This is a genomic window from Candidatus Bathyarchaeota archaeon (assembly GCA_029882535.1).
Lineage (GTDB): Archaea > Thermoproteota > Bathyarchaeia > Bathyarchaeales > SOJC01 > JAOUKM01.
This window is the reverse complement of record JAOUKM010000005.1, coordinates 1-57,671: the sequence shown is the minus strand read 5'-3', so window position 1 is coordinate 57,671 and position 57,671 is coordinate 1. Positions and strand designations below refer to the sequence as shown.

At 42.8% G+C, this 57,671-nt stretch carries 58 protein-coding genes and 2 tRNA genes (1 of these 60 running past the window's edge); 31 read left to right on the top strand and 29 right to left on the bottom strand.

Annotation, left to right across the window (positions count from 1 at the left end):
* From OEX01_02920 to OEX01_02890, 7 genes are all read left to right on the top strand, one after another.
* A protein-coding gene (locus OEX01_02920) for a zinc ribbon domain-containing protein (GenBank protein MDH5447941.1) crosses the window boundary here: on the top strand, positions 1-564 show its 3' portion. Its footprint begins 102 nt before the window's first position; only the last 564 of its 666 coding nucleotides appear in the window; its start codon lies off the left edge, out of view; the stop codon is at positions 562-564.
* 613 nt (positions 565-1,177) lie between these two features.
* Positions 1,178-1,606 (top strand): hypothetical protein, encoded by a 429-nt coding sequence (locus OEX01_02915; GenBank protein ID MDH5447940.1) that lies wholly within the window; start codon positions 1,178-1,180, stop codon positions 1,604-1,606.
* Between the two features lie 225 nt (positions 1,607-1,831).
* Entirely contained in the window at positions 1,832-2,170 is a 339-nt protein-coding gene (locus tag OEX01_02910; protein ID MDH5447939.1) for a hypothetical protein, read from the top strand.
* Positions 2,171-2,347: 177 nt separating this feature from the next.
* Positions 2,348-2,518, top strand: a complete 171-nt coding sequence (locus OEX01_02905; GenBank protein ID MDH5447938.1) for a zinc finger domain-containing protein — start codon at positions 2,348-2,350, stop codon at positions 2,516-2,518.
* 2 nt (positions 2,519-2,520) lie between these two features.
* The gene (locus OEX01_02900; protein ID MDH5447937.1) at positions 2,521-2,796 is read left to right on the top strand and encodes an elongation factor 1-beta; all 276 of its coding nucleotides are present in this window, start codon (positions 2,521-2,523) and stop codon (positions 2,794-2,796) included.
* Between the two features lie 90 nt (positions 2,797-2,886).
* On the top strand, positions 2,887-5,058 hold the full coding sequence (locus OEX01_02895) for a CDC48 family AAA ATPase (protein ID MDH5447936.1): 2,172 nt from the start codon (positions 2,887-2,889) through the stop codon (positions 5,056-5,058).
* A gap of 13 nt (positions 5,059-5,071) precedes the next feature.
* Positions 5,072-5,314 (top strand): hypothetical protein, encoded by a 243-nt coding sequence (locus OEX01_02890; GenBank protein MDH5447935.1) that lies wholly within the window; start codon positions 5,072-5,074, stop codon positions 5,312-5,314.
* 38 nt (positions 5,315-5,352) lie between these two features.
* Here the strand turns inward: OEX01_02890 and rpl37A are convergent, their stop codons facing one another.
* Genes rpl37A through psmA form a run of 6 tightly spaced genes read right to left on the bottom strand, consistent with a single transcriptional unit; the run spans position 5,353 to position 9,321 of the window.
* On the bottom strand, positions 5,353-5,628 hold the full coding sequence (rpl37A, locus tag OEX01_02885) for a 50S ribosomal protein L37Ae (protein ID MDH5447934.1): 276 nt from the start codon (positions 5,626-5,628) through the stop codon (positions 5,353-5,355).
* Positions 5,628-6,419, bottom strand: coding sequence for an exosome complex protein Rrp42 (gene rrp42 / locus OEX01_02880; GenBank protein ID MDH5447933.1), 792 nt, complete (start codon positions 6,417-6,419; stop codon positions 5,628-5,630). The genes rpl37A and rrp42 overlap by 1 nt, the downstream gene beginning before the upstream one ends.
* On the bottom strand, positions 6,419-7,156 hold the full coding sequence (gene rrp41, locus OEX01_02875; GenBank protein ID MDH5447932.1) for an exosome complex exonuclease Rrp41: 738 nt from the start codon (positions 7,154-7,156) through the stop codon (positions 6,419-6,421). Before rrp41 ends, rrp42 begins: the two co-directional genes overlap by 1 nt.
* Positions 7,149-7,859, bottom strand: coding sequence for an exosome complex RNA-binding protein Rrp4 (gene rrp4, locus OEX01_02870; protein ID MDH5447931.1), 711 nt, complete (start codon positions 7,857-7,859; stop codon positions 7,149-7,151). The genes rrp41 and rrp4 overlap by 8 nt, the downstream gene beginning before the upstream one ends.
* 38 nt (positions 7,860-7,897) lie before the next feature.
* The gene (locus OEX01_02865; GenBank protein ID MDH5447930.1) at positions 7,898-8,584 is read right to left on the bottom strand and encodes a ribosome assembly factor SBDS; all 687 of its coding nucleotides are present in this window, start codon (positions 8,582-8,584) and stop codon (positions 7,898-7,900) included.
* Positions 8,585-8,598: 14 nt separating this feature from the next.
* Entirely contained in the window at positions 8,599-9,321 is a 723-nt protein-coding gene (psmA, locus tag OEX01_02860; protein MDH5447929.1) for an archaeal proteasome endopeptidase complex subunit alpha, read from the bottom strand.
* A 200-nt stretch (positions 9,322-9,521) separates the two neighbouring features.
* Between psmA and fen the strand changes: the two genes are divergently transcribed.
* Positions 9,522-10,559: a flap endonuclease-1 gene (fen, locus tag OEX01_02855; protein ID MDH5447928.1), complete on the top strand. Its 1,038-nt coding sequence runs from the start codon at positions 9,522-9,524 to the stop codon at positions 10,557-10,559.
* 6 nt (positions 10,560-10,565) lie between these two features.
* Here the strand turns inward: fen and OEX01_02850 are convergent, their stop codons facing one another.
* The 3 genes from OEX01_02850 to OEX01_02840 all read right to left on the bottom strand — a co-directional run bounded on the left by OEX01_02850 (position 10,566) and on the right by OEX01_02840 (position 14,830).
* Entirely contained in the window at positions 10,566-11,249 is a 684-nt protein-coding gene (locus OEX01_02850; GenBank protein ID MDH5447927.1) for a protein-L-isoaspartate(D-aspartate) O-methyltransferase, read from the bottom strand.
* An 82-nt stretch (positions 11,250-11,331) separates the two neighbouring features.
* On the bottom strand, positions 11,332-13,188 hold the full coding sequence (gene glmS, locus OEX01_02845) for a glutamine--fructose-6-phosphate transaminase (isomerizing) (protein MDH5447926.1): 1,857 nt from the start codon (positions 13,186-13,188) through the stop codon (positions 11,332-11,334).
* A 211-nt stretch (positions 13,189-13,399) separates the two neighbouring features.
* Positions 13,400-14,830 carry a B12-binding domain-containing radical SAM protein gene (locus OEX01_02840; protein ID MDH5447925.1) on the bottom strand — a complete coding sequence of 477 codons (1,431 nt, stop codon included), beginning with the start codon at positions 14,828-14,830 and terminating at the stop codon, positions 13,400-13,402.
* A gap of 166 nt (positions 14,831-14,996) precedes the next feature.
* Between OEX01_02840 and OEX01_02835 the strand changes: the two genes are divergently transcribed.
* The 5 genes from OEX01_02835 (at position 14,997) to OEX01_02815 (ending at position 17,305) form a co-directional block, all read left to right on the top strand.
* Positions 14,997-15,977: a helix-turn-helix domain-containing protein gene (locus tag OEX01_02835; protein ID MDH5447924.1), complete on the top strand. Its 981-nt coding sequence runs from the start codon at positions 14,997-14,999 to the stop codon at positions 15,975-15,977.
* A gap of 15 nt (positions 15,978-15,992) precedes the next feature.
* A complete protein-coding gene (locus tag OEX01_02830; GenBank protein ID MDH5447923.1) occupies positions 15,993-16,193 on the top strand; it encodes a hypothetical protein in 201 nt (66 codons plus the stop codon).
* Entirely contained in the window at positions 16,177-16,422 is a 246-nt protein-coding gene (locus tag OEX01_02825; GenBank protein MDH5447922.1) for a GNAT family N-acetyltransferase, read from the top strand. Before OEX01_02830 ends, OEX01_02825 begins: the two co-directional genes overlap by 17 nt.
* A 34-nt stretch (positions 16,423-16,456) precedes the next feature.
* Positions 16,457-16,888: a DUF371 domain-containing protein gene (locus OEX01_02820; GenBank protein MDH5447921.1), complete on the top strand. Its 432-nt coding sequence runs from the start codon at positions 16,457-16,459 to the stop codon at positions 16,886-16,888.
* Positions 16,889-17,119: 231 nt separating this feature from the next.
* On the top strand, positions 17,120-17,305 hold the full coding sequence (locus tag OEX01_02815) for a hypothetical protein (GenBank protein ID MDH5447920.1): 186 nt from the start codon (positions 17,120-17,122) through the stop codon (positions 17,303-17,305).
* Positions 17,306-17,406: 101 nt separating this feature from the next.
* Here OEX01_02815 and OEX01_02810 read toward each other — a convergent pair whose 3' ends face one another.
* The 4 genes from OEX01_02810 to OEX01_02795 form a co-directional block, all read right to left on the bottom strand.
* Complete coding sequence (locus tag OEX01_02810; GenBank protein ID MDH5447919.1) at positions 17,407-18,198, bottom strand: hypothetical protein; 792 nt, start codon at positions 18,196-18,198, stop codon at positions 17,407-17,409.
* A gap of 212 nt (positions 18,199-18,410) precedes the next feature.
* On the bottom strand, positions 18,411-20,282 hold the full coding sequence (locus OEX01_02805) for an aldehyde ferredoxin oxidoreductase (GenBank protein ID MDH5447918.1): 1,872 nt from the start codon (positions 20,280-20,282) through the stop codon (positions 18,411-18,413).
* On the bottom strand, positions 20,282-20,821 hold the full coding sequence (locus OEX01_02800; GenBank protein ID MDH5447917.1) for a 4Fe-4S dicluster domain-containing protein: 540 nt from the start codon (positions 20,819-20,821) through the stop codon (positions 20,282-20,284). Before OEX01_02800 ends, OEX01_02805 begins: the two co-directional genes overlap by 1 nt.
* 291 nt (positions 20,822-21,112) lie before the next feature.
* Positions 21,113-21,190 (bottom strand) — tRNA-Lys (locus OEX01_02795).
* Positions 21,191-21,266: 76 nt separating this feature from the next.
* On the opposite strand from OEX01_02795, the gene dph5 reads away from it, so the two are divergent.
* From dph5 to OEX01_02780, 3 genes are read left to right on the top strand one after another with little or no spacing between them, the layout of a single operon-like run.
* Positions 21,267-22,070 (top strand): diphthine synthase, encoded by an 804-nt coding sequence (dph5, locus tag OEX01_02790; protein MDH5447916.1) that lies wholly within the window; start codon positions 21,267-21,269, stop codon positions 22,068-22,070.
* On the top strand, positions 22,067-22,330 hold the full coding sequence (locus OEX01_02785; protein MDH5447915.1) for a DUF357 domain-containing protein: 264 nt from the start codon (positions 22,067-22,069) through the stop codon (positions 22,328-22,330). The genes dph5 and OEX01_02785 overlap by 4 nt, the downstream gene beginning before the upstream one ends.
* Positions 22,309-22,785: an FAD synthase gene (locus tag OEX01_02780; protein ID MDH5447914.1), complete on the top strand. Its 477-nt coding sequence runs from the start codon at positions 22,309-22,311 to the stop codon at positions 22,783-22,785. Before OEX01_02785 ends, OEX01_02780 begins: the two co-directional genes overlap by 22 nt.
* 94 nt (positions 22,786-22,879) lie before the next feature.
* Here the strand turns inward: OEX01_02780 and OEX01_02775 are convergent, their stop codons facing one another.
* The 3 genes from OEX01_02775 to OEX01_02765 all read right to left on the bottom strand — a co-directional run bounded on the left by OEX01_02775 (position 22,880) and on the right by OEX01_02765 (position 29,448).
* A complete protein-coding gene (locus OEX01_02775) occupies positions 22,880-26,023 on the bottom strand; it encodes a C25 family cysteine peptidase (GenBank protein MDH5447913.1) in 3,144 nt (1,047 codons plus the stop codon).
* A 279-nt stretch (positions 26,024-26,302) separates the two neighbouring features.
* Positions 26,303-26,959, bottom strand: a complete 657-nt coding sequence (locus OEX01_02770; protein MDH5447912.1) for a cohesin domain-containing protein — start codon at positions 26,957-26,959, stop codon at positions 26,303-26,305.
* Between the two features lie 224 nt (positions 26,960-27,183).
* A complete protein-coding gene (locus OEX01_02765; GenBank protein MDH5447911.1) occupies positions 27,184-29,448 on the bottom strand; it encodes a right-handed parallel beta-helix repeat-containing protein in 2,265 nt (754 codons plus the stop codon).
* A gap of 220 nt (positions 29,449-29,668) precedes the next feature.
* Here OEX01_02765 and OEX01_02760 point away from each other — a divergent pair, with 220 nt between their 5' ends.
* From OEX01_02760 to OEX01_02750, 3 genes are all read left to right on the top strand, one after another.
* A complete protein-coding gene (locus tag OEX01_02760) occupies positions 29,669-29,956 on the top strand; it encodes a right-handed parallel beta-helix repeat-containing protein (GenBank protein MDH5447910.1) in 288 nt (95 codons plus the stop codon).
* Between the two features lie 114 nt (positions 29,957-30,070).
* The gene (locus OEX01_02755) at positions 30,071-30,274 is read left to right on the top strand and encodes a hypothetical protein (protein ID MDH5447909.1); all 204 of its coding nucleotides are present in this window, start codon (positions 30,071-30,073) and stop codon (positions 30,272-30,274) included.
* 753 nt (positions 30,275-31,027) lie between these two features.
* The gene (locus OEX01_02750) at positions 31,028-31,612 is read left to right on the top strand and encodes a rhomboid family intramembrane serine protease (GenBank protein ID MDH5447908.1); all 585 of its coding nucleotides are present in this window, start codon (positions 31,028-31,030) and stop codon (positions 31,610-31,612) included.
* Here the strand turns inward: OEX01_02750 and OEX01_02745 are convergent.
* Positions 31,609-32,310, bottom strand: a complete 702-nt coding sequence (locus tag OEX01_02745) for a DUF120 domain-containing protein (protein ID MDH5447907.1) — start codon at positions 32,308-32,310, stop codon at positions 31,609-31,611. The genes OEX01_02750 and OEX01_02745 overlap by 4 nt on opposite strands.
* A 160-nt stretch (positions 32,311-32,470) precedes the next feature.
* Here OEX01_02745 and OEX01_02740 point away from each other — a divergent pair, with 160 nt between their 5' ends.
* Both OEX01_02740 and OEX01_02735 read left to right on the top strand, forming a co-directional pair.
* Positions 32,471-32,806, top strand: coding sequence for a hypothetical protein (locus OEX01_02740; GenBank protein ID MDH5447906.1), 336 nt, complete (start codon positions 32,471-32,473; stop codon positions 32,804-32,806).
* 230 nt (positions 32,807-33,036) lie between these two features.
* Complete coding sequence (locus OEX01_02735; protein ID MDH5447905.1) at positions 33,037-33,315, top strand: hypothetical protein; 279 nt, start codon at positions 33,037-33,039, stop codon at positions 33,313-33,315.
* 44 nt (positions 33,316-33,359) lie between these two features.
* Here OEX01_02735 and OEX01_02730 read toward each other — a convergent pair whose 3' ends face one another.
* Positions 33,360-33,557: a hypothetical protein gene (locus tag OEX01_02730; GenBank protein ID MDH5447904.1), complete on the bottom strand. Its 198-nt coding sequence runs from the start codon at positions 33,555-33,557 to the stop codon at positions 33,360-33,362.
* Between the two features lie 385 nt (positions 33,558-33,942).
* On the opposite strand from OEX01_02730, the gene OEX01_02725 reads away from it, so the two are divergent.
* The gene (locus OEX01_02725; protein MDH5447903.1) at positions 33,943-34,752 is read left to right on the top strand and encodes a UbiA prenyltransferase family protein; all 810 of its coding nucleotides are present in this window, start codon (positions 33,943-33,945) and stop codon (positions 34,750-34,752) included.
* Positions 34,753-35,010: 258 nt separating this feature from the next.
* Positions 35,011-35,102: transfer RNA gene (locus OEX01_02720), tRNA-Glu, on the top strand.
* A gap of 61 nt (positions 35,103-35,163) precedes the next feature.
* On the opposite strand, the gene OEX01_02715 is transcribed toward OEX01_02720, so the two are convergent.
* On the bottom strand, positions 35,164-36,705 hold the full coding sequence (locus tag OEX01_02715) for a B12-binding domain-containing radical SAM protein (protein ID MDH5447902.1): 1,542 nt from the start codon (positions 36,703-36,705) through the stop codon (positions 35,164-35,166).
* Between the two features lie 326 nt (positions 36,706-37,031).
* Here OEX01_02715 and rbcL point away from each other — a divergent pair, with 326 nt between their 5' ends.
* The 6 genes from rbcL to OEX01_02685 all read left to right on the top strand — a co-directional run bounded on the left by rbcL (position 37,032) and on the right by OEX01_02685 (position 42,107).
* Positions 37,032-38,243, top strand: coding sequence for a type III ribulose-bisphosphate carboxylase (rbcL, locus tag OEX01_02710; protein ID MDH5447901.1), 1,212 nt, complete (start codon positions 37,032-37,034; stop codon positions 38,241-38,243).
* A 201-nt stretch (positions 38,244-38,444) separates the two neighbouring features.
* On the top strand, positions 38,445-39,008 hold the full coding sequence (locus OEX01_02705; protein ID MDH5447900.1) for a hypothetical protein: 564 nt from the start codon (positions 38,445-38,447) through the stop codon (positions 39,006-39,008).
* A gap of 177 nt (positions 39,009-39,185) precedes the next feature.
* Positions 39,186-39,878 carry a hypothetical protein gene (locus OEX01_02700; GenBank protein ID MDH5447899.1) on the top strand — a complete coding sequence of 231 codons (693 nt, stop codon included), beginning with the start codon at positions 39,186-39,188 and terminating at the stop codon, positions 39,876-39,878.
* Positions 39,875-40,405, top strand: coding sequence for a hypothetical protein (locus OEX01_02695; GenBank protein ID MDH5447898.1), 531 nt, complete (start codon positions 39,875-39,877; stop codon positions 40,403-40,405). Before OEX01_02700 ends, OEX01_02695 begins: the two co-directional genes overlap by 4 nt.
* 341 nt (positions 40,406-40,746) lie before the next feature.
* Positions 40,747-41,199 (top strand): hypothetical protein, encoded by a 453-nt coding sequence (locus tag OEX01_02690; GenBank protein ID MDH5447897.1) that lies wholly within the window; start codon positions 40,747-40,749, stop codon positions 41,197-41,199.
* A gap of 104 nt (positions 41,200-41,303) precedes the next feature.
* A complete protein-coding gene (locus OEX01_02685) occupies positions 41,304-42,107 on the top strand; it encodes a prepilin peptidase (GenBank protein ID MDH5447896.1) in 804 nt (267 codons plus the stop codon).
* Between the two features lie 2 nt (positions 42,108-42,109).
* On the opposite strand, the gene OEX01_02680 is transcribed toward OEX01_02685, so the two are convergent.
* The 10 genes from OEX01_02680 to OEX01_02635 form a co-directional block, all read right to left on the bottom strand.
* On the bottom strand, positions 42,110-44,041 hold the full coding sequence (locus OEX01_02680; GenBank protein ID MDH5447895.1) for a hypothetical protein: 1,932 nt from the start codon (positions 44,039-44,041) through the stop codon (positions 42,110-42,112).
* A gap of 1 nt (position 44,042) precedes the next feature.
* Entirely contained in the window at positions 44,043-45,353 is a 1,311-nt protein-coding gene (locus OEX01_02675) for a hypothetical protein (protein MDH5447894.1), read from the bottom strand.
* Between the two features lie 9 nt (positions 45,354-45,362).
* Positions 45,363-46,583, bottom strand: a complete 1,221-nt coding sequence (locus tag OEX01_02670) for a hypothetical protein (GenBank protein ID MDH5447893.1) — start codon at positions 46,581-46,583, stop codon at positions 45,363-45,365.
* 16 nt (positions 46,584-46,599) lie between these two features.
* Positions 46,600-47,064: a hypothetical protein gene (locus OEX01_02665; GenBank protein MDH5447892.1), complete on the bottom strand. Its 465-nt coding sequence runs from the start codon at positions 47,062-47,064 to the stop codon at positions 46,600-46,602.
* Positions 47,065-47,083: 19 nt separating this feature from the next.
* Positions 47,084-47,923, bottom strand: a complete 840-nt coding sequence (locus OEX01_02660; protein MDH5447891.1) for a hypothetical protein — start codon at positions 47,921-47,923, stop codon at positions 47,084-47,086.
* 8 nt (positions 47,924-47,931) lie between these two features.
* On the bottom strand, positions 47,932-49,644 hold the full coding sequence (locus OEX01_02655) for a type II secretion system F family protein (GenBank protein ID MDH5447890.1): 1,713 nt from the start codon (positions 49,642-49,644) through the stop codon (positions 47,932-47,934).
* Positions 49,622-51,220, bottom strand: coding sequence for a type II/IV secretion system ATPase subunit (locus tag OEX01_02650; GenBank protein MDH5447889.1), 1,599 nt, complete (start codon positions 51,218-51,220; stop codon positions 49,622-49,624). The genes OEX01_02655 and OEX01_02650 overlap by 23 nt, the downstream gene beginning before the upstream one ends.
* 212 nt (positions 51,221-51,432) lie before the next feature.
* Positions 51,433-52,410: an electron transfer flavoprotein subunit alpha/FixB family protein gene (locus tag OEX01_02645; protein MDH5447888.1), complete on the bottom strand. Its 978-nt coding sequence runs from the start codon at positions 52,408-52,410 to the stop codon at positions 51,433-51,435.
* On the bottom strand, positions 52,411-53,199 hold the full coding sequence (locus OEX01_02640) for an electron transfer flavoprotein subunit beta/FixA family protein (GenBank protein ID MDH5447887.1): 789 nt from the start codon (positions 53,197-53,199) through the stop codon (positions 52,411-52,413). It abuts the gene before it with no gap.
* A 13-nt stretch (positions 53,200-53,212) separates the two neighbouring features.
* On the bottom strand, positions 53,213-55,591 hold the full coding sequence (locus OEX01_02635) for a 4Fe-4S binding protein (protein ID MDH5447886.1): 2,379 nt from the start codon (positions 55,589-55,591) through the stop codon (positions 53,213-53,215).
* A gap of 81 nt (positions 55,592-55,672) precedes the next feature.
* Here OEX01_02635 and OEX01_02630 point away from each other — a divergent pair, with 81 nt between their 5' ends.
* Both OEX01_02630 and OEX01_02625 read left to right on the top strand, forming a co-directional pair.
* Positions 55,673-56,782 (top strand): (Fe-S)-binding protein, encoded by a 1,110-nt coding sequence (locus OEX01_02630; protein MDH5447885.1) that lies wholly within the window; start codon positions 55,673-55,675, stop codon positions 56,780-56,782.
* A 95-nt stretch (positions 56,783-56,877) separates the two neighbouring features.
* Positions 56,878-57,671, top strand: a 794-nt coding sequence (locus tag OEX01_02625; protein ID MDH5447884.1) for an FAD-binding protein, incomplete at its 3' end; no start/stop codon positions are given.

Below are 57,671 nucleotides of genomic sequence, written 5' to 3'. Positions count from 1 at the left end.
GAATCTTTACTTTTAACGGTTTATCCGTTCAGTGAATTGTTAGGAGCCATCGACCCAACTCTATATTTATTCTGTTCATTAGTAGCAGTATTCTTGCTTTGGGGTGGAACGACGGTGGTGGCGTTGCGAAATCCCATTGAAACTTTTTTGGGGAAAGTGTTGGAAGACGGAAAAAAAGAGAATCAAGCTGACGTGGAGCTGTTGGAGGCTAGGACGAGTATTTTGGAGATGATGAGTGAAACTTTGGCGAATAACAGTAAGTTGTTGGCTGGCTTGCGAGACATTGTTTTTAATGTGCGTGGTGAAGTTTTGAGTCTTGAACCCTTGAAAAAAAGCGTGGAAGCGTTAAAAGGTGATGTTGGAAGTTTGAAGAAGATGATGAAGCGTTTGGAGAGGGAGGTTAAGAAGTATAAGTTGTGTCCAGCTTGTGGGCGGGAGGTTTTGGCGGAGTTTAGGTTGTGCCCGTATTGTGGTGAGAATTTGTTAAAGCCTGCTGTGGATAGCGGGGCTGTGATGTTGGCAGCTTTGCCTGTGTTGCGTGTTAAGAAGAAGGGAGCGAAGTAGGAGTGTGTGTTTGGTGTGATTGAGAGACTATTCTATTAGGAGCCAAATAGATAACGTGTTTGAAGGTTTGTGTTTTGTTTGTAGTCTCTTTTTTTGGGAAGCTGTGTTGTCTGGTATTTGTGTGTGGTTAAAATTTTGTTTGGATTGTTATTTTTTGGCTGTAATGTTTGAGGTTTATGCAGTTATGAGTGGTTCAACGTATGAAAATAGTTGAAATTTGTGGAAAAATTTAAAGCGGAAAGATATGTTAGTATTTGTTGGGTTGGCTGAGAAGGGGAGAAATTGGGATGAGTATAGATTCTGAGGAAAGTGGCGAGAAACCGAGAACTAAGGCGTCGCCGTGGACAAAGAGTATTATTTGTATCAGCGCGTTCATTTGTTCATTTGGTTTCTTAGTGATTCTATTGGTTGCTATACGTACTTTTGCTTAAAACCCACTACTCTCTGCTGAATGCTTGGGTGTCTTATGCATTATTGGAAAGGATGTAGGTAGGATGAAACAAAACAGCAAGTTGAGAGGAATGATTCGATGGGTGAGCGTTGAAATCGGATTACTTATCTTATCGCTTGCGTTCGAAATGTCCTTCTTCTTTAGCAGAATCATAGATGAACCTTGGCGTCTTGTTATGATGCTCGAAGCGAACCCAAATGCTACTGGGGTTACATACGGGGTACGTTTCTTCTTTTGATTTTACCTCCAGCAGTAGGCTTCGTGGTTAGCATCATCGGATACTTGAGAGAGGAAAAATCTCCAACTGGAGTTCTTGAATTGCGGCTTCCCCTAATGGTTTTCGGCGCCTTTTTCTTTCTTTGGGGAATCTTGTGGCTTCGATGGTTGAATACCTCTTATTACGATGCTTTACATGAGGCAGAAGTTTCCAGTTCATTGGACCTTGCAGCTCCCATCCTAGCGATTCACGTAACAGCATCAGTAGGCGCAATCCTCTGGCTATTTGCAGGCACCCTCTTCATACTTTCGCCCATGTTTAAATTGCTGCTAAATAAAAAAGGAAAAACTGCTAAATTTTTTTGCATAATATGATAAACAACTCTTACCTTAAATCACCTATAAACTGTTAATTCGCCAAAGCTCTAATCGAAAAAATTATTAAACAATAAAATATAAATAGCTATTTTGAAAAAAAGCGACAATTATAGTTTGGATTGACTGATAATAAATACGAATTTTACGATCATTGGTGTTTTTCTGTCAGTTCTTGGCGGCTTACTTTCTATTATTGATTTTACTGTCGTTTTTGCTAAGATTTTGACTGGTTCAGTTGGTGTCTCGTTAGAATATTTAGTTGCGTGGTATATTCTAGGTGTTGGTCTTGCATTTTTAGCAATTTGCGGGGCCGTATTAGTGTTTAGAGGGCACAAGTTCGGTGGTTACATTATTATAATTTCGTCACTTGCGTTTCCTCTGAGCTTTCTCTTACATATAATCATGTACAAGTATTATGTCCCGATACCGCTGTTTTACTATTACCCATTTTTAGCTTCACATTGGCTTCTACTAAGTCTCATAGGTGGGATCTTGGCTTTGCCACGGAAAGGCGAAGTAATACCTGATGTGAGTGGGAAATATGAAGACAAAAATAAGTAGAATATGTGTGATCGCTTGCTATTGTTGAAATGGAGAAAGTTGTGGCAACTCTCTATCCTCATCTTTCTATATCATCCACATCGCTTTAACATAGCAAATATAAGCAACCCTTCAATATACAAATCCACATTCAGAAAGGAAAAAGCCAACATGAGCACCGCAACCAAAACCACAACCATGATACAAACACCCATCTGCACCAGCTGCAACCGCACTATACCCCCAGGCACAAAAGTCACAAAATTCAACTGCCCAAACTGCGGCGAAATAACCATCTGGCGATGCCAAAAATGCCGCAAATTCGGACGCCATTACAAATGCCCAAAATGCGGATTTATGGGGCCATGAACATGGCGAACATAGTAATCAGTTTCAAAATCTTTCCAACGGGGATAGAAGTAGACTTTGAGAAACTGCAAAAACAAATAGAGAGAGCCCTTCCACACCAAGCAAAAGTTTATGCTAACTACCAAACTGAACCCGTCGCTTTTGGTCTAAACGCTCTAATAGCCCACATTCAAATTCCAGAGGACGAAACAGGTATCCTAGACAAGGTAGAACAAAACATAGAAAAAATTCCAACGGTAAGCCAAATCCAGACGCTCATGGTAAGAAGAACGCGCTGACACAATCGTTGATTTGTAACATTTATAAGTTACACAACCCTTTTCGACTTCGTGTAAACTTCACACTTACCCAAAAAAGAAGGCACAAAAATGAGTGAAATACAACTCCGCGTAGGAGACGCAAAACAACGAGACGTAGGCCGCGGCATAGCCCGCCTAGACCAAAAAACCATGCAAAAACTCGGCATAAGCGCTGGCGACGTAATAGAAATCACCGGCAAACGCACAACCAGCGCCATCGCATGGCCTGCCTACAGTGAAGACCAAAACCAAGGCATAATCCGCATAGACGGCTTCACACGCAAAAACGCAAGCGTTGCCATAAACGAATACATCGTAGTTAAACAAGCCACTGTGAAGAATGCTACAAGCGTAGTTCTGGCACCTGTCGACATGCGCCTAAACGTAGATGAAGACTTCATGAACTTCGTCAAAAACCGCCTAATGGAACGCACCTTCGTTGAAGGCGATACGACATTAGTCATGATGCTTGGCCACGCTATACCTTTCACTGTCACCAAAAGCCGCCCTCACGGAATAGTCCGCATCACCAAAGACACACACTTCCAAATCCTCAACGAACCATCCCCAGAAACAAAAGGTGTCCCCCGCACCACTTACGAAGACATAGGTGGCCTCCACGAAGAAATGCAACGCGTACGAGAAATGGTAGAGCTACCCTTGCGACACCCAGAACTTTTCCAACGCCTAGGCATAGAACCACCAAAAGGCGTCCTACTCCACGGACCACCAGGCTGCGGCAAAACCTTGCTAGCAAGAGCAGTGGCAAACGAGTCAGAAGCAAACTTCTGCTCCATAAACGGCCCAGAAATAATGAGCAAATTCTACGGCGAATCAGAAGCAAGACTGCGGGAAATCTTCCAGCAAGCACAACAAAACTCTCCAAGCATCATATTCATCGACGAGTTGGATGCAATCGCACCGAAAAGGGAAGAAGTCACAGGCGAAGTTGAAAGACGAGTAGTCGCTCAGCTACTAGCTCTAATGGACGGCTTGAGCGGAAGAGGAAACGTAATCGTCATAGGAGCCACCAACAGACCCGGAGCCCTTGACCCCGCACTTCGAAGACCAGGACGCTTCGACCGAGAGATAGAAATAGGTGTCCCAGACAAGAAGGCACGCCACGAAATCCTGCAAATTCACACCCGCGGCATGCCCCTCGCAGAAAACGTTGACTTGAAAAAGTTAGCTGAAACGACCCACGGCTACACAGGCGCAGACTTGGCGGCCTTAGGTAGAGAAACAGCAATGAAATCTTTGAGACGATATCTGCCAGAAATTAACTTAGAAGAAGAACGTATCCCCCCAACCGTTTTAGAGAAGATGGATGTACGCATGGAAGACTTCCTCAACGCCTACAAAGAAATCACCCCTACTGCCATGCGAGAAGTATACATAGAAACACCCACAGTGAATTGGACTGACGTAGGTGGATTAGAAGAAGTGAAACATGAACTAATAGAAGCAGTTGAATGGCCTTTGAAAAACCCCGAAGTTTTCAGCCGATTGGGCATAAGACCACCTAAAGGGATTCTCCTATTCGGACCACCAGGCTGTGGCAAGACAATGCTAGCAAGAGCAGTAGCAACAGAAAGCGAAGCAAACTTCATCACAATAAAAGGCCCAGAAGTCTTCAGCAAATGGGTCGGAGAATCAGAAAAAGCCATAAGAGAAGTATTCCGCAAAGCAAGAATGGCCGCGCCAGCAGTAATTTTCTTCGACGAGTTCGACTCTCTCGTACCTAGAAGAGGCATGGGATTCGCTGACAGCGGCGTTACAGAACGCGTCATCAGCCAACTTCTAACAGAAATGGATGGCATACTAACATTGGAAGACGTAGTTGTCCTTGCAGCCACAAACCGACCTGACATCATAGACCGCGCCGTGTTGCGGCCGGGACGCTTCGACAGACTCATATATGTGCCAGAGCCAGACGAAAAGGCGAGATTAGAGATTTTCAAGATTTACACCAAAGACATGCCTTTGAAAGAAGATGTTGACATAAACTCTCTAGCCAAAATTACAAAAGGCTATAGCGGAGCAGATATTCAAGCACTATGTCGCGAGGCAGCGTTAAACGCGCTGAGAAAGAGTATAACTTCAAAAATAGTAACACTAGCAGACTTCAAGGAAGCTGCAAGCAAAATAGGTCCAACTATTTCACCTGATATGGAAACATGGTATAAAGGATTTATTAAGCAGGTGAGACAGGTGCGGAAGCCTACGACACCTGTGGCATAAAAGAGGTGTTTAAATGACAAGCGAAACATGGAGACCCCACCCTCTTCCTACAGTTATCGTAGAATTACTACAACGCAAAGGGTCTGCAACAGACACTGAACTTTACGATATGATCAAAGAAATCTATGGTGACTTGGGATTTAATGCCTTAAACAGGGAGTTAATGCGACTGGAAATTGAGGGCAAGATCCACGTTTCTGCTTTAACAAGAGGCAAACGACGAGTGGAATTGTTAAAAAAGAGCAGACAGCATTAAGCCAAGGAAAAACTATGTCTTCGTATGCCTTCTTTCCTTTATTTTGAGGCTTCTCTAGAGAAGTCTCTTGCCGCTCGTTTCGCCGTAGCACCTAGTTTAGTTGAAGGAGTGTAAGCCCCGCCAGTGAAGGTAAAGCCGCATTTTCTGCATTTCCAAATTCCAATGCTTTGGCGTTTAACAGCAGGTGCGTTGCATTGGGGGCATCTATATCGTTTTTTGGTCTCTGTTACCACTTCAATGTATCTTTTCCTTACTGTTGCACCATATCGAACCCCCAAGCCTCCTGTTGGTCCGATCTTTTTTGTTCTTCCCATCATCCTTTCACCACTAACTTACGTATTTCCGAAGCTTTTTCTTTAGCTATCTTTGCTGCTTCCAAAATTTGTCCTGTGGTAAAGTAGCCGGTTCCTCCTTTCTGAATAGCACATATTTTTCCGTCTTTTTCTATAGTTATAGTTAATCTGGAGTCCATCACCTGTTCTTCTTCCAGCCAAGGGTCGATGGCAAGCTTGTCATTTATCTTTGCAAACGTTACAGCTATAGGGTAGCTTTGCACTGGTAATGGAGTATAGCCTGGTTTTACTTTGATTTCCCCTTCTTCGACGTCGTATTTGAACATCTTTGTATTCAACAAAGCCGCCAATGCTGCGACAGCGGAAGCGTCGATGAGGTTACCGTCATGGTTAAGCACATAAACATCAATGAAGACTACGAGTACTTTTTTTCCTGGTTCGAGGCAGAGTTTTTCAAGGTTTATGGCTTTTGACTCTCTTATACCTCTGTCCACTACTCTTGCAAGTTCAATAGCGTTCTCGTTTGGAGGCCCTGGTTCAAATGTTGGTGATGCTAAAGGGACAAGCTCAGCGTTTACTGTTAAGACTCCTTCATTTGGAGTATCTGAGAAGGGTTTGCCAACTTCAATTTTTACTCCGACTAGTACTTCAGTTTTACCTAAAAGAACACGGGCTGAGCCTTCAGCTTTTTCAATAACGCCCATTTCTACTTTGATTTCACGATAGTCGTTTAACTCTCTTCCATCCAATCTTTTACCTTTAGCCATTAGTTGGGCGATTTGTTTCTGTTTTACGCGGATAATCATTGACATTACTCTTTCACTTCCTCCTTTAAAACAACATATTTTGCCTTTAGGGCTTCCTTTTGCATATTATAGAGTTGTTTGCAGCCTTCGAGAGAAAGGTTAATGGCTTTTTCAAATTCTTCAAGCGTTAATTGACCATCCATTTGAAGCAATGTTATGGCGTTTAGGTTTGGCATATATGCTAGGGGGACGTCTGCTTCTCCTTTTTTGTCTTCGGTGTCGTTTAAGTCGAGCACAAGTTGGCCTTCTACTTTTCCTGCGGCACAAGCCACTGTCAAGTCTCGCATTGGAATGCCTGCATCTGCCAAAGCTAATGCGGCAACTGTTATGCCTGCGCATCTTGTGCCTCCGTTTGCTTGGAGGACTTCTATGAAGAGGTCTATGGATGTTCGCGGATAGTATTCTAAGAAGATTGATGGTTCTAAGGATTCTCGTATTACTTTTGAAAGCTCTACTTCTCTTCTTGAAGGGGCAGGTGACTTTCTCTCATCTACGGAGAAAGGCGCCATATGGTATCGGCATCTTAGCCGAGAACGGTCGGGTAAAGCAAGGTGTTTTGGATGCACTTCATGGGGTCCATAAACTGCGGCCAAGATCTTGTTTTTTCCCTGCTCGATATATGCCGAGCCATTTGCATTGTTAAGGACACCTACTTGTATTTTTGTGGGTCTTAACTCGTTAAATTTCCTTCCACCTATTCTAATACCGTCTTTATCAATCAGTTTCTCTTCTATCTTAGGCATTTTTAGTTTCACCTTCCTTTTCTTTTTCTTTTTTCAACATATCTGTTACGCGATCGGTCAGACCACTCGTGTGAGACTCATTTTCTATTTTGCGGATAGCCATGACTGCAAGCTGTTCGTCTTCCAGATTCTTACCGCTTATAAGCACCAATCCATTTTGACCTAAGAGGATATGACACCCTGTCTCACGTTTTATCACGCCTATCATCGAGCCTTTCCTGCCAATTATTCGCGGAATTTTTGTTGGAGTAATTTCAAGTATTTGACCACGCGTGATTTTTCCAAGACCGGGTTCCCGTACTGTCAGAAGAGGGTCGCGGGTTCTGTCATAAGATACGATTTTAGCTATAACCAAGTCTCCCACGTCGAAGATTGATGATAACTCGTCTCTTTGAGGGCGGTAAGAGCGTTCCATGACGTCTGAGGCTCGTAGAAGCGCCAGATAAGGTGCATTGATGTCTAAGATCCAACCGCCCATTGTTACGTCTGTCACTTTGCCGATTATGGTGTCTCCAATGGTTGGAATGTAGAATGCTTTTAAAGCGACAACGCTGACTCTTCGTTCTTCATATTCCACTAGTCCAACACGAGTTGCGTACAGTTTTTCATTTTCCTTGAATGTGTTCTCACCGGCTATGTAGTTACCTTCGGCTACCAAGTCGCCGGGAGTTACAAGTTGTCTTCTTTCATAAAATGTGGGCATTTTTTATTCACCACTTTTCCTTTTTTTCCAAAATTTTTTTACACTTTTCTTGCTTCCGCGTTTCCTTTTGTTAGTTCTCCAAGTTTATCTAAGAAAGGACCATAGAGTCCTGCTGGCATTTCGATTATGGAGAACCATGAGCCGTCTGCGCGCCACTCTTCACGTTTTATTGTGCCATAACCTTTGACTGAGCCGTAGGCTTTTGCGGCGTATTCCGGGGGAATTCGCACTTGGACTTGAATTTGCTCTATTTTGAGGGGAATAATTGGACGTAGAAGTTTTATCATATCTTTTGCTTGTTCTTCGACTTCTTTGAAAGGGTCTATGGAGTAGTGGACTTGTTCCATTGCTTGTTCGATGCGGATGGGTGGGTGGGGTAGGTTTGTTTTCGGGTTGACAGCTTGACGTGCTATGAAAGATATTATCTGTCTTCGTTTTTCTGCGGTTAATTGTCTTTTCTGGTCGGTTGTTAGCTGCAATTTTCCTTTTCTCAAGATTGTTTCTGCAATTTTTCTGGTATCTGTTGTTTGGAAGGCAGTTTTGAGTTTGTCTTCACCTGCTTTTGTTCCCTTGTTTGCGTCGGTAAATATTGTATCGGTGACTAGAACTTCAGAGATGGACGTGGTTTTGCCCATTGTATAGTTTAGGGCGGGTTGTGGTTTGACTAGGATTTCGAAGTGTTCACCGTCGCGGGTTATGCGCACAACGGTGTATCGTTCACTCATTTTAGTGTTTCACTCTATTCTACAGCTTTCATGTAATTCTCGACTTCTTCATCAGGTATTGTCTTATAGGTTTTTGTGGTTGCAGGTATTGTGCTTATTTTAACTCTTAGCTGTTCGTCTCGTTCTTGAAGAGTCTTTTTGAGACATTTAACGACGAGCTTCACAGTCTCTTCCAAGCTCAAGTCTTCGCGGTATTCTTCTTTTAGGACGCCCTCAACTGTTTCTCTCCCAATGCCCACTGCAATAGCTTTATAGGCTCTGTAGGTTCCACTAGGGTCTGTGGAGAAAAGGCGATTTCCCGTTTTGTCGACGCCGCCGAAGATTATGGAGACTCCGAAGGGACGCACTCCGGCGTGTTGAGTGTAGATTTGTTTTATGTCGCCTATGCGTTTAGAGATTACTTCAACGTCAATGGGCTCGTCGTACATGAGCCTGTTGCTTTGACAGTATACCCGTGCTTGGTCGACTAGTATACGTGCGTCGGAGCCTAACCCGACAACTGCCGCACCGATGTGGCTGTCTACTGCGAAAATTTTCCATGTGAAGTTTGAGTCTTGTAGTTTTGATTCGATTTTTTCTTCTGCGCCCAAAACTACGCCTTCTGGACAGACTATTCCTATTATGGTTGCTCCTCTGTTTACGGTTTCGAGGGCGTATTCTACTTGAAATAAGCGGCCATCTGGAGAGAACACGGTTATGGCTCGGTCGTATGCTCCTGGTGCCGCAAATATTGACAACTACATTTTCACCTCACGCAGACATTACTCGTTTGCTTGACAAGAATCAGCAACTACGCTAAAAACCTTTTCGTATAATCTTGAATAGCACATCATTCAGCCGAGACACATCTGATTAACCCTTAGCATACAGCTATTTTGAGAGTCCACGGCAAGGTTTATTTTGTGTTTTCAACGTTTCTATTAAATGGTGCCACGTTTTGGGAGTGAACCTCAAGAATTTAGTGTCAAAAACCAAAGTCGACCTACAAAACCTCGCAGGCAAATCCATAGCTATCGACGCCTATAATGCCCTTTATCAGTTCCTAGCCATTATTCGTCAACCTGACGGCACCCCGCTAAAAGACAGAACAGGCAAAGTCACCAGCCACCTTAGCGGCTTGCTCTACCGCACCTCAAACCTCGTCGAAATGGGAATCAAAGTAGCCTACGTCTTCGACGGCATCCCGCCAACTCTAAAAAAAGTTGAGATTAAACGACGAATAAAGACAAAGGAAGCAGCCACTATCAAGTATAAGAAGGCTTTGGTAGAGGGTAAAATTGAAGAGGCTCGCACTTATGCTCAAGCCACCTCTCGTCTAAAAGATTATATGGAGCAAGATAGTAAACGACTTTTAACGCTTATGGGCATTCCGTGGATTCAGGCACCAAGCGAAGGAGAAGCCCAAGCGGCGTACATGACCAAAAAGGAAGTCACGGATTTCTGTGCAAGCCAAGACTACGATTCACTCTTATTTGGTGCTCCAACCTTAATCCGCAACATAACAATAAGTGGCAGACGTAAACTTCCCAGAAAACCAGTATACGTAGATGTCGTTCCAGAAGTCGTTGAACTCAACAAAGTTCTAACAGAGCTGGAAATAACGTTTGAGCAGCTTATAGACATAGGCATACTCGTCGGCACGGACTACAACCGAGAAGGAGTAAAAGGCATCGGTTCAAAGACAGCCCTAAAACTCGTCAAAGAATACGGGAGTCTCGATGAACTGTTGCGAACATCTTTAAAAGACATAGAGTTCCCGGTCGACCCTCAACGAATTAAAGACATATTTCTCCACCCAAAAGTCACAGACAACTACAGTCTGGAATGGTATGAGCCTAATGTAGAAGGCGTCGTGGATTTTCTCTGCCGAGAACGTGACTTCACAGAAAACAGAGTGAGAAAAGCTCTGGAAAAGATGAGTAAGGGAATAAAGGAAGAGAAAGCTAAAACCACTCTTGACGCATTCTTCGGATAAAACGCCCTAAACCCTATGACCAAAGCGTCCAGTCAGAGGCACAAAAGCCACTCCGCCCAGATTTTCTCTGGCTAAATTGCCATCAGCGCCCTTACGTATGCGAATTAGAGACTGAAACAAGTGAACGCTGCCAACAGGAATTATCAAAACGCCTCCAATTTTCAACTGTTCTATAAGAGGAGGGGGGACTTCCGGAGCAGCCGCAGTTACCAAAATACGATCATAAGGACTGTGATCTGGATAGCCTAGAGAACCGTCTCCGTGAATCACAGTTACACGGTCACCGAACCCGTGGCGCATAATATTCTCCCTAGCAAGCTGTGCCAGTTCAGCTACAATCTCAACTGTATAAACGTGTCCTCGCTCCGATCTTGGGGCATCCTTCGGCGCTACAGTCTCCCCAATAGTTGCAGCGTGCCAACCGCATCCTGCACCCACTTCCAAAACATTATGCCCTACCTCCAACTCCAACGCTTCATTCATAATAGCAACCATGTGAGGCGCACTAACTGTCTGTCCCTTGCCAATAGGTAACGGTGCATCCATTGATGCGTATTCTATTGAGCGTTCAGGTAAAAAGAGGACGCGAAGCACTTGTTTCATCGCGTGAATGACACTTGGGGAATGAAGAGCTCTTTCTTTAACGAGATTGTCAACCAGTTGCTCCCAAGTCTCTGTTTCTCTCTTCATTTTTAACCAAAACCTTTCATCCTACAATACTGCTAAGGTTCCTTAAGAACTTACGATTGAAAAAGAGGAGAAAGAAGAAGCGTTACTTTACAGTGACTGACTTCGCCAAGTTACGAGGCATGTCTGGGTCACACCCTCGTTCGATAGCCATGTAGTATGCAAAAAGTTGAAGGGGCACCGCGTAGGGTATGGGCGATAAAATTTCAGGAATCCCCCTTGTAATTTCAATGTAATCGTCAACCAGCTTTATTATCTCTTCGTCACCCTCTTCGCAAATAGCAATGATGGAAGCTCCTCGCGCTTTCATCTCCATAATATTCCCTATCAAAGTTTTCTGTGTGTCATCAGGCGGACAAACAAAAATCACTGGAAACCCTTGCTCAATGAGACTGATGGGCCCGTGTTTGCTTTCGCCGGCAGGAAAAGCAATGGATGGCACATAGGCAATCTCCATAAGTTTCAAACGTCCTTCTAGAGCAGTGGCGTAGCTTATCCCTCTGCCTAAAAAGAAGAAGCATTGCTTGTCCTTGTATTTTCGGGCTAACGCCTTTACTTTCTCTTCTTGTGTCTCAACTATTTTTTCTACGGCATCTGGAATGTTCTCTATCTTCTCGTCTAGAAGGTCGATTTCTTCTTGGGAAACCTTGCCCCGTTTTTTAGCTAACCGAATTGCTAACTGCGAAAGAACCGAGAGTTGAGAAGTGAACGTTTTAGTTGCTGCCACGCCAATCTCCGGGCCAGATTGTTGACCAATGTAAACTCTAGAGACACGTGTTAACGTTGAACCTACGACATTTGTCAACCCAAGAATTGTGGCGGCTCTTTGCCTGGCACTCTCCACCGCAGCTAGAGTATCGGCTGTTTCTCCTGACTGGCTGACTGAAAGAATTGTGCTGTCGATGTTAACTGACTTGCCATGTTGCTCAGTGAATTCCGAAGCTATTACTGGGTGGGTAGCCAAAAATGACATTTTTGAGAACATGTAGGATGCAGCTAGGCAAGCGTGATAGGAGGTGCCGCAAGCCACCATAACTACTTCGCGAGCTCTATCTAGAAAGGTCGTCAACAATTCCAAGTATTTATCTTGCAACCGCAATGTGTTGCGAAGGCAACGTGGTTGTTCATGGATTTCCTTTAACATAAAATGCGGATACCCTTGTTTTTCAGCCATCTCAGCCGTCCAGTCAACAAGCTTAGGCTCGCGAATCACAGTGCTGCCGTCAATGAGCTTCTTTATCCCAAAGCCTTCATCGCTTAGAATTACTAATTCTCCATTTTCTACAAAAACAACTTTATTTGTTAAAGGTAGAAACGCAGGAACGTCGGAAGCAAAGTAGTAAGCGTCATCAGCAATGCCTAGAACAATAGGGCTTTCGTTACGGGCACAGATTATTTTGTTGGGCTCATGGGTTGAAATGACTGCGAATGCGTAAGAACCTTGGAGTCGCTTCACAGTCTCCATTACTGCATTCTCGAAGTCTGAAGAGGCAATTATCCCTGACGCAGACGCTTTCTTCTTAAGATTCTCTTCTATCAGATGAGCTATCACCTCAGTGTCTGTTTTCGATCTAAAAACGTGTCCGCTGTCTTCTAATTCTTTTTTGAGTTCGGCGAAATTTTCGATTATGCCATTATGAATAACCACTATTCTAGGCGGATCTGAGCAATCAAAGTGGGGATGGGCGTTAACTTGAGACGGAGCTCCATGAGTAGCCCAACGGGTATGCCCAACGCCGATTCTCCCAGGCAAATCGTCAAGGTTTCGCATGGCGTGGACGTCGTCGATTTTTCCCGCGTCTTTCTTCACGAACAGTTTTCCATCTTTTATCGTTGCTTCGCCCACAGAATCGTAGCCGCGGTATTCAAGTCGTTTTAACGCGGCGTGAATTATGGGCGCGGCGTTGCCTTTTTTTAGAATGCAACCGAATATTCCACACATTCCTTTATTGCCTCATTCAAATTTTTGGTGAATCGTTGAAATTCAAGACTTACTGTACGAAAGGGCGCTCTATAAGCATTTTTAGGAAAAACCTCTTTGTTTTAAAAGCATTTTTTTAATGGACATCCATGTTTGCGGGGTTCCTTGGGATGTGCACTTAAAAATTTATTTTTAATGGTTCTCCTGCATTACTATCCAGAACGTAGTATCGCTATTTAAACTGTACTCCCCGCTTTACAGTTTTGATAGTTTGACCTAGCTGAGTTAGATTTTTGAAAAGTAAGCCTAACCTGAAGGAACTCGTAAACATTCTTACAGTCTCCGAAAACAGTCGTTTTGGGTCAAAATAAAAGGCTTTGAAATATTCATAAATCATCGAACTTACTTCCTCAAATGGAACAGCCGTAGGAACAATGTTTGGAACGAAAACGCCTTCTTCCCAATGTTTGTCTTCATCTACAAACCCCTTTGCAACAAGCTCATTCCATAACGGGGAGCCAATAGGCATACAGAGGATGTTGAACGAAGGAACATCTATGTCGATTTTTTGAGCGAATCGCAAAGTGTTCTGGATTTCCTTTCGAGTCTCGTCTGGCGCTCCAACAATGAATGATCCAACAATAATATCCATTCCTGCCTTTCTAGCGTTGCGAGCAGCAATTTTTGATTGTTCAGGGGTTATGTGTTTTTTGTAGTAGTCTAGAATTCGTTGATTGGCACTTTCCATTCCAAAATATAGAATCCTACAACCAGTTTTTACCATCTCTCTAAAGGTGTCAAAACCACAGTTGTCCACTCTTGAATCACAAAACCACTCAATTTTTATTCTTCTCTTTTTCAACATGTTACAAAATTTTACCACTCGCCTCGGGTTAAGTGTGAAATTATCGTCAACAAAAAGAAACTCCCGGAATCCCTCAATATATAGAAACTCGAGTTCCTCAACGATATTTTCAACCGATCGAGGTCTCCATACTCCGCGAGCAAATTCCCTGCATGCACAAAAGGTGCATTGAAACGGGCATCCTCGAGAAGAAAGAAGAGAGGTGAATTTTTTTGTAGCAGTTTTTATTCCGAAGATTCTTGAAGCGTATTCACAGTCTACTAAACGACGATTTGGAAAAGGAAGAGAATCTAAATCTTTTATTAGAGGTCTCTCTGGAGTTGTTGCGGTTTTGCCGTCATTGTCTCTATATGTGATTCCGTCAACTTTCTTTAGACTCTTGCCTCTCTGCAGACATCTGGTTAGTTCAAGATTTGTGTATTCTCCTTCGCCTCTCACAATAACGTCGATGTCAGGATATTTTTTGAGAAGTCTCTCAGCGTTAAACGTGGGGTGATAGTTGCCTAAGACAACGTAGATGTTCGGGTTTTCCTTCTTTACGAGGCTAGCAATTTTTCCCACTTCTTTAGATGAGCTACTTAAAACTGAAAACCCGAGGATGTCAGGATCTTCCTTCTTCACCCAGCTTACAGCTTGAGTTGTTGAGAAACCCTTCGCCGCTTGATCTAGAACAGAAACCTCGAAGCCTTCGTTTGCCAAAACTGTTGCGCAGTATAATATGCCTAGGGGGGGCCATGCATTAGAGCACATGTCTAAGGCGCCTTCAGAAAGTTTTGGCTGTATAAACGAGAACTTCACAGTTATAGCCCTCTCTTTAACCATTTTGTGGCTTTCTATAATATGAATTTTTTAGAAATAGGTCGTGGGCAAACTTGCCAAACTCGTGAACGCCTTTCTGGGGTTCCTAGGGGGCGATGGTTATTATTTTGAAGCATTAAAAAAATATTTATAAAGGAACTGGTTTATGCTCAAAAGAAGATCATTGGAAAAAAAACTGCTAGTCAGCAAAGACAAAAAACAGCGAGAAGTCAAAGAAATTGCCATTTATGAGCATCCAGAAAAACTGAAACCGGTGCTAAACAAGTTAACATGGGAAATCCTCCTATTACTCAGCGAAAAAGAAATGTATCCTATGGAAATTGCCAAGAAACTTAACATTCACGAACAAAAGATCTATTACCACATAAGAAAACTGGCAAAAGCGAACGCGATAAGGAAGGTGAAAGAAGAGGAAAAAAAAGGAGCAATTGCGAAATACTACAAGGCAAACTTTCCAGCTTTCGGAGTAGAGTTGCCTTTCGGCGGTCAAAAGCGAAAAATGGCTTCAACCTCCTTTATCGACAAAAAAATCAAACAGTTCTTAGACCCTATTCTGAAAGACGGTTTTTTCGATGGCAAAATCGTGGTAGGAAGCCCTGACCCCCACGGTCCTTTCAAAACAAGCGCTCGCGACGGTCACTACTCATCTTACCTAACATTCTTTCTAGGGCAGTACTCGGAGCTGCCAGACGAGTTTGCCATAAAGCTAGATGTAGACGTAAAAGCTGAAAAAGAAGAAAAAAATAATCTAATCCTAGTAGGTGGTCCAGGGACCAATCTTCTTACAAAAGAGATTAACGACTACCTGCCCATTAAGTTTGATATGACACCTTCAAAGCATGGTTTTATTTTCAGTGGTTTGATTTCTCAAAAGACTAAAAACGTTTACACTGCAGATACCATGGGGTTAATCGCAAGGATAATGAATCCGTGGGATAAAGAAAAGAGAGTTATAGTTTTTGCGGGTAACAAGGCTGTGGGCACCAAGGCATGCGTCTTGGCGTTTACGAAGTTTTGGAAACAAGCCTTAAAGAATTATCAGGGTGAAGACAATTTCGCTACTGTTATTCAGGGCTTTGATTTGGATGGTGATGGAAAGGTTGACTCTATAGAAGTGCTTGAATAATGGTGCAATAAAAGCATGAAAGAAACTGCCATAAGGAAGATGAGGGAAAGCGACTTAGACGTCGTCTCCGAATTAGCGATGTTAGCCAATCCCTTCGCCGAGAAGACAAAATACAGAAAACACCTTGAAGAAGAAATGGAATGCAAATCTGAGTTAGCTCTTGTGGCGGTTAAAAAAAGAGAAAGTTGTAGGTTATGTTATGGGCGACGTACATAATGGTAACGGTGTATTGAAGGATATTGCAGTAGATGTAGCGCATCAACATCAAGGAATAGGAACATTGCTCTTAGAAACCGAGCTTAGAGCGCTAAGAAACAGTAAATCGAAAATTGTTGTGGCGGAAGTGCATTACAAGTGTGCTTCGGCGTTCCTTTCTATTATAAGCATGGATTTAGAATACCCGGCGTGTGGCGCAATTTCTTCGGCATGGGACATGACGCTATAATGCTTGAACTTATCTTGTCAAAGATGGAACAGACATGAAGACAGTTGAAGTTATCACTGCACATGGTCATGAAAACATTCTTGCAAGAAATAAGAACACGTTTGAAATCACAAAAGATGCTAATTTGACTAAACGAGGAGACTGTATAATCGCTGTGGCAGCAGATAAAAGCATCAAAGACTTGAGTGATGAATTCAAGAAAATTCTGAACAAAAAAGACGCTAAGTTGACAATCATTGTTCAAGTGGATGACGAAAGGGAAGTAGTGGAAGCTTGGGGAAACCCGAAACTCACGTTTAATCACGCAGCAGATTTGGTTGTTCGCAAAAGCAGCTATATCTGTGACAGGACGCTGGCAATAAAAGCAAACAAGGCAGCTAGAGATTTTTCAAGGCGCTTCGTGGCAAAGCTGAAAAATTCTCAACAAAAAATCGAAATAACGTTTGCTGCTGAGGACATTACATAACGTCAGAGACATAACATCACAACCGCTTGTTTGCTATATTGCTTTGATCAATCGAACTTGGCAACACTGCAAGCTAGAATAGCCACCAAATTTATAATAACGCATAATACAACTTTCCAGTCTGACCTTCAGAAGTCACGCCTTTCTTACACAAAAATTCTAGATTTTAAATAAGATTTCAAACTTCATAACTTTTATCATAAAACTAAGCGCCCTCTAGGCTGATTTGAAATGAGTCAAAAAGAATTGTTTTTAAAAGAAGTTGTTGAGAAAGTTGGAGACAAAGTGGGCGAGCAGTCAACTAGTGAAAAAGTGGAACAGTTTGCAAAGCATGGCATTTTATTTTTGTTTTTCGAAATCATAAACTTGCGACAAGAAGTAGAGAGACTAAAGAGAGAAGTAGAAGTAAAAAGATAGCTCTTTTAGCCAAAAAGCTTTGTCTCTATATTGGATCCTACTGTTAACTAGGAGCTTTCGTAAATCACAGCTTATTATGACTGGCTTTAAGCGATGTTTGATTAGAGGGTAGGAGGAGGCGGAGGCGGTGGAATTTCTCGGGCAACCATTGCATAATAAAGATAGATTATTGTAATCGGATAAATTGGGCCTACAAAGGCAGATATTATGTTCGTGATAAGTGGACCGATAATTGGATGGATAGAGTTGAAGGGCACTACTAACACGCTTGCAACACCGCTGACTATCATAACAATTATACCTACGATTAGCAGAAGAGCGAAAGTTTTCAGCCAACGATGGCTTACAAGCCTTCTACTTCTTCCTAGGCTGTCAAAGGCACCTTTCCGCTCAATAACTATTGTAGGGATGATCAGCAAAAACATTATGGCGAGAATGATTCCTACTATAACGAAGAGCAACAGCCCAATGAAAATCAAGATTCCAGCTACAAGTTGAGCTATTAGCAGCGATGGAAGCAGGGAAATCACAAAGCTAAAACTTACCCCGAGACTTGCCTCGCCTTTCTCTATTTTGTCAGAAGCATATTTGATGACCACTCCAGTCGTCGTGGTGCCTACTATCCACGAAACAAGACCCGACAGAACACCTATCACAATGACTGTTGAAAAGAAATCGACAAGCCAAGCGAATATTTCTTCATAAGGAGCCGTCGGGCTTGGTTCGGTTGGTAAAGGAAAGGACGAAATTATCGCATAAGTAGAAAGACCCATTATTATCCCGGCGACTAGAAAAGGCAAGAAAAACTGTAAAAACTCGGACAGGTAAAGGTTGAACGTTAGGGAAAGGATTTCACCGATAGACAATTCATGCGTAGGTTTTTCCACATTCAATTTATTACACCTGTCTTTGTTATTTCGAGAAATTTGTATTTAAAACTAGAGGATATGTGGCGGGCTCGACAGGAATTGATTCCCGTGGAGTGAATTTGCCCAATCAAATCTCCCATCAATCTCCCACTTTTTTTATGTCTTAAACGTAATCGTCATCAAAATGGATCGCTGGGATTTGAACCCAACCAACATTGCCGCACGTGTGGGCTGAGCTATTTTATCAGGGCTACATCCTTAAGTTTTGCTTCTACGTCTTCTAGGCCCAGTTTTCGTAACGTTTCAGGTTTTGGCACTCCGTTTTCGTTCCAGCCAGCAGCTGCAAAGTATTCAAGTCTTGATTCATCAAACTTCTTTCTATCTAATGTTTTTCCTTTGTAGGGTCCTGAGGGCAGTGGCTCCCAGAACCTCAGCGGATTGTCATCATCCAATTTTGGCCTCCACTTGGCGTCCGGCCCGCCTAATAGCAGCATAGCTCTTTGCAGGTGTAGTATTCTTGGAGCTTTTTCCTTATACCATTCTTTTCTTGTTAGCTTCCACCCTGTAAGCCCCTCGTAAAAGTTGATTTTTTCGTTGTCTTCGATTCCGAATGCAGCGAAGATGCAGAGGACAGCTGAGTCAGCCATTATTGAGGATAGTTCGCCGCCTTGGTCAAGCGGAAGAGAAGCCGCCGATGTGTGATCTCCGCCTTGGACTGAGCACGCGTAGGCAATATTTTTTGCAATGAAGTCTTCTCCGCTTCTAACCCCATGCGCTCCTATTGCTACACCTTTCTCGTGAACAGCGTACTTTAGCAGATCGGCACCTTTGATTTTTCCAAGCTTTAATGCTGCCCGATAGACTCCCTCGGCTAAGATGTCACCAATTCCCTCCCTAAAGGCTACTTTCTCAGCTAGGGCTGTGAAGGCTTCGACGTTTGCCCATTTAGGTTCTATTCCATCTAGATCTTTCTTTGTTAGTATTCCTTTTTCGTAGAGTTCTGCTGCGAATCCTAGAACTGCCCCGCCTTGAATTCCACACAAGCCCAGCTCGTTACTAACGTAGGATAAGTAGATGTTCTCTTCAGGGGTGAATATTCCGAGGTTTGTTCCTAAGTAGGCTTCAAGCTCGTAGTCTGGATTGTCGCATATTGCTCCCCTAAACCTTCCAGTTTTTAGCACTGCAAGCTTTAGACACGTCGTTGGACAGCCAAAGTCTCCCCAGTTTTTCTTAACCCAGTACTTGTCGAATTCTTCTTTCTTGTAACTTTCCTTGTCATGCCATTCATTCTGCCAGTTTCTGACGGGTTCAGAACTTGTTTCGGCCCCAAAGAAGTAGCCTCCACCTCCAGTTCCCCAGCGTCTGAATCTTTCCATCTCAAAATTCCATTCGGAAAACCGTTGGGCTAGATCTATCACCTTCTCCTTGTCATACACGTCTGGTACTGGACCAAATCCCTTTGCGACTATTGCTTTCAAGTTCTTGGCCCCCATTACTCCGCCGTATCCGCCGTAGCCCGCTCCATGTGCATACTTGGCGACGACAGCTGCAACCCTAGTTTTATTTTCTCCGGCCGGCCCAATATAGAGAACTGAGGGTTCCTTCACTTCTCCGTAGCTGGGTCGAACATCTTTAATTTCCTCGATTGATTTTCTAACCAGAAAACGTAGGGTTTCCCTTGCTTTTTTGCCCCAGATGGGTGAAGCGTCTTTAATTTCGACTTGGCTGTCACACGTGAATATATAACATGGCTTTTCTGCTTTTCCAGTTATTATTAACCCATCATAGCCTCCGCATTTCAAGTCTACTCCAAACTCGCCTGCAACCGTTGAGCCTATTACACCATTACTTTGAGGCGACTTTCCGGAGACACAGACTTTTGTTCCGGGGAAGTATCCCGTAAATGGGCCTGTAAGAACAAGCAAAATATTCTCTGGGCCAAGCGGATCCACTGTTTCCCATTTCCTGCCAAGCCTATCCCATAAAACCTTGGTGGCTAAGCCTCTTCCGCCAATATAATCTCTTAGTACCTCGTCTGAAAATTTCGTGTCTTTGACGTTTCTGCTGGAAAGGTCTATTTCCAAGAATTTTCCAGCGTAGCCTCTCATCATCCTAAAACCTCCTTTGCAGTTTCTTCTCCAAGAATTTGTTCTGCAACTTCATGTGTGAGTTCTTGCGGTTTTTTGGCCAAGGTCTTATAGGAGACTTCTTTTTTTCTTGGAATAAGCATTAAAGTGTTCCATCGGCCTTCTTGGCACGCTTTAACACATTTTGGCTTTCCATTACAGAGGTCGCAGATAACAATGTAGTTTCCTTCTGGATGTAGATGCGGAACATTTCCCGAGCAAGCCTCGATGCATAGACCGCATGCAGTGCACTTTGAAGCATCTATGTTTATCGCTCCAATTTTACTGTTTAGAGATAAGGCTCTTGCGGGGCATGCTTCAACACATGGATAATCCTCGCATTGAAAGCATAAATGGGGAATCTCAACTCCTGGAATAAGCATGAAAATCCTTATTCTTGAAGCTTCAGGCCAAATTCTTCCTTCATGATGAAGCGAACAGGCAATTTCGCATCTTCTGCATCCGCTACAATTCTCATAGTTTCGCTTAATCCAAATTTGGTTGTTTCGGTTCGTTTTCAATCTTTATATAGCATCCTCAACGTCTTTGCTTTCGTTATGCAGACATTCCTTATATTCAATACGTCTTTCAATTTTTTCCCTCGCTTACCAATATTTTTTTCCAAGATGCGTGGGTTATCCATAGCAAACCCCCATTTTAGAATACACACTTTGTTAAACTACTGCATGCATGCGCATTAAGTTTCTGCGCGCGCGGGATTCGAACAGAAAGAGAACATCCAGCTCAAAACCCTAAGCAAAGTCTGAGGACCTCATACGTCAAAAGACAGCAGGTCAAATGCGCACTGTGGATGGCGGGCCCGACGGGAATTGAACCCGCGACCTACGGATTAAGAGTCCGCCGCTCTAGCCTTGCTGAGCTACGGGCCCACAACTCAGCCAATCCTTTTGTAACATAGCTACCCTAATATTTTTCGTTACCGCACATAAACTAGTAGTGACTTAAATGGGTGAGCTTGTCTTTGTCGGCTTGGGACTCCATGACGAAAATGACATTTCGCTGCGCGGCCTAGAAGAAGTAAAAAACGCAGATTTTGTCTTCGCAGAATTATACACCAGCTTAATGGAAGGATTGAAGATTGAGAAACTAGAAAATCTTACTGGAAAGAAGATTGTTTTAGTTTCTAGAAGGATACTTGAAGAGGAGGATGGAAGGCAAATTCTTGCTGCAGCGCTAAGAGGAAAAACAGTCTTTCTCGTGCCTGGAGACCCGTTGATTGCCACGACACATATAGATTTGCGGATAAGAGCCGAAAAAGCTGGAATCAAAACGCGCATAGTTCATGGCGCCTCCATAGTCTCCGCGGCAATAGGGCTGTCAGGTTTGCAGAACTACAAGTTTGGAAGAAGTGTAACAATTCCCTTCATCAACGGCGGCGATGTTCCGGAAGCGCCCTACAACATAGTTAAGACAAATCTGAAAGCAGGATTTCATACACTTTGTTTCTTAGACATCAGAGCAGAGGAAAAGCGATATATGACCATAAAAGAAGCGCTAGAAACACTTTTGGCAACAGAGAAAAGGAAGCGAGAGTCCATTATCATCCGAGACATACTAGTTGTGGGTATAGCAAAAGCTGGCTCAAGAAAACCTGCTGTGAAAGCTGGCTTGCTAGACGAGGTACGAAATTATGATTTTGGCAGTCCGCCCCACACACTCATCTTTCCAGGAAAACTTCATTTCATGGAGGTAGAAGCCCTCATCAAACTGGCAAACGCGCCTGAAAGTATAAGGAAACTGATTAAATGACAATTAAAGAGCTTGTTGAAAAATACATAAAAAACACTCAGCAAGCCTTCCAACAGATACAAAAAGACAAAGGTCTGCACAGGAGAAGAGGAGAAAAAGTTTTGGACCATGCAAAGAGATACTTAGAGGACGCCATATATTATCGTGACCAAAAAAGATTTGAAACCGCTCTTGCCTCAGTAGCTTACTGCGAAGGCTTGCTTGACGCGTTAAAACTGCTAGAAATGGTAGAGTTCCAATGGCAAACCATAAACAAGTAGAAAAAAAACGCCCTACAGTTTTAGCTGCAGGAGTATTCGACCTACTTCATCTAGGGCATGTCAAGTTTTTGGAAGAAGTAAAGAAGGCAGGTGGAGAGGATGCGGAGCTCATTGTTATTGTTGCAAGAGACAAAACTGTTGAAAAAAGAAAAGGCGAGAAACCAGTAATGTCAGAGAATCAACGTCGAGCATTGGTGGAATCTTTAGAAGTGGTGGACGAGGCAATTTTGGGATATGAGGAGTTTAACATAGATGAAGTAATTGAAAAGATAAAGCCAGATGTTATCGCTGTGGGACACGACCAAAAAGGCATTGGAGAATTAGTGAAAAATGCTATTGCAGATAAAGGCTTGAAGATAAAACTCGTAAGAATTGGAAAGTTCACTGAAGACGAGCTTAACAGCAGCTCTGAAATTAAGAAAAAAATAATTCAATTATACAGACGTCAAGCCTAGACGCACGGTTTTTTTGATTATAGACATAATGTTACCACATCAGATTTAGTCAATAGATGAAAATGATAGTGTATATAAAAAAAAGAGGTTATGGTTACCAGTTTTCTCCGTAGTGGTTTGTGCATTTTACTATGTCGTAAATATCGATTATACCGTTACCGTCTATGTCAGAGTTAGGCTTGTACTTCGGATCGCCTACCTGAGACCAGTAAACACTAGTAATCTTCACGACGTCGTAAATGTCAACGTCAAAATCGCCATCAACATCACCTGAAATAGTCACGAAGACCCATCCGTCAACCAATGAGTTGTCGCTTGTATTTGCTTCTTCCGAGCCAATAGCTACATCGCCACTTATAGTGTAGTTACCCTTAGTCCAACCTATTGTGTCCCATATAATGGTAATCGTTGTCCAGTTGCTGCTAACTACAAAGTCTTGGGCTGTGCCAACGACCGTTCCGTTTGCGTACGCAGTCACATTAAAGTTTTCTCCGAAAGTACCGTAGTTTGAAACGGTCACGTTGATTCTGAGATCAGTTCCCTGACCCGTAACCGTCCTAGCAGGTGAAATATTTGTGACTTCCACGTCGTGGATGCCAGGGGCAATTTCAATGATGCCATTTATATTCACGTGGGAGAGAGGTTGCAAATATTGGTTCAAAAGAGTGCTGGATAGTTTTAGAACGTCTGTGCCATTAGCTTTGGTTTGGAAAGTCATTTCAAAGATGGTTCCACTGCCGGTAAAGGGATAAGATCCACTTTCAGATTCGGCTGCTATTTGATATGTCCCCGTCGTTTGGTTTACTTTGTTCTTGTAAATTGTCACTGGCGTGTGTAAAACACCTCCAAAATAGTATTCTACTGGAATTTTTACTTCGTGGCTTACATAGTCCAACAGCGTGGTGTTCCAGTTAATTTGAATATCCAACTTCCAGAGTTCTTCTATTTCCGTGATATTAATCTTCACTGTGAAAGTTTGACCAGCCTGAACTTCGGTTGTCGGAGGATTCACACAAACAGCGGGCGGCAGTATAACGCGAACAATCCACCAGTCTTCTCCAACTCTGCCTTCCTCGTCAGTCACTGTGAGCTTAAGCGTATAGATTCCCGGGGTGACCACACTTGTGTTCCACGTAGCCAACACGTCATCTTCGATCTCGTCCTGGCCATTGTTGGTCAGCTGGATTCCTTGAGACTGCCAAGATGCGGGGTATCTTCCTCCTCCAAATTTTATCGTGAAGTTTGCAAATGTCGCTCCAACAGCTGTTCCTCTCTTCGCCGTACCTTTAAGATCTACAACTCCTTCGAGGGAAGGCGAAGTAAGCAAGTCCGTTACTGTTTGAAAATGATCAGTAGGTGCCATAAGGTCAGTTACTATTTCTGTTTCTGGGTCTCCCAAAAGATTGAGATTGAAGTAAGTCCATCTTTCAACACTTTGGCTGTATTGATTTTCTTTTGAAAGTTGCAACGCTTTGCCTAAATTCCTTGTACCGCCATTTAACACGGAGAAGAATGATCTATCGAAGGTTTCTCCAGGTCCAATCGTCATGCCTGGAACGTACCAGCCGTACCTTGAATTACCTATGAAAGCAAAGGCGCCGCCTGAGTTGAAGATGAAATGTTCTGCGATTGCCTCATCCTTGTCGAACGCTGCAGCATAACAACCCAGACTGTAAATCATGCAATACTTATCATTAGTGAGACTGTCGACAGTTGAAGTTCCAATTCCCATAACAGACTGAGAATTAGCATGTCCGTTATGGTTCACTATGTGTGTACCGCTGTTCAGTTCATTGATTACTGCAGCTACACTAAATGTTCCATCTCTGTGGTACAATCTTTTTGTCGTGTACTGCGGGATTATGTCTGTGACAAGGTCTTTACTGTTTCCGGCTTCGGTTTCGTCGTCAAGTTCTTCGCCAATCATCAAGGCCTTCTTGAGGTAGGATTCGTCAGTGCTCTGTTCATACTCCAGAGTTTTGTTCACAAAGTTCGTTGCCTCTTCCGCCGTCTCAACTGCTGCCCTTCCTATGTATACTTCAGCAAGGAAATCGGCTTCTTCTCCAGCGGTTCCATTTTCTGGGGACTCTTCATCGAAGACACCCTCTCCGAATATAGTGTCGTTATCATTATCCCAACTTCCATCAAGGGCTCCATAATACATGTCACATGGAATGTTGCGATCTATGGTATCGTCAACGTAGGCGTAGACGCCTCTTACAGGAACGATCTCACTATCTCCACCTAACAGAACATATTCGGCGCCCCAATTTTGATATGCATCTTTTATGAAATTTCTAATACGCGCTGCAGTTCCATTAAATTGGCTTCCACAACCATCGCCATGCAAGCCGTTACAGAAATAGTCTGGATCATTCAAAATGTCCTCCACCAACACAGTAGTTGCGTTGAGTCCCTTCAGGACTTTCCCCTCTACTAGAGGTTGGAATGAAGAGTTTAAGGCGGCATTTGTTATGATTACGTAGTTGTATGACTCTGATGAATTCACAATGCTCGTCGGTCGCCTGGATGTTATTGTATCAGTGTATGTTTCTACTGCTTCAGGATTATCCACTAGGCTTAGAACGAGTTTAATATCTTTTGGCAAATTTCTGAACATCAGCGAAATTTCACTGGTCTCCGTCAGATTTATGGTGACTGTCACGTTCTGGAAATAGAACAGTTCTCCTGTTTTGGGAATATATTGAACTGGATGAAGTGTAAGTAGAAGTATTTTGTAACCTCGTAAGTATTGTTCTGATACCTGCGAAAGCAATACTCCAGGAAACGGTGTTGTGGAACTATAGATTTCTTGATTTGGTTGGTCTACAAATGGAGTAGAAGAAGAAATAGGTAGCGGTGTTTTTCCATACTCTAGATTAAACTTGCCTTCCAAAGTTTTTCTATTACTGTGAGTGATGTTGATGCTCTGTAATTCTTTGCCTTGCGGAATCAAAAGCTTGACTGTTTTGAAAGGTAGAATTGGCTCACCAGGAGCGCCATGTTTAGACAGATCTAGCATTTCAACAGAATCATAGCTTGGGGGGCTATTCATAATTGGGTAGGGAAAAGCCAAATCAACTATGATTGAGTTGTGTAAAGTGTAAGTCTTAGTCAGCGTCACAAGTCGTTCTGTGCTTTTATCTTTGCTTTTTGTTGCTGAGTTGAAACTTTCTTGATCAGATAACTGGAAATGTTTGATCCTAAGGACACCTGTTGAAATTGTTGATATAATCATGAAACAACAGATCGAAAAAACCAATGTTGCACGTATGTTTCTGTACAAGGTCATCACCTACTATAACTCCTTCTACGATATAATTTTTATATAATTTTTTATGGAATAAACTTCTATCTTAATGGTTTGTCTGCTTCGTTGCTACTTTTCACGCATGTATGTTGTTTTTCCCTTAAAGAACACTGTTAATAATGTGCATGGTTGAATTTAATATTATTCGAACGAAAATGTTTAACAAAAAAAGGGGGGGAATGACGCTGGGTTGTAACGAGGTTTGTGCTAGCCTACACCCCAATGTCGCCGCATTTGTGTCCTAAACCATTCCAGCCAGCCTTCTGCCTTCGGATCTTTCTCACGTTGGCGTATAAACTCCCACACTTCGTCGCCCGTCACGAATGTTGCCCCTTGATTTTGGTGTGAATAATCTATTATGGGCTGGCCTTTGTCGTCGGAGAGCATCGCGCTGACTATTTGAAATGGCTGTTCATTAAATGAGGAGAGCACTTCAAAGGTCATAGTAAAGAAAACACCGTCTCCATTGAATGGTTCAGCAGGTGATATTGAAGCATACGCAACTAAGTAGGTTCCGGCAGTTGGGTCAACTATATCTATTGCGGATAAAATAGGGCTGTTTAGAACTCCCTCTTCATAGCTTTCTACTGGTGCCGTGACGACGTGGCTAATGTATTCAATAATAGCGGCGTCCCACTCGAATTCGATGTCGAATCCGTAAAGGTTATCGGTAAGATCCAAGACGACAACGCTAATTGTGAAAGTTTCACCAACCTCAGCAGTTATCTCGGCAGGAAGGACACAAATCGTAGGATAGTTGTCAGGTAGCTCCGGATTGCTTTCGGATCCAACACTAATGCTTAGGCTAAAGGACACAAACAAAAGCAAAGAAATAATTGCTATAACGCAAATTTTCCTTGACATTCCACATCATTAATTGTAGAAGAAGAATCGTATTTAAGTTTTGGCGGAATATTGTATATAAGTTTTGGCAAAGATATATACACCTAAAGCTAAGCCTATGTCTTTTTTCTCCAGAGAACTTTCCTCGTTCAGATGCCACAGATCTATATGCGTGCAGGAGCGTATGCGTTTTGCGCGCACACATATCAAGTCAATGGATAGGGATAATAGTATAAAAACGGAGTTTATGGGTCTTTTTGTCCGTAGTGGCTCGTGCAGATGACTACGTCGTAGATGTCGATTATGCCGTCACTGTTCATGTCTGAGTTAGGCTTGTAGTCTGAATCGCCTATTTTAGACCGGTAAACGCCAGTAATCTTCACGACATCGTAAATGTCAACGTCAAAATCGCCGTCAACATCACCTGGAATTGTTATAACTACCCAGCCTTTTGTAAGGTTATTGTCAGAGATGTCCTTTTCGTCTGGGACTGGGGTGGCATAGGTGTTAAGGGTGTAGTTGCCTTTAGACCAACCTGTGGTGTTCCAAGTGAGGGCGACGGCAGTAGAGTTTAGGCTTGTTAGAGTGATGTTTTGAGACGCTATGGCTGTGGTGTTGGCGTAAGCGGTCACGTTAAAAGTTTCGACAGAGGTGCCGTAATTAAAAACTGTGATGCTTATGTTAACGGCGAATCCTTGTCCAGCAATGGTTTTTGAAGTTTTGAGGCTTGTTACTCCTATGTTGTGTGGGTCCCAAGGGTAAGGTTTCATGAGCGGATACGTGTCTGTATTGTTTTCGTCTATAAGGTATGATGTATCGCCTATACCGTCACCGCCTGTCTCGTTTTGATATGGTCCATGATAGGAGTCTATTCCTACGTAATCGCTCCAGTAGTTTCCACCAGAAGGATAGCCATCGTCCCAAACGTTCACTGAGTTGACGGAACAAACTTGGTCGTTTGGGTTGTTGATGAAATTGTTGTGGAAAACTTTATTGTACGATGAATTCCTAAAAAGTATCCCATAATAGTTGTTTGCTGATATGTTGTTACCAGAAATCGTATTGTTCATGGATTCCGAAATATCGAAGCCCTCCCGCTGGTTTTTTGTTACGTTGTTTCCATAAACCATATTGTAAGATGAGTAGCTTAGAACTACGCCTCTTTGGTAGTTTATTGTTATGTTGTTGTCAGAAATCGTGTTATGAAATGACTGGTTGAGAATGACACCGTCCCATGTGTTTCTTGTTATGTTATTTAGAGAAATAGTGTTATTAGAAGACCATCTCACCATAATGCCACACCAGTTTCTTTCTATGTGGTTTTGGGTTATTGTCGAGTTGTTAGTATTGACCAGTAGTATGCCGCCGTTATTTTTGATGTATAGATCTTTAGCCATTATGTTTGTGCAGTTTATGAGCGCCAAATACCCAGCGTCAACGGGGACGTGCTCATTTTTGCGGTTAATCCAATAGTAAACTGGCCTACCGTCCACAAGGTTTGACGAATCAACATCATGAATGAAGTGTGAGAGGTTGCTTCCACCAACCAAAAAGTTGAGTTGGTTGCCAATCATACGGTTATTACTAAGCGTACTGTTAAGCGACTCCCTTAGCTCGACACCCAAAAAATTATCCACAATGTTGTTGTTTTGAATAGTTATGTTGTTCCACGTATAAACATAAATGCCATTGTCCCACTCTTTGCTGTTTGTTATAGTGAAATCTCTGATGACCACATTGTTCGCCATTGCATCGATGACGTGGCCTTTTCCGTCACCGTCGATGATTGTGCTGTTCTTTCCTTCTCCAATTAAGGCCACTGTCTTATTTACAACCACATTTTCGTAGTACGTTCCATTTCTTGCATAGATCGTGTCGCCCTCATTTGCATGGTTGATAGCTTCTTGGATAGTCGAATAATCATCTGGAATAATGATGGTTTGCGTGGGTGTTGTTATTTCTACAACAGAATTAAAGGATGCATGTAGAATAGGCTGGCCGACAGGATCGCCTATTTTGATACTTGTGAAATTTAATGTTGTTATTCCTGTCTGGTTTAAGGCTTTAAAATTCATCGTGAAAGCACTGCCGCTTCCATTAAAAGTTGGTGCTGGAGCCATTGAGGAAATAATTATTTGATATCGTGTCTCTGGTTGTGCATTAGGCACGCCTGTTTCATTTACTTCATCCTTAATCCATAATATTGGTTCATGGAGTAAGCCGCCTGTATATATTTCTACTGGGACTGTTGAGGTGTGATTTAGATATTTTAAGCATGTTGTGTTCCAAGTGATTTGTATGTCAAAGCCGTAAAGTGATGAAACATTTTCGACGAGCACTTTTATTGTAAATGTTCCGTTCACAAAAACTCTAAGAAATTGGGGTTCAAATCTTACAATAGTTTCAGTGGATTCAGGCTGAAGAACATTTGACGTTGCCTCTCTGCAAGCCAAACTTGCGCCAAATATGAGTAAAATTATCATTATTCCTGAGAATACTTTTTTTATCAACGTTCTTTCTCCTAATACTAAACGAGTCTATTGGAAAATATACTTTATGCAGAAATGTTCTAGTTACGCACGCGCAAGTAAAATGACGACTGCAATCATAAACTCTACGGCCGTTACTGTGAAAGGCTTAAATTTGACGAATAACTCTCAAGGTCTGCTTTTTGTGATTACAACGAACTCTGTAATAGAGGCAACGAGATTTTAAGACAATTATCATGGAATCTGTATGCTTTGGTCAAGCAACAATACTATAATTCACAGCAGTGTCAAAAGCAACACAGCGTACAGTGTCTACTTATTATCGTCTCACAACACTACCCTAGTTGAAAATGGCATCATAGAGAATGAATATGGGGTCTATTTACAATCCTTTTGCAACAACAACATAACTCATAACAATATTCAATACAAAGAATACGATACCACAGCTATCCACTTAGAATCATCAAACAGCAACATCATTTACGACAACAACTTTTACACGTCAAACATAAAGACTGATGATTAATCAAACAGTTGGAACTATAGTACCCTTGGAAATTATTGGCACGACTATACAGGGGGACCTCCACACAATATCAGTTTAAACAATATAGATTATAATCCAGTCGAGCATCCTGTGATGAGTTCGTTAAAAGGAGACGTTGACTGGGACGGGGATGTGGACATATATGATATCGTTAAGATCACTGGTATCTATTGGTCTAAAAGAGGAGACAGTAACTGGAACCCGTACGCAGACTTGAAGCATGATGATGATTGGACAATCAATATATACGACGTAGTGAGGTGCACCGGAAACTTTCGTGCCGAATGGGATTGCTGACAACATGTTAACTGTGTGCGCGTAATCCCAACAAAGCCCATAACCCAACTTTCAGAGTAAAGGTAAAGTCTGAGCGCAGATCACCTGAAGAGTAGGATGGTTTTGGTGTTTCTGGGTTTTTCAAGGGTGGGGGTTGGGTTGCGTGCGCTCTTTCCACGCTATTGCTAAAATTCGAGAGATAGGAGAAAGTACGTGCGCACGCCCCCTCACAAACACGTTGGCAGAAGAGAATACTAAAAGTTTGCAATCTTCACAGAACTATTAACACTCAACTCGAACAGAATACTTTAACTATTAAGTAAAGTTTTGTCAAGATCGTTCGTTAACGCGGTGTTTTAATTCATTCGTAACCTGCTTTAATATTTACCGACTGGGAGCTGGCAGTCCGTTTTTAGGAATAGTTGCTGGTCCTCTAACTGGAGCACTATTTGTACATGACCCATGTTCACGCACATAATCATCAGATGTCCCACCAGGCGTGCGTTTACGCCCGAAGCTTAAATCAGCTGAAGTATTTGATGAGTACAACATTAAAAAACCAAGAATAAAGATTGCGACCAGACCCAGAGCTAAAAACAATACTCTCTTCATAGCCTCAGCTTCTCTTAACATAAAAAAAGTCTAACCTGACTAATAAGATTTTGCGCGTGCGAACTAAAAGACATAGACGCTGTTTGCGCACGCTCTTTTTATAAAGGCGCTAAGAAAATAGTTGGTAACTTACAGCACCATGAAATCTTCGGAGGTTAGAAGATGCACGTACGTAGAACCTACGGGTTTTCACCGACATTCTTCTTGGTGGTCATTAACTTAGCGGTTTACATCTATACGTCTTTCTTAGGGCACAACTTCATTTTCACTGCAGACAGTGTCCTAGAGGTATATGGCCAGTATGGTTACGCGGTTTTTCATTATGGTTGGTGGTGGCAGCTAATCACATCCATGTTCGTTCACGTTGATATAGTTCACCTCGCCAGTAATACGTTCTTCCTATTGATATTCGGGTTAAGAGCAGAAGAACTCTTCACCGACACCGAGTACTATACTGTCTACTTAGCCTCAGGGCTAATAGGTAACCTTCTCAGCCTATTCTTACCCCCATTAACAGTATCTGCTGGAGCTTCTGGCGCCATCTTCGGATTGTTCGGTGCCGTCATAGTGTATTTGAGGAAGGTGGTGGGACGTTCTGTGATGGGGGCTTTGCTTTTCGCTTTTATGTTCCTCCTGATTACCGTTTCTGCAGGTACAAACATACTAGCTCATTTTGGCGGCCTTGTCGCGGGATTAGGAATTGGATATTGGTTGGCGAAAAATCGAAAGATCTTAATGGTTTATTAGGGCATTGTGAAGATTTCAAGCTTCACTTTCTGTCCATCCTTAATTTTAAGCTGGTTACGTAAGTATTGAGGCGCGATGATTTCTAACACAGAGGAATCGTAATGAGTTCGAAAAGCAAACATTAAGACAGCTTTCACTTTGTTGTTTATGAAAGCCGGGTAGCATTTAACTGCGCCAAACGTTCGCAACTCATCTTTGAAGCCTTCGATTTCTATAGCTGGATAGCCTTCCAGCTCTTGTTTGGTTTTCATGTCATAATCGGAGGTTAACTTGATGTTTAAAGTTCCAGGATATGGGTCGAATCCAAGTTTTTCAATGAACTGTCTTCGGTAGCCGTCTTGCTTAACGTAGTAGGCACCTTCGCCTAGACCGCTAAACACTACGCCTTCAAGTGTTACTGAAATTGGGTGAGCCGCTTCTATTATGACTTTTAACTTTGAATACAAATTCTTCAACTGCGCTTTCCCAACATCAGCCAACGTGATTAGGCAGCCCTCTGGCGTAATTGACCGTTTAATCCAGCCTAGGTTGTCGAGTTCTATAAGGTTGCGAGAGGCTGTTTGTTGAGAAACACCAGTTTTTTCTGCTAGATATTGGGTAGAGACTTTCACTGTTCTATGGTAAGCTCCTATCTCAGCAAGCTTGTATAACATAAATTGTCGTCTCCATGATTGTGTGTTGATGTGAGGGCTGCTCACTCTTATGCACCTTACTCAAAAAAGGGAAGCTACTCACCTATAAAAATAACGTAAAATGAAAAACTTAAGCAAATAATCTAGGCTAGAGAATGCGTATTATCTGAACAAGATTTTTTGTTGGCAAAAGGTTTCACACTTGCTTAGAGAAAGGTGAAAGGGTTTGAGTGAGCAAGTAACGGAAAAGAAAGAGGCTCTTGCGAAAGCTTTCGCGAAAGAGTTAGGTGGAGACATGGTTCCAGTGCACGTAACGCTGTTTCAGCCGTTCCACGACTTTCTAAAAGAACACTTGGAGTTTTTCGGCAGCAAACAAACCATAGCAGACGTTTGCAGGGAGATGATCTACAAGGAAGCCCACAAATTACATGACATGGTAACGCCCAATGAAGATTCTTATGTGAATAGCCAAAACTGGTTCAGCAAGCGGAGCCACATAGAGATAACTAAGGAGTTGTGTGGAGACAGAGAAGAAAGCGACATGGCAGAACTAAGCCTGTAACCGTTGACGTGGACGTGAAAATGTTCCAGTTTATTATGGAGAAATCGCCTTGGTTAGCACACAACTCTGTTGAGAGCTTTGTTTCCGAGGCTGTATGCTTGCGGTTTACAGCTCTAGTAGAATTGATTGCAAAAAGCTAGAAGCTTTTAGCAAACACCCATCTTTTTTATAGGAAATCAATAGAAACTTAGGATACAAGAAATTCGACATGAAACGGTGGAAACGCATAGATGACTTGGGAAGAATCACGCAAGAAGGCTTTTGCAAAATTTCCAATCCTAGATATATTTGCTATAATAATTGTCGCCATCGTAACTCTAGTTGGCTCTATTTACGACGAAACGATGATGTATGGTTTTCCCGCTTTTCTAATCATGTGTGGTGCAATCTTGTGGTTTTCAGGGCTCAGGCAAGGGCAGAAAACAAATTTTCTTTACGGAACACGAATCATGGTGATTTCCATAATCGCTCTAATCGTAGCGCTAATCCTTCACCAGATCATAGGCTAGATATTTTCGCCCCTCTATCCCTTCTTTTTTTGTGCACACAACTCTCATGGGTGAGGACTACATGGTATTCCATTCACAGGAATGTCCCCCATACCCCTCGGCTTCACACCTAAGCTTGGTGGATGGAGTGTGCCATACTCAGCTTTGAAATTCTGATCAGCCTGTATATTTGCTACGAATACAGCAAATAGAGCAAAGGCGCAGATTCCTACTAAAATCAAGATTAAGTACTTTCTCTTCATAATCTGAACCTCTCCTAATAATAAAATGTCGAACATAACTAATTAAGGTTTTATAAGTTCCAGAAAAAAGGAGTATTGAAAGTAGAGAAGAAAGGAAAGAAGCCGAAAGTAGACACTTACCGAATCTAGCTTTTCCCAATTTACTCCCTCTTTTTTCTATGTGTTACCCTTCGTAGAAGCTAGTGTTAATGGGCTTTATTAAACAAGAAGTTTACCGATAAGAACTCTCTGACTTGGCTATCATATCTTTATACGCACACGCTGTCAGTTTATCCCAAATGACATGGAGGTACCTCCGGTAGGAGGCGCGTACATAAAGCTTATTGAAAGTTTCTAAACAAAACAATTTTAATATTATTCACTAATTACTGTGTGAGTTGGAATTGTGAAGGTTGGTAAAAGCTTTTCAGGAACTCGCTGGTTCTCGACGCTTATGGTATACCTTAAGGTTACGAGAGTTGGGAGTTGGCTTGGGTGGCTTTTTAGTTTTGGCTTAGGAAGCATCGTCCTGAGTTTACCCACTCCTGAGCGCTTCTTTGTTGTCTTGTTTGCTTTCTCACTTGCTACAGCCAGTATCTTCATCTTGAATCAATACTTCGACCGAAAGGAGGATCAAGAGAACGTGTTCAAGTCTAATATGCCCATTGCCTCTGAGAGAATAGCGCCTCGGACAGCGTTAATCTTTTCCCTTTCGCTAATTATTCTATGTTTAGTTTTGGTAATTTTGGTTGATGCGTATCTCCTACCCTTGTTTGTCATCTATCTTACGTTCGGAACTGCATATTCTGCTCCCCCCTTCAGACTGAAAACAGTGCCAATCGCAGACTTTATAGTTTCAGGAGTAGGTGCTGGCTTCATGCCATTCTTAATGGGGTTGGAGTTAACTGGCAAGCTAAACTCTGATGTTTCATTGATTCTGTTAGGTGCCATGCCGCTAATGCTGATTCATTGTAGTGGTCACGTTATTCAGGCCATTGGAGACTATAAAGTAGACCGTAAAATGGGAATTCACACTTTTGTTGTCCAATACGGAAGAAAGAATGGTGCCATTGTCGCCGGATTTATGTTTGTATTAGCATGTTTCTCGCCCTTAGTCTATTCAGTTTTTGGTTTGCTGCCTTACAGACATTTATTCTTGTTTTTGGTATTCTTTCCCCTTTCCGTACCCATTGTCGGCGTTATGCTGATATGTTAAAGGAACCGTCGACAAGAAACGTCATTAAGCTACAGGAAACCGCGGCAAAGTATGGGGTTGTTGCGGTGGTAGTGATGTTGTGTTATTTGTTACTTGTGAAAGTAGTTGGCTTTTGAAGGATTTAAGACCTAACCGCCTACAGCGTGCGTGAGAAGAAGAAACTAAACTCATTGGAGCAGGGGTCGAATATGTACGCTAAAGCGAGAGACGGTATTGCTATATATCGCAAACGCAAATGAAAAAAGTAGTATTATTCGAGCTCCGGTAGTATAGTCCGGTTAAGTATAGTGGCCTCTCGTCTTTTCTAAGAGGGAAAGCCACCGACCCGGGTTCAAATCCCGGCCGGAGCACTATTTCAAGTTAGAAGTGTTTATAATATGTTAAAGTGTTCAGCTCTGAAATTAACATTTATCAAGTCCATCCTGAAAACCTCATTATCGGCTTCAAAACCTTCCTTCCATGCTTCCACCTATAATAAATCGCATACGCAATCAATGCACCAAACCTTATCTTCCAATACTGGTCCTCCGAAACGAAAACCTCTATGTTGCGTTTCCAGCATGTAGCTATAAGCTCCCATTGCAGCGGCGTTAAATGTTTTAAATCCATGTGTCGCGCCTCTTTGAGCATGCAGTCTTCTTCCGAAGTAAACAGCAAGGGCACATAGAATAGTTTGCTGCGTTTCAATTTGTCTACTAGTTCAAGCGTTGCGATCGTATCATTCTCGGTTTCACTGGGCAAACCAATGATTAATGTTGCTAATGGCCAAATACTGTTTTCGTTCATAACTTCAATTCCCTTCGTTACTACGTCATGCCATTCCTTGGGTTTGTACGGCAACATTTTGCCTTTCATGTGCTCATTCATAAGTCGAATACTTCCAGTCTCTATGCCAATTTCAACCGAGCTATGCCTAGTGCCCTTCGTAACCCACAGAGATTTCTCTAGAAGAATCGGACTAATCTCTTCGATCATCTTAGGATCATAAACAACAGGTGCCAAAGACGCATGAGCAGGTTGAATATACTTGACTCCAGGCACAGCAGCAATTGATTTAATCAATTTTACAACCGCTTCACGATCTGGTAGAAACTTCTCCTTAGACTGGTATAAAAACAAGTCTTCGCTAGCCAAAATTATCATTTTTGTGCCCTTACTCGCATTCAATTCAACCTCTTTCAAGACATGGTCTAGAGGAAAGGAGTAACGTCTCCTCAATGTTGGTGAGCAGAATTTACAACCGCGTCCGCAGCCACGCATAACTTCCACGATGCCAAAAATTGACGGTTGTATAATGCATGGGATTTCTTCTGGGTCAGGCGATTCGGTTTCAACTAGTAGAGGAAGCTCTTCGCCATTGAGAGCCATATGAAAAATTTTCAAAGCTGTCTTTTCACCCTCACCCATAACAATGCAGTCTATGCCGTATTTCTTTTGCAGTTTCGCTTTATGAATTTGCCATGCACCTGTGCCTCCAAGAATTATTTTAGCACCCCACTTTCGAAGAATTGGCTTGTTCATTAGTTCTCTGAATTCAGCAGCTGCTATGGGTTCGCCACCAAAGCCTACAAAGGATGTGTAAGTTCGGCTGACAAAACCTGTTCCAGCTGGCTCCATAGAAGAGATTCCAACAACCTTTGTTTTTGGTCCCACAACCTTTTGCAGATTATTCGGATGTACAACCGCAACGTTCTCGGCGCCAAATTCCTTAATCAACACGGCTTCGATTTTTCGCATTCCATAAGGTGCATATCTAGCAATGCCATTTTTGTTATTAGGCACCGGCGGGTACCAATACTTTTTCAGCAATCTTTTCGGAATAATGCCTGTTGGGAACCCTCCCGTGAATGCCCTGAAGGGACTGAGATTGAAATCGCTCATATCGGTAGCGGAGCCTGTGAGAACAATGAGAACCCCTTCACTCTCTGAGTGAACAAGCCTTTTCCTTGGCATAGTTCGCATTTTTGCAAGACTAATTTAATAAATGTATTGAATCAAAAATCAGAAAATGTGGTATTTCGGCGGAATTTGAAGATGGCAACTTATATTCCTCAAAGAGATTGGTTATTTTATTGGAGAAGCGAAAACTGCAAAAGCGAGTGGGAGCATCGTATTTTTCTATACGGCTGAAACAATAGTTCTTTTCTGCGAAACACAAACGCTAATAATACTCGTCTTATATCAAAAGCTGAGAGCTGCAAAACAGGATATTTGTGACACAAGAGCAAAAAATATTCTTAAAGAAACTGTGGGTTGTTGGAGGAAAGAATGTGAAATACGTGGACTTTGTCGACTTTTCATATAGCCCTAAAGAAGACGATTTAATCTGTGATTTTTATGTTGAGCCGAGAGGAATTGATATTAAAGTGGCTGCAGGCGGAGTTGCTGCTGAAAGTTCCATAGGAACATGGACTGAACTGACAACGGTGAAAACTTATGTGGAAAAATTGCGTGCCACAGTCTTCGAAATCAACGGAAACAACGTTCGCATAGCTTACCCAGTTGAGCTGTTCGAACTTGCTAATATGCCTAACATTCTCAGCAGCATAGCTGGAAACGTGTTCGGTTTGGGTGCTCTGCGGAAGCTTAGGCTTAACGATGTGTATTTTCCTTCAAAGATTGCTGACAATTTCAAAGGCCCGAAATATGGCATTGATGGAGTTCGAAAGCTTTTAGAGGTTAAAGATAGAGCGTTGGTTGGCACGATAATTAAGCCGAAACTTGGTTTGAAGACCGAGGATCACGCAGAAGTTGCCTTTAATGCGTGGGTTGGCGGGTGTGATATTGTGAAGGATGATGAAAACTTGAGCAGTCAACAATTTAATCCCTTCGAAGATCGTGTTATAAAAACTTTGGAGTGTAGAGATAAAGCTGAACAGGAGACTGGTGAAAAGAAGGTTTACATGGTTAACGTGACCTCAGAGACGAGTCATATGATAGAGCGGGCGCAGTTCGTGGAAGAACATGGTGGACGATATATGATGGTGGACATTCTTACTTGTGGTTTTGCTGCCTTGCAGACATTACGCAATCAAAACTTCGACCTAGTAATCCATGCTCACAGAGCGGGACATGCGGCGTTCACGAAAGACTCTGAGCATGGAGTTGCTATGCGGGTGATTGCTAAAGTATCTAGGATAATTGGAGTGGACCAGCTCCACGTGGGTACCGCTGTTGGAAAAATGTCTGAAACGAGAGAAGAGGTGTTGGAAAACTGTGACGCGCTAAAAGCTGAAATAGACGGTTTGAAGCCTGTTTTACCAGTGGCTTCAGGAGGTCTTCACCCAAGCTTGGTTCCAGCCTTAATTGAGATTTTCGGAAAAGACTTTGTTATTCAAGCGGGAGGAGGAATTCATGGTCACAGGGATGGTACCGTCGCTGGCGCCAAAGCGATGAGGCAGGCGGTTGACGCAAAAATGCAAGGCATAGTTCTAGAGAAATATGCAGAAACACACAAAGAACTGAAAACAGCGTTACAAATGTGGAGATAAAAAACATATGTGCTGATTTGTTACATGCTTAAAATGAGTAAGAGCTAAATAAGAAAGGAAATCCTAAGCCGAAAGGCCATTTATATCTGGAGGATACGAAGACTCTAATCTAAGCCACGAGCGCGTTCGCTTTTTGTCTCAATTGCTTAACTGCTTATTAAGCAGCAAAACATATAAGGTATGTAAAAGGATATACCAAATATGCAGCCAGCCAAAGACACGCCGCCACCGAAAAACGAAAAAGAACACGTACGACGCACCACCATAATCCTTGAAGAAGAGGAACGCAAGTACATAGACAAACTCATCCAAGACGGAAAAGAAGCAGGTATAAAACAACTCGTCTCCAAAATGTTAGATGTCTACAGAAGTATGATGATCTACGACTGGAAATACCCCGGCGAATACTATGCCGGCATCAGCCGCATCGCCTTCATCAACATAGAATTAATCCACACCCTACTCCAATACATTCCCCCAGACCAACACCACGAAGTAGGTAAAAAAGCGGGTGAAGCCGCAAAAATCAGTATGGAAGCCACTCTAGATCTTAACACAACAGACAAAGAAAAATGGTCAGAAGTTTTCAAACGTCTTCGCGTTCAAGGTCTTGGCGACTTTTTCCAACGAGACAAGTATATAATGATCAAAGCTCCCTACATCAACAACCATGAGGTACAACGTGGATACCTTGAAGCTCTCCTTGGCATAGCTCTCGAAACACGCACCACGAACCCGCCTTATGTCTATGAAATCATTACCTAGCGTTGTATTGTATAGAGATCAATTCTATTTTATTGCAAACAAATGATTCTATTTCTAATCCGAAGTAAACACATTTACGTCATATTCTAATTCGGATTCAGAATTCATACCTCTTAAATCGTACACAAAACAAGTCTCTTCCATCCCTGCAGGAAAGACAAAAAAATGCAATCCCTGATGCCAGAGTTCTTCATGCTACTGGGCATTGACTTCTTCTTAGCCACAAGCCTACTAACGTGCATATTTGACAAATACTTTCCAGACAAACTCGCCTACCTCTACCAACTAGTCGCTCTAGCAGGCTTTGGGCAACTCCTCGTCACCCGCGAATTCATGGCCTCTTTCCCAGATTACATGCGCTTCTGGTACAGCTTCATCTACCTAATCATTGCAGTAACCAACATTGCCGCCCTCAACGTCTACCTATTCTTCTATAAAAAGACGATGACCATTGCAAAGCTTTTCTCAATCGTCGCTACAGCGCCTGCTTTCATCATATCAACGATGTTCCTATACAACTACGCTGTCGAAGCCCCACACGCAATAATTCCACTCCCACAACTTCCCTTAGACCTCATGTTCATTAGCGTCTTCGCCTTCGACACCATAGTAGTCAGCGTAGGCATCTACGCTCTCATAAAACCAAAATGGTGGCAAATAACCATCCCCTCAGCCGCTCTCCTAATAGGCGCAACAGCCTTCGTGTCCATTAAGCCAACATTGGGTGAATCTGCCTTCATAGTAGGCGCCATATACGTATACATAATTTTGGGAATTGCATGTGTTGGAGTCTTAGGAGCAAGTGTCTACGTACTCCTAAGGTTTTGGCGGGATATACAAAGAAAGAAGGGAGGTGAAATAACAAAATGAACATAAACTACAAGAAATCAGCAAAACTTATACTACTATTGATATCAACGCTACTCATAGCCACAGCAAGTGCAGCTACTTTCAGATACATGTACATAGACGGAAGTGTCACAGTAGGAGCTGCAAAATTCATATGGATAGAGGGTCTAGATTCTCCTGGCGATGCAACAATATCAGGCAGCACGTATACTGTGGATTTTGATGTGGAACCTGGAACTCCGCGAAATTTCACTGAATGCGTTTTTCTTAAGAACAATGACACTGAAGCACATAACATGACTATTAGTGTAACTACGACAATATCAGCAACCGATTTTACTGAATGCAAAATGCACATCTATGAAAACTCAACAACATCATGGGTGTTTGTTGACACACTAGATATAACAACCTCTGATTCCTATGAAACATACACTGGAAATGACCCGTTACAGGCAGGCGAATACTATCAAATGACATTCGAAGTAGTTGCTACTGTAGGAGCAAGTGGAACGTACGATTTCGACATCCAAGTGGAATATGAGTAAAAAACTCATATTCTTTTTTTTCATTTTCCTCTTTGTTATTCCTACTTTAGATGCGACGCGTGATGCATCGAGCCCGAGGTTCAAAAGGGGTTGCTTTGCGGGGTGTATGCCATATTAAGAAACAATATATTTATATTAGTGCACACACTATGTTAAGCTATGGCAGCGCTTGCCCTGAGGTTCAATTGCGTTTGGTTTCATTAGGAAGGGTAAAGAGGTTTGCGCAGTGTTGGAAGGAGAATATGGGAAATAGGGATTTGTTATGTTGATTTTGGATTCATATGTGTTAAATAAGCATTCGCAGAATGGTTAAAGGAGAGGTGCAAACGAACTTGCTAAAAATGCTGAAATCAAGAAAAGGTATTTCTCCAATCCTAGCTACACTGCTTCTAATTGTAATCGCAGTAGCAGCAATAGTCGTTACATACGCTTGGGTAATGACCTTCATGGGAGCACAAACAACCGCAGGCGGAACAATCTTAGGCATCGATAACGTGTATTGGAACTCCACGGCTAAAACAACCAGCATAGATGTTAAAAACGAAGGAACAAGCGACGCAAAACTCGTCAGCCTTTACATAGGCAATACGGCTTCAAACCTCCTAGAAGTCACAATCTATACAGACCTCGGCACAACAGGAAAACTTCTGGCAGTCGACCAAAAGATCACAGTAGTTCTCGACTGGCCAAACGCTTTAGATTCTTATTGGACAAACGGCAAAACATACTACTTTAAAATCGTGCCTGAAACTGGAACACCCAAAGAGTTCACTCATGCCGCGCCGCCCACATAAAATGTATATCTACCATAAAACCGCGATTCGAAAATCGCCAACTTTTATTACTTCTTTCTTTCTAAATGAGACTATTCGAAAACCGAACAATGTGGAACTCAACAATGGAAGAGCTACTGTCTTGGACGCGCATCATCATTTCTTTAATCTTCTTAGCCTACGCTTCTTGGAGCGACTTTAAAACACGTGAAGTGAGCAATAATGTTTGGACTGTTTTTGCACCAGTCGCTTTCCTGCTGACTTTTGCGCAGTTCTTGTTTTTCCCACCCTTTATAGATACGCTTCAGTCAATGATTAATTATGGTGTCTCTTTCGCAATTACCTCCATTTTTTCAATAGCTCTATTTTATGTAGGAGCATTTGGCGGAGCAGACGCAAAAGCACTCATCTGTATAGCTTTGGCAATGCCGCTGCCTCTAGACTTTGTTGAGCCACTGTCAGGGTTTGTCTCTTTCATTTTTCCCATCACAGTCTTCAGCAACGGTGTAATAATTGCTGCTTTAAGCGTGTTCTATGCTCTCCTCCGCAACCTCTTGTGGAGACAAAGAACTGGTCAGAAACTCTTTGAAGGATACGAAAACGAATCGTTTGGGCGTAAAACATTAGCTTTATTGTGTGGCTACAAGGTTTCAGTTGCAGACTTGGAGGGATCGTTTCTGTATCCTCTTGAAGATTACCAGACGACACAACAAGGAGAGATGAAGAGACGCTTATTGTTATTTCCAAATGATGAGAACCGAGAAAAAATTGTTCAAAGAATCATCAAAGCCAAAAGTGAAGGAAAGACACAAAATACGATTTGGGCTACGCCTGGTTTGCCAATGTTAATCTTCATCACAATAGGTTTAATCTTAGCGCTTACAATGGGCGACATTGTTTGGATCGTACTAGGCAGAATTCTTAGATAAAATCAGCCAGCAGTACTCACAGCAACAGTAGGCGGAGACTCCACCATCACCCATAGTCCTTCTTCGCTGCCTGAGCTTGAGTATATAGGGTCAGTTCCATCAAAGTTAACAACAGCACCGTGCCAACTTATATCCAATGCATACTGGAACGAAGCAGAAGCCATCTCTACGGGGTTGAACTCAATAACCCGCCCAGAACTGATTACATTTAACGCTCCAGTCTTTTGACCAGCAATATCATCAAAAAAGTAAAGTAGCCGATTTACGTCATCAGTGAACATGATCCCAGCACCCGTGGTTCCCGTGATAAATTCGCTCCAGTGATGAGCCCATCCTGTGGGAAAGTCTGTAAAATTGTAGAATAGCCCGCTAGCGGTAGAAGTGGCAGTTCCATTTTCTGTTAGAGGTTGACCATTTCCTATAGTAAGTTGAATGGCGCTTAGATCATTAATGTTTCTGCTTTGGGTGGAATTTACAAATATTATCCGTGCGACGTATGTGTAATAGGTGGCGTTTGCTGGAAGGGTTACGACAATCTGCGCATATAAGTTAGGACAGCCATTAACCCCACCTGACCATTCAGCCTCTTGCTGCACTATATCTCTCACTATACCATCGTGAATCACGTAAGAAGGACTTGCACCATAGGCCGGTTTTTCATCATTTATCCGTAAAAACTCCGCCTTTGCCGAGGAAACTCCGAGAGTTGAGGTTACACTCCATTCGTCCCATTCTCTATGTATGGTGAGATCTATTTTTCCATTTGAGAGAATACCGTGGTCAGGGTTGCTAACGTCGTCGGTGAAGTACCTGTTTATTCTAGCGTAGGGTGTCTGGTTCGCTATGTCTCTTCCATCCCACCACAACGTGACTTTTTCAACCTCATGATTCCAGAGGAAAACAAAAATATGTCTATTGCTGAAGACACTTGCGTTACTTGTTAAGCCCAGCGGCACTTTGTAGTTTGATCCCCAGTCTTCAGTTTGGAATGGCACTTCACGGCTTACTCCGTTAATAGTTTGATTGGTGTGAAATGCTTTTACTGGAATTGGTGGTATGGGTTTGCCACTTGTTGTTAGTTGAAGGTTTTGGCCTAGCCATCTTAGAGTGCCATTTTGAAGGGCTTCTACGACCATTGTATCTTGGCTAAGTGACGAGTACAGTATTTGATTCCAGCTGAAAGTATAAGTGTAATGCGAAAAAGTTGAAGCTGAAACCATAATCCCTCGAGAATCAACCACTTGAAGCATGTAAGATGACGGGTCAATGCCGCTTGGGGTTGTTATGTTATAGACTGAAAAGGAATCCGCGGACATAATAGAGTTAATGACCAGCCCATTGTTATTCAATTCCCAAACGGACTCGATGTAGTTGTAGCTGTAGAAGAAGAAGTTGTTTTGGCCTAGCTTAGGATATGGTTCATCATTGTCGCGAGTTACGTTGACAAGCACGGAGCTTGTATTGGAAGGGTTAACGGTGACATCAAGCCCGACTGAAGTGGCGAATCGTATTCCATAAATGCCTATCCCTATCAACGAATAAGTTACGTTGATAGAGCCTTCGCTGGAACTAGTGCGGTTAAACCATGAAGTGCCTACATGCGAATAGTTGATGTGGAAAGAAGGACTCCAGTCAGGATGTGTATAAGCTATGTTTTCTAAACTGCTTCGCAAATAGTCTGCAACAAGACTTTGGGCATACGTTCTGTTACCTGTAACCTGCAAAATTGAGCCATAGTATCCAACTACAAATTCGAGAACACGATTTATAGCCAGATTCATCTCATTAGTAGCACCTAAGATTTGAGGACGTCCCCGAATGGGAGTGTTGCGTATTATAGAATATGTTGTGATAATGGCAGTGACAAGCACGATGGCAACTAGCAACGCAGCGATTATAGAGAACTGCCCTTTTTTGTTAAGTAGCTTTTTCATGTTAACTTCCTCCTTGCTGGCTAAGCTGTAGTACTATAAGCCTTTGTGTGGGTCTTTCGCCAGCAGTTAAAGTGAATTCAGATTTGTAGATGATTGGGTGGTAATACATGAGTAGAGAAAGAGCGGTTATTCTTATATCAGGCGTTCTCGTTAACCCAATTGCAGTAAAAGCTCCTGTGCCAGTGTGTTTGAAAGTTGCGGCAGCATATCGGTCGCTCACTGGATTGAACACGCTTGCCGTTACAGTTGTGTGATACGTGCCTTGGATCCAAGAAGGCAATGCACGTGTTGCGGTTTGGTAGGGCGAAGGATAAATGCCGTAATAGTTTGAATAGTAATATGCTTCTGTGGAAAAATAGACAACGCCGGGGCTTCCTGTAATCCATGAGCCGTCGTAGCTGTAAGATGGATAGTTTTCTACGTCTAAGCCTCTAAGAAAGGAATTAAGTCCACCTGCAGTTACCATTCGCATTCCGTAAATTCCCCAACTGTTGTCACTGCTTGCTAATTTTATGGTGTTACTAACATAGAAGAACGGGTATCCAACGATGCTTACCCAGGTCCAGTTGTACTGGTTGACTCTTTTGCCAAGTTCGTAACAGTATTCAGCGTAAGAGTCTCGAGGGTATGAGTCAGCATATGCTGAGGGAATTGGCACCGCTTCTCCGCAGGTGTTTATTATCACTGCGTTTGTAACGTTCTCGTAGGGGAGACTAGAAATCTCGGTGCCGTCCAAAATATGCCCAAGGTCTGTTGTGTTTTGCACCATTATGGTTGTGTTGAAATAAGGTGAAAGCAAGTTGTAAAGGTCTTCAGCTAGGCTTTGGCTAGTGTAGCCTGTGATCCACCATCCGTTTGCGTCGCTGCAGTTGAGAATATAAAGCGTTCCAGAGATTTTCTGCGGCGTGACTGCGAATGTTACGTTTGTTGACATGACGAGGTATGTGGACGCTTCTGAGTCGGTTCCAAGTCCGCTTTCAGAATTTGTGATTGAGTGAAACTTCCTGTAGGTCAGAGCGTCGCCACTGCTCTTAGTAATGTCGTAGACGGTTAGATTGTAGACTATGTTAGGTGGCAAGCTGGCAGAGAGAGCTATCTCCAAATCTGTCCAAGCTGGGTCTGTGGGGTTTTCAAAAATGGCTTCAGTTAATGATTTATCCACGTCGAGGACTTGAAGTGTTGTTAGGGCAAGTTGTCGAAGGTTTGGAGATGAAATTTGCTTGGGAGACGGTAAAACTGCGAAAAACGTTGCTGCAATGAATGCAACCGCCAAGATAAGAATCACCATCGAAATTTCGATAGTTCGCAACATTTCCTAAGATCACCCCGTTGGATTCCAAATTTGATAACCTTGTAAGCTCCAACATGTAATCTTCGCTTGATACGCCAGTTGATCAACAGTTACTTGGCGAAGATCGGTAGCAGTCCAAACATTACCATAGGGATTATCGCCGAACAACGTAGAAACAGCTAGAGTGCCTATGCCCCACGGCATAATAGATATCCCATATTCGATAGCGCTAACGCGATAGGTAACAAGCAAAAACCCTGGACATCCAACAGGAAGCGTCGTCAGTTCATAGTTCTTAACACCATAATTAAGAATACCAGTAGAATTGGCTATAGGCCACTCCTGAAAATCAAAATCTTCAGTCAAGATAAAAAACGTAGCATTGAATGCATAAGCAGGCACTGGCGACCCTTGATCATGCACATCCCAACTGTGGGCAAGGTAAACTTTCCCCGCTTCATAGTCTACAACGAATGGCATAACACCGCCACCTCGAGTGAATGTTCTATGAGAATAGTGACCTAAACCAAAAAGGCCGCTCAGACGTGCATATACGACAATAGTATATGTTTCGCTTGCTCCATCAAAGGCGAAATTTAAATACGCCACACCGGCCGAGTCAGTCTGCGCCGTGTCAGTAAAAATCTTTATAGAGGCATAGTTTCCCGTTTTGTAGCTTCGGTAAAAATAATAACTCAAAGCAGCTCCACTTAGAGGAAAACCAGGACCGTCAACCTCAACTTTCAAAATCAAAGGATTAGATTGATACTCAGATATAGACACTTTCACTATTGGCGCAATGCTGAGTTGAAATCCATAAGTACCATTTACCCCTAACAGTCTAGAAGCTGTCTCATAGTTTATAGAATCACTAATTGGGATAAACAGGTAACCACTAGGTCCCAAACTAATATTGTTGTACCATTTTCCTGAATCACGGGGATACTCTACTGGTTCTCCAGAAAGAGAAGTCAACCTCATGAGAGCGAAGGAGCTAAGCACGTAGCCGCTTGTCCCTGGCTTTTGAAGCCCAAAACAAGACAAAGTAGCATTTGTCTCACCCCACTTGTATGGATAGCCTGGACTCAGCAAAATGTTATCCAGTAGATCGCTGGCTTTAAGCGATACATGTCTATTTTGCTGATACAAAATCGCAGTTTGCAACGTCTGAGTAAAAAGACCGATAAACAATAGCATTGCCCCTATGAAAGCCACAGTTGCAACCAAATGGTCAATAGTTACTCCTGTCATTTTTTACTCTCCTCTACTATCCAAACGAAAAGTTGAGAGTGCCATTAGAGAATTTTTCAACCTTTATGCTAGCACTCGTAGAATTGCTCACAAAAGTTGATTGCCCCCACAGCACGTTAGGACCCAACGTAACGCGAGTGGTTGCTGTGGTGCCTATTCCCATCATAGTTAAATACAAATCTATTATTGTGCTATTCTCAACCCTTCTATTAGACGCCGTGATAACGTATGGAATAGATTCGATGAATGGCGGAACGTTTGCGGCTTGAGTAGTGGTTCCAGCCGCTATTTCTTCACGGTTCAAGGAGAAATAAAGCTGCTGAATAGTGGTTCCTATGTGGCTTGCAACGTCTTGAAGCGCTGTTTCCCTACGCCGAACAACCCAAGCATCCATCATCCAACTAGCAGTCACAGGTATCAAAATAACCTGCATCAAAAGAATCGGAACCATGATGGCGTATTCCATACTCTGATGCGGCATCTAAAACACCCTCCACATATCAAGCATGCACCCCAAATGCCACATCCACTTCACCAACGTAAAGCTCAAGAACAGTTTCTCCAGCTAACGATATTGATTCCTCAATTTCAGGAAAATTGAAGAAAAACTCGTTAAATCCATCTTCTTTCATAGGAAAACTTACCACAACTCTAATTCCAGTTACGGTTTCTCCCAACTTCGAAAAAGATTGCCCAGTTAGAGTAACAGACTGAGAATGTTTAGGACCCTCTCCTTCTAAAAGAATAGGCAGATACAGTCGAGTATAGTTCATGTTACCTATCCTCAGATTTAGCATCCTTATAGTTGGCATAACTACAACTCTTACAAAACTGCCATCTGTCATTGGAAGTTTTTCAACCGCAAAAATCCTCGCAACAGGCGCAGAAGCCCCACTTAACAAAAATCCATCGTTAGAAGAAGGATAAATCAACTCATAATAGTCGTTCCCAACGGAGTACTGCGCTACAGGCATGTTGAAACAGATGATGCCTACTGTGTTCGTGTAAAATTTCTCAATGGGTTCCGACCCGTTAGTGCTTATGTAAATTGTATAATTCAACGCGGACTCAAAAGCAATGCTGCCATATCTGCTTGAATAGCGAGCAGTTTCCGTGCGTCCAATTACCCATGCAACGTCGTCTATCTGAAGTCCCAAAGTCTGCATAAACTGCTTCGTAGAGTTAAATTCACTTTCAGCCATTCTGACTAAGAGAAAGTTGCTGGCAAAGGCAAACGCAACAGTAATTAACGCAACCATAACTCCAGTTATTATAACTGCAGAAATAGCGGGGCTTATCGCCCTATTACTTCGGCGTCTTCTACTTGCCTTCAAAACCATCTCAATGATTAACCTCCTGTAAAGCTAATCAGAGATGGAGCCACTTTCGCTGCTACTATTGCAATTATTGTCAGTAACGCCGAATGTTTGAAGCCTGCCGCAACGGATTCCTCGCTTATCTTCCCTCCTACAAGCCCAATTAAATAGCTGTGAATTATGACTGATGTGGAGAAGATGATTAGTAGAGAATCTATGTCAACTGTAGTCGTTGCCTCAGAACCCGCAAGACCAACTGTCTGTGTTGTAAAAGTAAGCATCATAACAGTTGTAGCCACCAACATAAGAGCTGCAAAGTAAGGCATCATTATGTAAGGCTTAACCGCCATCTTCTTCTCCCTTTCCACCTCCTGCGTCGTAGTGCTAAACCTTGCAAGCGACTCAATCATCGCAATGGTGCCACCGCCAACATCAATTGTCTCCACCAAAAGAAACATAACAATCTGCGTCGCCCAACTCTTCGTTCGGCTAACAAAATCCATGAAAACCTTCCTTATCGGGATTCCCCAAGAAAGTTCAGCCGTTATCTTCTTCAAATGCTTGCTAAAACTGCCATATTCCCGATTGGAAAGAGTTTCTATACATTTTTCGGGCGCAAGACCAGTCTTTCTAGTTTCTGTAAGATCTTGAAGAAAGAGAGTAACTCCTTTTTCAGTGCTTGCTTTTTCTCCGGAAAGCCTCATGTGGATAATAGCAGGCGGTCCAGATGTAATCACTAAAGCTATTGCAACTGCTGTCGGAAGGTCAACAATATTCGCTAATGGCACAAGAAATGGAACCGACATCAAGCCAACGAAGTTAGTGAGAAGCATAAGAACTACCGCAGCTATCCCAGAACAAATTCCAAAAGCCTTGTAGGGTCTCCAGTCCGTAATTGGAGATTTCGGCTGCATCCCATGTGCAAGATAGATAAACACAAACGAAAGTAGCGGCGTGAAAACATACGTGTACAGGATTATTCCTGAGTACGAGGACATTCCTGTGCTATAAATTGACTCCACGCTGAATAGGATATAGAAGCATAGAGACATGAGAACCATGATGATAATAAATGACTCTAGAAGCATACCAAGACGCTCTGCAGCCGAGCGCACTCTTGCAGCTCTTGTTTTGAAGAGCTCTTCTGCCTTTGTTTCAAGGAAACTAGTAATATCCCCGCCTATAATTACTGTGGAAGCATATCCTCCGACGAATTCCCGATAAATATCTAGTGGGTTTCCCTTTGCAGATTTTTGCATAGCAGTTAAAGGATCTACGCCGAAAATCTCTACGTCTCTAATTAGATTTCTTGCTTCTTGGCTCATAGCAGGCAACAATTCTGCTTCACTAAGTCGCTTAAAGCTTGTGTATGGAGGGATTCCTCCTGATGCCATAACAGCCACGTAGGTTGCTGCAAACGGCATTTCTCTTTCCAGCCGTTGAGATCGTTCGCTGGCTTTTGACATGGGGGTGAGCATAAAGGCGATCATTACGAATAGTGGAGTGGGCACCAAGAAGATAAGAGGAATTAGTTTCAAGAAATAGAGAAGCACAATACCAACTATGCTGACTGGAAGGGTCAGAAAGGCTGCAAAAAACATTAGAGAGACGTATGTTTCAGGGTATATTCTCATATTTGCTCGTTGGAGATAACCTTCGAACTCGAAGATGTTCTTCAGGAACGCTGGCGCTAACCTTCCGAAAAAACGGAATGAAAGCCCTTCAAGAGTGTTTAGCAATGGCAAATGCTTCTATTTCTCCTGCTGAAACTTTTTCATAGAACTCTTCTGGTCTAGCATAATATTCCGCAATAATTGCTGCAACATCTTTGTAGCTTCGTATGTTCTGTTCTCTCATCCAATGTAACACTTTTCTGCGCTGCTCAATCTCTCTTTGCAAATCTTTTTCGCTCAACCCGGTGCGTTCAGATATGAAGGGGAACATGACGCTATCGTTGAATGAAGACAAGTACTCGTCTTGCCCAGGTTTCCATTTGAAAGTTCTTCGATAATCTTCGTAGTTTGCAACTTCACTTATTTCCATCACACGTCTAAACGCTTTCGTTTCACCCTCTACTTTAACATGAACTCTCTGAACAGATAGAACGATGTTCAACAGCGGTATGTATGCAGGTGCAATGTTCATAGGCTTCTGAGTAAGACGCTTAACCGCTGAGTCAACGTCTTCAGCATGCATCGTGCTCATGCCACCGTGACCTGTTGCCATCGCTTGGAACAGGACATAGGCTTCGTTTCCTCGAATCTCCCCTACTATAAGAACGTCTGGTCTATGTCTCATCGAAGTTTTTACAAGGTCGAAAAGTGTTACTTCACCTGTCTGATTTTCGCCAAGCCCATAACTTCTTCTCGCAATCAACGAAACCCAGTTTTCATGAGAGAGGTTCAGCTCAGCTGTTTCTTCTATTGTGATTAGTTTGCTTCCTGGCTTGATGAGACAGGCAAGAGCGTTTAACGCTGTTGTTTTCCCAGCCGCAGTGCCGCCTAGAATCATGACTGATGCTCTATTTTCTAAGCAGAGCCAAAAATATGCAGCAATTTCTTCTGAGAATGTTCCAAGGTCAATTAAGTCAATGATAGAATACGGGTCTTCTCTGAATTTTCGTATAGTGAATGCTGTGCCGAAAGGCGTGATTTCGCGTCGGTAACATACGGCAAGTCTATGTTTTCCGGGAAGTGAGGCATCAACTATTGGAAATGCAGAGCTTACATGTTTTCCAGCCATGTGAACTAGCTTAACCACTGTGTTGTCTAATTCGGAGTCTTCTTCGAAAATGAGGTTGGTTTCGATGCTTTCGTATTTTCGATGCCATATGTAAACTGGTTTTTTTATACCATCGCATGATATGTCTTCGATGTTAGGATCACGCATCAGCGGATCAATTCTTCCGAAGCCAACAAGATCTCGCTCCGCATGATAGAGTATTTTATACCAAGAAACATCCGGCAACCATCCTAAGCTGATGCGGTATTTATCAACGATTCGTCTTGCTGCGGTAGCAAAAAACTTTCTGGGATCTTCGATTTCCTCTTTTGGAGACTCGATCTCGGCCAACAAAATATCTAAAACACGGTTGTAAATGTTCTGTTCTAAAGGGTCTAACTGCAACTCGTCTAGTATATATTTATACTCGCCAGTTTTTGGGTTCTGTACTATAGCCACATGTGCAAAAGGTTCATACAATGGGTATCTTTCAATAATCTTGAAGCCTCTGGGAACAGGTTTTGGCGGCGCTTTTGGGACAACCATTTGCTTAGGTAGCTTACGGAATTTGGGTAAATGGATTTTTTTCAAGTGTTGCAACGTTGCTCTCCTAAACAATTAAAGTGCAAGACTACGTATTAAATATTGCGTCTTGCTAAATCGTAGTCAGACTCAGAAACATATAACGTAAAGAGTACAACGTAAAAAGCAATATTATATTTGCAGAGCGTTATTTGCCGTTTTGAAAAAGTGAAAGATACGAGAAAAGTCGAATTTGCCATCGAAGAAAAAATAAAGAGGTTGGGTTACTTTTATCCTCTCAGTTCGTACACTTTAGCTTTCAAAGGCGGAACTATTTTGAAGAGGTCTTCTACAATACCATAATCGGCTACGCCGAAAATTGGTGCGTTTCGATCCTTGTTTACTGCAATGATTAGGTCTGAGTTTTTCATTCCGAGGACATGTTGGAAAGCGCCGCTTATTCCTAGAGCGATGTAAAGTTTTGGCTTAACGGTTTTTCCAGAGCTGCCTACTTGGCGGTCGTTAGGAAGCCATCCTTTGTCTACGATTGGGCGTGAACACGCTAGGACTCCTCCGAGGGTTTTTGCTAACTCTTCCACTGGGGGAATCTCGCTTTCGTCTTTTATCCCGCGTCCAATTCCTATGAGCACGTCTGCAGCCGTTATGTCAACACCGCCTGGAGGAGGCAAAACATATTCGATAAAGCGTTTTTCCGTTATTTCTTCAGAAAGGGGCGAAGGCGCTTCAACAATTTCTCCGTTCATAGGGATTTTTTTTTCAGCTGGAAAAGCTGCTTGGCGAATAGTTACGATGTAGCTTTCTGCTTTACGAAGCGTTGCATTAACGTTTACTTTGCCGCCATATATTTGCCGAGTCACAGTTAATGTTTCGTTTTCAAATTTTAGGTCTATGCAGTCCGTTGCTAAGGGAGAATCTAATGAGGCAGCGAGGCTTGGAGCCAAGTCCACGCCGAAAGAAGTGTGCCCAATTGAGGTTAGTAGTGGCTTGTGTTCCTTAATTAGGTTGGATAGCACTTTTTGATAGGCTTCTGAGTTGAAGTTTTCCAGCTTAGCGTCCTCAACTACTAAAACCTTTTTTGCGTATTGTGAAAGAGTTTTGGCATGTTCTTTAACGTCTTTTCCGAAGAGTAGCGCTGTTAGTTCTGTGTTTGTTTTTTCGGCTAATTCTCTGCCTTTGGTTAACATTTCGAAAGTTATGTCTCTAATTTGACCTTGTCTATGCTCAGCCAGAACGAAAATTTCCTGCATCTATACTAACCCCCTTGCCTTGAGAGTTTCGGCGATTTTCGCAGCAATTTCTTCGGGAGTTCCTTGTAAGAACTCTGCTTGTTTCTCCACGGGTGGCACATACATCTTTTCTATTTTTATCCACGAACCTGCTTCACCGACTTCATTTTCGTTTAAGCCAACTTCGGCTAAGCCGAGAACCTTTGTCTCCTTTTGCATCGCCTTTCTTATTCCCATGATGGAAACGTAGCGGGGTTCGTTGATCCCCGTTTGAATTGTTAACACAGCGGGTAACTTTAATTCTACAACTTCTTCTAAGCCGCCTTCTAATTCACGGTTGACTTTGGCGACGTCACTGCTTAATTCGATTTTTTTAACCATGGTGGCATGGGAGATTCCAAGAAGTTCTGCGAGTATTGGACCTGTTGCTGCGTAGCCGTCGTCCCCTGCTAAGGCTCCCGTCAATATGATGTTGAAAGACATGTTTTTAATGACTTTATGGAGAATTTTGGCGATGGCGTAGCTGTCGGAGCCTTCAAACTTTTGGTCGGTAAGTCTTATGGCGTTGTCTGCTCCTCTGGCTAGACATTTTCTTAAAGTGCTGTCAGCGTCTTCAGAACCTACTGTTATGGCTGTGACAGTGCCTCCCAATTTTTCTTTTATTTGCACTGCTTCCTCCAGGGCATAGTCGTCCCATTCATTGATGTCGAAAACTAAATCGCTCTTTTTTATAGCGTTTCCTGCAGGGTTAATTTTAAGATCTGCTTCCGCCGTTTCTGGAACGTGTTTTACGCATACAATTATGTCCATGGCGTTTTTTCTCCTAGATGCCTAACTTTTCTTTTAGCTTATTACGTTTTTCCATAGAAAGAGGTCCGAATTTTTTAATTCTTTCTGTGAATCTTGTGAACAAATCTGCGGCTTTCTTGTATACTGGCAACGGCACATAGCTGTATCGAATACGCATGCTTTTTATTTCATATTCGGCAAGCGAACGGGTCATTTCAACCATTCGTTTTTTGGTGAAGTGTTCATCGATTTCTTCCTGCCCCTCAATCACTAAGATTCCGTCTGCTCCAAAAGCGAAGGCGTAAAGCAGATGTTTTAGGCCTATGATAGCGGTGGAAGGAACAGTTACTATTCGAATGTTCTCAGGATAGTTGACACGGTCAAGCCCCAAAAAGTCAATGCCCGTATATCCAACATTATTGTCCACAAAGGCAATAATCCTAGTTTCGTTAGGCTCCTTGTCCATTAGCACTCCTCTTAGGTTAGCCATGATCTGCCTATTTGTTGAGTTCTTAAAGTCTATAGCTTCCTTCGAACAAATTGGAATGCAAGCTCCACAACCAGTACAAAGGAATGGGTTTATCTTGGCTTTTTCAGCCTCTTTGGTTATAGCGTTGACTGGGCAAACTTGAACACAAAGACCACAACCATCGCACAGATCCTCAATTACAAAGGCTTTTTCCGGGCTTGTGATTATACGTTCTCCTTTAAGGAAAAGAGAAGCCTTAGCGGCTGCCGCCAATGCGTCGGAAACCGTGTCACGAACATCTTTTGGGCTCAAAGCACATCCACATGCGAAAATCCCAGTCTTTAGAGAATCTACGGGGTCAAGCTTTGGGTGTTTCTCTATTATGAAGCCTTCTTCTCCCAAGGAAAGTTTCATTTTGCCAGCTAATTCGTCGAGTCCGGCGGGTGGAATAATGGGCGTGGCTAAAGCAACCAAATCGAACTCTTCTTCCATAACTTCGCCCATTAAAGTGTCTTCTGCCAAAACAACGAGTTTTCCGTTCTTGTTCTTCCAGATTTCAGCCACTCTACCTTTGGTAAAAACAACTCCAGCTTCTTCGTCTCGCCAATAAAGTTCTTCATATCCTTTGCCCGTAGCTCTAATGTCAATGTAATAAATGTAAACGTTGATTCCAAGCATTTTCTTAAGCAAGAAAGCTTGTTTTAAGGCGTACATGCAACATATTCGGCTGCAATAGAGGATGTGATTCTTGTCTCTAGAGCCTGCACAAAGCACGATCGCCATCTTTTTAACGTCGCCGCCATCCGCCCTTTTCAGGTAGCCTCCTGTCGGTCCAGAGGCAGAAGTTAGCCTTTCCAACTCCATCATGGTAATGACGTCTTTGTAAACGCCGTATCCATAATTCTTAAGCATGCTTGCATCATAAAGCCCGTAGCCAGTAGCCATAATCACGGCGCCCACTTTCAGATCAATCGTTTTTCCCTTGTCTTCTAAGTTTATGGCTTTGGCTGGACAGAGCTGCTCACATTTCAAACACTTTGTGCACGCGTTAAAATCTATTACGTAGGCTGAGGGAACTGCCTGCGGAAAGTCTATGTACGCCGCTTTTCTCTCTGACAAACCTTCGTTGTACTCGTCTGACACCATAATTGGACAAACCTTAGCACATACGCCGCAGCTTTTACATTTCTCGATGTCTACACCTCGAGGTTTCATGAAAACTTTTACTTCATAGTTGCCTGGGCGTCCGCTTATGTCTTGAACTTCGGCGTAAGTAAGCAAATGCACATTTGGATTTCTCCCCACCTCCGCCATTCTCGGCGTGAGTATACACTGAGCACAGTCCAAGGTCGGGAAAACCTTAGTCAGTTTCGCCATGTTCCCACCTATAGTTGGTTGCCTTTCCAACACATGAACCTTATAATCCAAATAGCCAAGTTCCAAAGCCGCGGTGATGCCGGCTATTCCTCCACCTACAATTAGGATCTCCCTTGAACTTTTCTCGCTTATACTCTCTAAAGGTTCAAGTTCTAAACTTCTCTCGTAGCCACCCCTTATCAGACTCACAGCCTTTTTTGTAGCTGCCTCAGAGGGCTTCGGACCATGAACCCACGATGCTTGTTCTCTGATGTTTACGAATTCAAGCATGTAAGGGTTTAACCCAGCCCGCTCTAGGGCGCTTTGAAAGGTGACTAGGTGCATTCTTGGAGTGCAGCTGGCGATTACGACGCGGTCTAAGTTTTTCTTTTTTATGGCTTCAACTATTACTTCTTGGGAGGGCTTTGAACAGAGGTATTTTTGGTATTTTGCATCAACCACGCCTTCCCAATCTTTAACTGCTTTTAAAACAGCCTTTACGTCCACAACGTCGCCTATGTTTCCACCACACTCGCAAACATAAATCCCGATTCTCGGCAGCTCTTTCTCCATTTTGTCGTCTCTCATTTTCCTCGAGTTATTTTGATTGATACAAGGAAAACGCTTAAAAAAGCTTATGCTTCATCTTATCGAAACGAGATATCGAAAATGACTGCCCAGGAACTCGTTCAGAAACATAAGTTGCTTGAATGTATTCATTGCGGAATATGTACTGGAAGTTGTCCGGTGGCTAGAAAAGCCAATTTGAACGTTAGAAAATACATGCGGGAAATTGCTGTAAGCGGTAAGCTGACAATACATCCTCAAAACGAGCTGTGGAGCTGCACAACCTGTGCTACGTGTGGAGTTCGCTGCCCAAAGGAAATTAACCCCTACGATTTTCTAATTGACATTCGAAGCCTCGCCGTAGAACAGGGGCAAATCGCCACAACTCTTCGAGACGCTTTGGAAAGCATTTTCAAAAACGGTAATCCGTGGGTGAGAATAAGAAGCAAAAGATCGGAGTGGGCGCAAGACTTGAACATTAAACACGTGTCGCAAGGCGTCGAGTTTCTCTATTTTGTAGGTTGTACACCCGCCTATGATCCTCGAGTTCAAGATGTGGCTAAAAGCTTGGTGAAGTGTTTCGAAAAAGCGGGAGTTAACTTCGGGACATTGGGAAACGAAGAGAACTGCTGCGGCAACGAAGTCTACGGTATGGGCGAGAAAGGATTATTTGAATTTCTAGTCGAAGAAAACATAAAAATCTTCAACAAATACGATGTGAAGCAAGTTGTTACAGACTGTCCACACGCGTATCACTCCTTTAAAAACAGATATGGACAAACAAGCTTCGAGGTCATGCATTACACGCAACTACTTGCAGACCTAATCAACAAAGGCAAACTCACATTTTCGGGGGAACTAAACAAAACAGTCATTTATCACGATCCTTGCTTCATTGGAAAACAAAATGGCATATACGACGAGCCTAGAAAGGTCATTGAAAGTATTCCAGGCGTAAACCTTGTAGAATTCGACCGTTCTAGGGAGCGAAGTCTTTGCTGTGAAGGCGGCGGGGGAAGAATGTGGATAGACATTCCAGGTGAACGCCTTGCAGAAACCCGCATCAAAGACGCAATCGAAACAGGAGCAGAAATATTGGCAACTGCATGTCCTTTCTGTCTCTTAACCTTTGAAGACGCTGTTAAAACTACAGGTTTGGAAGGTAAAATCCAAGTCTTAGACATAGCGGAGCTGCTTTCGAGAGCCATATAACCAATCTCTTTTCCTTCTTACAATCGAAATTTTGGAAAAATATAAACGCCAGTCTGCAGATTAAATGACTCTTTAAATGGCAAATATGGGTGAAAATGTTGGAAACTTTAACTCATGATATAGTTATAGTAGGCGCAGGCATGGCCGGCTTGAGAGCCGCAATCGCCGCCGCCGAGTTTAACAGCAAAATAGACATTGCCGTAATTTCCAAAGTCTACCCTGTACGTTCGCACTCTGTTTGTGCACAAGGCGGAACTGCCGCTATGCTAAGAGAGGGAGACTCTTACGATTTACACGCCTGGGACACCGTTAAAGGATCAGATTTCCTCGCAGACCAAGATGTCGTCGAACTCTTCGTTAAACAAGCCCCAAAAGAAATATTCACCTTAGATCATTGGGGGCTCCCATGGAGCAGAACCGAAGATGGAGAAATAAACCAACGCCCTTTCGGCGGCCACAGTTTCCCACGAGCATGCTTCGCAGCCGACATGACAGGCTTTCACGAGATGCATACGTTAGATGGAAAAGCCAAGACGTATGAAAACATAAAATTCTACGACGAATGGTTCGCTACCTCCCTCATAGTTGAAGATAAAGTTGCGGCAGGTTTAACTGCAATAGAACTAAAGACTGGTGAACTGGCAGTTTTTCACAGCAAAGCCATCATAATGGCAACTGGTGGCTACGCACGCGTGTACGAGTTTACAACATTTTCCCACACGGCGACTGGCGACGGAATGACCATGGCCTATCGAGCCGGCGTACCTCTAAAAGACATGGAATTCATCCAATTCCATCCCACAGGAATGGTTCCATCGGGAATCTTGATAACTGGAGGAGCTCGTGGTGAAGGGGGATACTTAGTTAACGCTAAGGACGAGCGGTTTAT

Bases quoted from the DNA above. Each gene is read 5' to 3' on its own strand.
- OEX01_02905 (MDH5447938.1), top strand. From the start codon at position 2,348: ATGATACAAACACCCATCTGCACCAGCTGCAACCGCACTATACCCCCA.
- OEX01_02900 (MDH5447937.1), top strand. From the start codon at position 2,521: ATGGCGAACATAGTAATCAGTTTCAAAATCTTTCCAACGGGGATAGAA.
- OEX01_02895 (MDH5447936.1), top strand. From the start codon at position 2,887: ATGAGTGAAATACAACTCCGCGTAGGAGACGCAAAACAACGAGACGTA.
- OEX01_02890 (MDH5447935.1), top strand. From the start codon at position 5,072: ATGACAAGCGAAACATGGAGACCCCACCCTCTTCCTACAGTTATCGTA.
- rpl37A (MDH5447934.1), bottom strand. From the start codon at position 5,628: ATGGGAAGAACAAAAAAGATCGGACCAACAGGAGGCTTGGGGGTTCGA.
- rrp42 (MDH5447933.1), bottom strand. From the start codon at position 6,419: ATGTCAATGATTATCCGCGTAAAACAGAAACAAATCGCCCAACTAATG.
- rrp41 (MDH5447932.1), bottom strand. From the start codon at position 7,156: ATGCCTAAGATAGAAGAGAAACTGATTGATAAAGACGGTATTAGAATA.
- rrp4 (MDH5447931.1), bottom strand. From the start codon at position 7,859: ATGCCCACATTTTATGAAAGAAGACAACTTGTAACTCCCGGCGACTTG.
- OEX01_02865 (MDH5447930.1), bottom strand. From the start codon at position 8,584: ATGAGTGAACGATACACCGTTGTGCGCATAACCCGCGACGGTGAACAC.
- OEX01_02850 (MDH5447927.1), bottom strand. From the start codon at position 11,249: ATGAAGAGAGAAACAGAGACTTGGGAGCAACTGGTTGACAATCTCGTT.
- glmS (MDH5447926.1), bottom strand. From the start codon at position 13,188: ATGTGTGGAATATTCGGTTGCATTCTAAAAAAAGGCAACGCCGCGCCC.
- OEX01_02835 (MDH5447924.1), top strand. From the start codon at position 14,997: ATGCTCAAAAGAAGATCATTGGAAAAAAAACTGCTAGTCAGCAAAGAC.
- OEX01_02830 (MDH5447923.1), top strand. From the start codon at position 15,993: ATGAAAGAAACTGCCATAAGGAAGATGAGGGAAAGCGACTTAGACGTC.
- OEX01_02825 (MDH5447922.1), top strand. From the start codon at position 16,177: ATGGGCGACGTACATAATGGTAACGGTGTATTGAAGGATATTGCAGTA.
- OEX01_02820 (MDH5447921.1), top strand. From the start codon at position 16,457: ATGAAGACAGTTGAAGTTATCACTGCACATGGTCATGAAAACATTCTT.
- OEX01_02815 (MDH5447920.1), top strand. From the start codon at position 17,120: ATGAGTCAAAAAGAATTGTTTTTAAAAGAAGTTGTTGAGAAAGTTGGA.
- OEX01_02805 (MDH5447918.1), bottom strand. From the start codon at position 20,282: ATGAGAGGCTACGCTGGAAAATTCTTGGAAATAGACCTTTCCAGCAGA.
- dph5 (MDH5447916.1), top strand. From the start codon at position 21,267: ATGGGTGAGCTTGTCTTTGTCGGCTTGGGACTCCATGACGAAAATGAC.
- OEX01_02785 (MDH5447915.1), top strand. From the start codon at position 22,067: ATGACAATTAAAGAGCTTGTTGAAAAATACATAAAAAACACTCAGCAA.
- OEX01_02780 (MDH5447914.1), top strand. From the start codon at position 22,309: ATGGCAAACCATAAACAAGTAGAAAAAAAACGCCCTACAGTTTTAGCT.
- OEX01_02775 (MDH5447913.1), bottom strand. From the start codon at position 26,023: ATGATTATATCAACAATTTCAACAGGTGTCCTTAGGATCAAACATTTC.
- OEX01_02770 (MDH5447912.1), bottom strand. From the start codon at position 26,959: ATGTCAAGGAAAATTTGCGTTATAGCAATTATTTCTTTGCTTTTGTTT.
- OEX01_02755 (MDH5447909.1), top strand. From the start codon at position 30,071: ATGAGTTCGTTAAAAGGAGACGTTGACTGGGACGGGGATGTGGACATA.
- OEX01_02750 (MDH5447908.1), top strand. From the start codon at position 31,028: ATGCACGTACGTAGAACCTACGGGTTTTCACCGACATTCTTCTTGGTG.
- OEX01_02735 (MDH5447905.1), top strand. From the start codon at position 33,037: ATGACTTGGGAAGAATCACGCAAGAAGGCTTTTGCAAAATTTCCAATC.
- OEX01_02730 (MDH5447904.1), bottom strand. From the start codon at position 33,557: ATGAAGAGAAAGTACTTAATCTTGATTTTAGTAGGAATCTGCGCCTTT.
- OEX01_02715 (MDH5447902.1), bottom strand. From the start codon at position 36,705: ATGCCAAGGAAAAGGCTTGTTCACTCAGAGAGTGAAGGGGTTCTCATT.
- OEX01_02705 (MDH5447900.1), top strand. From the start codon at position 38,445: ATGCAGCCAGCCAAAGACACGCCGCCACCGAAAAACGAAAAAGAACAC.
- OEX01_02700 (MDH5447899.1), top strand. From the start codon at position 39,186: ATGCCAGAGTTCTTCATGCTACTGGGCATTGACTTCTTCTTAGCCACA.
- OEX01_02695 (MDH5447898.1), top strand. From the start codon at position 39,875: ATGAACATAAACTACAAGAAATCAGCAAAACTTATACTACTATTGATA.
- OEX01_02690 (MDH5447897.1), top strand. From the start codon at position 40,747: ATGCTGAAATCAAGAAAAGGTATTTCTCCAATCCTAGCTACACTGCTT.
- OEX01_02685 (MDH5447896.1), top strand. From the start codon at position 41,304: ATGGAAGAGCTACTGTCTTGGACGCGCATCATCATTTCTTTAATCTTC.
- OEX01_02680 (MDH5447895.1), bottom strand. From the start codon at position 44,041: ATGAAAAAGCTACTTAACAAAAAAGGGCAGTTCTCTATAATCGCTGCG.
- OEX01_02675 (MDH5447894.1), bottom strand. From the start codon at position 45,353: ATGTTGCGAACTATCGAAATTTCGATGGTGATTCTTATCTTGGCGGTT.
- OEX01_02670 (MDH5447893.1), bottom strand. From the start codon at position 46,583: ATGACAGGAGTAACTATTGACCATTTGGTTGCAACTGTGGCTTTCATA.
- OEX01_02665 (MDH5447892.1), bottom strand. From the start codon at position 47,064: ATGCCGCATCAGAGTATGGAATACGCCATCATGGTTCCGATTCTTTTG.
- OEX01_02660 (MDH5447891.1), bottom strand. From the start codon at position 47,923: ATGGTTTTGAAGGCAAGTAGAAGACGCCGAAGTAATAGGGCGATAAGC.
- OEX01_02645 (MDH5447888.1), bottom strand. From the start codon at position 52,410: ATGCAGGAAATTTTCGTTCTGGCTGAGCATAGACAAGGTCAAATTAGA.
- OEX01_02640 (MDH5447887.1), bottom strand. From the start codon at position 53,199: ATGGACATAATTGTATGCGTAAAACACGTTCCAGAAACGGCGGAAGCA.
- OEX01_02635 (MDH5447886.1), bottom strand. From the start codon at position 55,591: ATGAGAGACGACAAAATGGAGAAAGAGCTGCCGAGAATCGGGATTTAT.
- OEX01_02630 (MDH5447885.1), top strand. From the start codon at position 55,673: ATGACTGCCCAGGAACTCGTTCAGAAACATAAGTTGCTTGAATGTATT.